This is a genomic window from Citrobacter sp. W9, assembly GCF_026719375.1.
Classification (GTDB): domain Bacteria; phylum Pseudomonadota; class Gammaproteobacteria; order Enterobacterales; family Enterobacteriaceae; genus Citrobacter; species Citrobacter werkmanii.
The window spans coordinates 115344-173014 of record NZ_JAPPTE010000005.1 but is presented as its reverse complement, the minus strand read 5'-3'; the positions used below and the strand labels follow the sequence as shown (position 1 = coordinate 173014).

Here is a 57671-nt window from a genome sequence, read left to right as displayed (position 1 = left end):
CCGATGAATTTAATACCCGTCTGATTAAAGGCGATGACGAACCGATCTATCTTCCTGCTGATGCGGAAGTACCGTATCACCGTATCGTTTTTGCGCATGGTTATTACGCCAGCGCGTTACATGAAATTTCGCACTGGTGTATTGCGGGTAAAGCGCGTCGTGAACTGGTTGACTTTGGTTACTGGTACTGCCCGGACGGACGCGACGCGAACACGCAATGCCAGTTTGAAGATGTGGAAGTGAAGCCGCAGGCGTTTGACTGGCTGTTCTGCATGGCGGCGGGCTATCCGTTTAACGTCAGTTGCGACAATCTGAACGGCGACTTTGAACCGGATCGCGTGGTATTCCAGCGTCGTGTTCATGCCCAGGTGATGGAATATCTGGAAAAGGGGATCCCGGAGCGTCCAGCGCGCTTTATTAACGCGTTACAGAATTATTATCACACGCCTGAACTTAAGGCGGAACAATTCCCGTGGCCCGAAGCGCTCAACTGAAGCCGCCGCCACGTTTACAATGAGGAAAGAAGATGATCGCGGAGTTTGAATCACGCATTCTGGCATTAATCGACGATATGGTAGAGCACGCCAGCGATGATGAGTTGTTTGCCAGTGGCTATTTGCGTGGGCACCTGACGCTGGCCGTAGCAGAGCTGGACGCTGGCGAGGACCATTCCGCTGAGGCATTGTACACCAATGTGACCAGCAGCCTGGAAAAAGCGATTAGCGCAGGCGAACTTTCGCCGCGTGACCAGGCGTTAGTGAAAGAGATGTGGGACGCTTTATTTCAAAAGGCAACGCAATAATAATTGCAGTGGATTGTGCCGGATGGCGACGCTAAGGCGTCTTATCCGGCCTACATGGACTGACGATTCGGGTTCAGTTTGTAGGCCTGATAAGCGCAGCGCATCAGGCAATGATGAGAGAGTATTTTATTTCACCGCTTTACCCTTCAATAACTTCCTGACCCACAACCGATTCGGGTTCAGTGCCGCCAGCGTACTGGCATCCATAGGAATGGGTTCATCGCTCATTTGCGCTGCCAGAATTTCTGCACACAGCGGGGCTGAGCACAACCCGCGTGACCCCAGCGCGCCCAGCATAAATAGATCGGCATACACCGGGGCGCTTACCGCGTGCGCTTTGTCTTCGGCAAGCGTGGCGTACTGGCTGAGCGTGGCGTCAAAATCCGCGACATTGCCTACCATCGGGATGTGATCGCGCGTAGCGCAGCGGACCCCGCAGCGGGCGGCATGCGCACTGACGTCCACCTCTTTTGCCCAGGCGGCGTGCGGGAAGCAGTCGATTAAACGCTGACGATTTTGCTGCTGGTCGTCCTCGCGATACTCAGTCTCCTCACACCCACGATGATAGCTGGCGCCAATGCAGTGTTGCTGGTTTTGCGGGTCATGCGGCGTGAGGTAACCGTCGTAGCACAACACCTGGCGCAGCGCTGACAGCGTAGGTGTGGTGGGGATATGACTCACCTGACCGCCAACGGAATAGACCGGTAACGACTGCGTCTGCTCAAAGCGGTTAATGCGATGGCCGTTAGCCAGAACCACCGCTTCGTGAGTAGCGGTTTCTCCACAGGCAAACTGCAATTGCCAGCTTGCTGTCTGGCGCGTCAGTGAGACCAACGTGTGTTGGTAGTGGGTACGTAATCCCAGCGTTGTGGCATAGTCCAGTACGGCGGCGGTTAACTGCGCCGGGCACAACCATCCACCTGCCGGATACTGAATCCCGCCGCATCCGGTTTCCACGCCTGTCGTTTGCAACACCTGCTGTGCGTCTACGCCGACGGCGAGTGCATCGGGCAGTTCAAGAGACAGCATTTGAGTGATTTTCTGCTGGCTTTTTTCATCCCAGGCGAGCTGCGTCACGCCGCACCAGTCATGTGCGAACTCAACCGGAAGGGCGTCATACAGTCGGCGGGCGAAGGTAAACGCGGTGGGGAAAAAGAGATTAATGGCCGCATCATGCTTGCTGAGTAACGGATAGAGCGCGCCCTGACGATTACCTGATGCGCCTGCGGCAGGTTTTGCGTCCGCGCAATAGAGCGTGACCTGCCAGCCGCGGCGTAGTAGCGCCAGCGACAGCAATGCGCTGGCGATGCCACCGCCAATGATAGCGGCGTCGCGCTTATCTGTGCCCGTGCGCGTGAACCACGGAGCCGATGAAGGGAGCGCCAGAGTTTGTTCCATGACGCCACAAAGCATTTCGCGTTTGCGGCCAAAGCCTTTGCGTTTTTGCATTGTAAACCCGGCTTCCTGCAACCCCCGTCGCACAAAGCCTGCCGATGTGAAGGTGGCCAGCGTGCCGCCGGGGCGAGCCAGTCGGGCCATCGCGTTAAACAGCGTTGGCGTCCACATGTCTGGATTTTTCGCCGGTGCGAAACCGTCCAGGAACCAGGCGTCCACTTTTTGATTCAAAGAGTCATCCAGTTTACTGGTCAGTTCATTAATATCGCCAAACCACAGATCCAGCGTGACGCGCCCATTATCAAGAAGCAGACGATGGCATCCCGCCAGCGGCAGCGGCCACTGCTCTTGCAGTGCCGTGGCCCATGGAGCAAGCTCCGGCCAGTGCTGATGGGCCAGGGTCAGATCTTCACGCGTCAGCGGATATTTTTCGAAACTGATGAAATGTAATCTTTCCAGGGTAGCGTCAGGGTGGGTATCGCGAAAATCGGCAAATGCCTGCCAGAGCGTCAGGAAGTTAAGCCCGGTGCCAAACCCGCTTTCAGCCACCACGAAAAGGGGACGTGAATGCGCAGGAAATCGCTGTGCGAGATGATTCCCGCCGAGGAAGACGTAACGTGTCTCTTCCAGCCCGTTATCATTGGAAAAATAGACATCATCAAAATCTCGGGAAACAGGTGTACCCTCAGCGTTGAATTCAAGGTTGGCAGGTTGTATAGCGTATTGTTTCACGTAAGTTACTCGTCTGGCAGGCTGTGCCCCGATCTTAGCGATGAGTGCCTGGCTGCGCAAATTTCCACATTAAATGGCTGATCGGACTTGTTCGGCGTACAAGTGTACGCTATTGTGCCACTCGAAACTTTAAAATAGTGCGACTTACAGAGGTATTGAATGAAACGTGCAGTGATTACTGGCTTGGGCATCGTTTCCAGCATCGGTAATAACCAGCAGGAAGTCCTGGCATCTCTGCGTGAAGGACGTTCAGGGATCACTTTCTCTCAGGAGCTGAAGGACTCCGGCATGCGTAGCCACGTATGGGGCAACGTAAAACTGGATACCACTGGCCTCATTGACCGCAAAGTAGTGCGCTTCATGAGCGACGCATCCATCTATGCATTCCTTTCCATGGAGCAGGCTGTGGCGGATGCCGGTCTTGCTGCAGAAGATTACCAGAATAACCCGCGCGTTGGCCTGATTGCAGGTTCCGGCGGCGGCTCCCCGCGTTTTCAGGTGTTCGGCGCTGACGCAATGCGTAGCCCGCGAGGTCTGAAAGCGGTTGGCCCGTATGTGGTCACCAAAGCGATGGCGTCCGGTGTTTCTGCCTGCCTCGCAACGCCGTTCAAAATTCACGGCGTAAACTACTCCATCAGCTCTGCCTGTGCGACATCTGCGCACTGCATCGGCAACGCAGTAGAACAAATTCAGCTGGGCAAACAAGACATCGTGTTTGCTGGTGGCGGCGAAGAGTTGTGCTGGGAAATGGCGTGTGAATTCGACGCAATGGGCGCGCTGTCTACCAAATATAACGACGACCCGTCGAAAGCTTCCCGTACCTATGATGCAAACCGCGACGGTTTTGTTATCGCGGGCGGCGGCGGTATGGTGGTGGTTGAAGAGCTGGAACATGCTCTGGCTCGTGGCGCGCACATCTACGCGGAAATCGTCGGTTACGGCGCAACCTCTGATGGCGCAGACATGGTTGCACCGTCAGGTGAAGGCGCAGTACGTTGCATGCAGATGGCGATGCACGGCGTAGACACGCCTATCGACTACCTGAACTCCCACGGTACTTCTACTCCGGTAGGCGACGTGAAAGAGCTGGGCGCAATCCGTGAAGTGTTTGGCGATAAGAGCCCGGCAATCTCGGCAACCAAAGCCATGACCGGTCACTCTCTGGGCGCGGCTGGCGTACAGGAAGCTATCTACTCTCTGCTGATGCTGGAACACGGCTTTATCGCGCCGAGCATCAACATTGAAGAGCTGGACGAGCAGGCGGAAGGTCTGAACATCGTGACCAAACCGACCGAGCAGGCGCTGACCACCGTGATGTCCAACAGCTTCGGCTTTGGCGGCACTAACGCGACGCTGGTCATGCGTAAGCTGAAAGCGTAAGTCTGCAAGATGATGTAAAGGGGAGCCTGATGGCTCCCTTTTTTATTTATTCATTTTTTCGTACTCCGGCGCGATTTCTGCCGACCAGGCTTTGGCTCGTGTGATATCACCAGTGCTGTAGATTGGCTGTTCAAATTGATTATCCAGATCCCGCACGCGATAAATTTTCCAGCGACCTTCTTCCCAACGCATATACACTTCCAGTTGCATGGGCGCTTCGCCTGCCGGCCCACCTAATTGTACTTCCACCTTTTCACCACCGAGAAAGGGCTGAGCCGCTTCAACCCGTAACAGCGGGATCCATTTGGGGTCGTAATCCTGCACGTACATAAAGTAGTCAGAATTTATTATTTCCTGCTCGTAAAGGCTGTCAATCAGCGCCAAACGGTCGATAACGTCTTTCGCCACATAACGTTGCATGAGCGCGGACGTATCTCGATCTTGTGTGTAGGCGGACATCCACGCGAGATAGAATTGTTTTACAGCCTGTGTGCTGTCTTGATGAGGCGCATAGCAGCCGCAAAGCATCAGGATGAGAGCAATAAGCGAAAATGCTTTCATTACCGTGTCCCTAAAAATATATTCCGGCAAAAAAGATCGTTGAGTGTCCCCCTGATTGAAAACTATTTCCTCATTGTTAGTGCTTTTCTTCAATAATATAACCCTCTGTTTTGTGGATGCCTTCGGTGATTTCGAGGTTGACAAGTTTAGCCCCTCACAGGCAGACTCCAGCTTCAACATTATCCTCTTGATAATGCGTAAGCGTTTAACGTTATCCAACGCACCTTAATCCTGAAAGTCAGGTAGAGGGGGCGTGGGCATTCCTCGCCTTACTCTGCATTTTGGAGTAACGCATGACAGCAGTAACCCAACAAGAAAAAACAGCGTCGGCGAACTTTTCGCTGTTTCGTATCGCTTTTGCGGTTTTCCTGACCTACATGACGGTCGGTCTGCCTTTACCCGTCATTCCTCTGTTTGTGCACCACGAGCTGGGCTATGGCAATACCATGGTCGGTATCGCCGTAGGCGTACAGTTTCTGGCAACGGTCTTAACGCGTGGTTATGCCGGGCGCTTAGCCGATCAATATGGCGCTAAACGTTCGGCGCTACAGGGGATGTTTGCCTGTGGGCTGGCGGGCGCGGCGTGGCTTTTAGCCGCGCTATTACCTGTCTCTGTCCCGGTGAAATTTGCGTTGTTGATTGTCGGACGTCTGATCCTTGGCTTTGGCGAAAGCCAACTGCTCACCGGAACGCTGACCTGGGGGCTGGGGCTGGTTGGCCCAACGCGTTCCGGTAAGGTGATGTCGTGGAACGGGATGGCGATTTACGGTGCGCTGGCTGCCGGGGCGCCGTTGGGCTTGCTGATCCATAGCCACTTCGGCTTCGCGGCGCTGGCGGGAACCACGATGGTATTACCGCTGCTGGCCTGGGCATTCAACGGCACCGTTCGTAAAGTGCCTGCGCATGCCGGGGAGCGACCTTCACTGTGGAGCGTGGTCGGGCTTATCTGGAAACCGGGCCTGGGTCTGGCATTGCAGGGCGTGGGTTTTGCCGTCATCGGTACGTTTATTTCGCTTTATTTTGTCAGCAATGGCTGGACGATGGCGGGATTCACCCTGACCGCGTTTGGCGGGGCATTTGTGCTGATGCGCATTCTGTTTGGCTGGATGCCGGACCGGTTCGGCGGCGTGCAGGTCGCCGTTGTTTCATTGCTGGTTGAAACTGCGGGTCTGATCCTGCTGTGGCAGGCTCCCTCTGCCTGGGTTGCTCTGCTCGGGGCGGCATTAACCGGGGCCGGATGTTCGCTTATCTTCCCGGCATTGGGCGTTGAGGTTGTGAAGCGAGTGCCCGCGCAGGTTCGCGGTACGGCGCTGGGCGGTTACGCCGCATTTCAGGATATCTCCTACGGCGTAAGCGGTCCTGTCGCCGGGGTGCTGGCCACCGCGTACGGCTATCCCTCGGTATTCCTTGCCGGGGCGATATCCGCCGTGGTGGGAATTGTTGTGACGTTGCTGACTTTGCGAAAAGGCTAAGCGACCAGCCAGAAAATGGCTAACGCAATCATCAAGGCAATAAATATCAGTCCCGGTCGTGTCGACAGTGATTTAACCGTTTCAATCATCGGCGCGAACGGGCTGTAAATGGGCTGAGGATGGCGCGGATCGTTTAATTCCTGCTCCCGGTCACGTTCCACGCGGCGCAAGAAGATTTGATTCAGCAAGTCCAGCACCTGAACCGTGGTCAGAATCGATTGTGGCTGGATCTGATACGTCTGCTGCGCGTACTCTTTGATTGCCGTCAGCTCATTCGGCTCTAACGGCAGCTTCAGCGCCGCCTGCAGTGTTTGTAAGGTCGGGGCAGTTTGCAGACTGAGCGTCTGGCGCGCCTGCAGCCAGGTGACCAGATGCGAAAATTGTTTGGCGGGGATTAACTCTCCGCTTTTTACCCCAGACAGCTCCAGCATAGACTGCCAGATCATCTTACCGGATTCGCCCGTGGCCGCCGCCAGTTTGGTCACCAACTGGTTCAGCGTATTGTGCTCTGCGGGGAGTAACGGACGATCGGTAGCCGGACGCTGCTGTGGCTGCGGTATCGAAAGCTGACCTTGTTGTAACAGGGTCAGCACGTTCTTCAATTGCTCAGGCGTGAGTTGGCTAAGCGCCGTCTGCCCGTACTGCTGGCGGATAAAATCACTCACCGCCTGACGGTTATTTCCCTGACTCAATAGCTCCGTGAGCTGCGACAGCACCTGACGATTAGCATGGTTCTGTTGTGCGACTTCCAGCCGCTGGTTCAAATTTTGTTCGGCGGCGGGAAAGTGACGTGACTGCAACGGTGTATCACTTTTGACGCCCAGATCGTGTTTCATTCCGGCCCACACCTCAGCGCTTTGCTGCTGAGTGAGCGAAATCAAACGGGTAATCAGTCGTTCCAGCACGGTACGTTGTATCGTGGATAACGGTTGCTCACCTGCAACGGAGGGGGCATTTTGGCCTTCGCCGGGAGGGCGAGCGGGCGTACCTGAAATGGGCTGCATCGTCTCTGTTCCTTAAATCTGTGCTGACCAGGTCTCGCAGTATGCCTGGCGGCGAGATTATGGCACACTTGCCCGGTTAACTCTCGTTCTCAAACAGGTGCGAAAGACGTGAAAATCCTCGTTGATGAAAATATGCCCTATGCCCGCGAACTGTTCAGTCGTTTGGGGGAGGTCAAAGCGGTTCCTGGTCGTCCGATTCCCGTTGCCGAACTGGATGATGCGGATGCCTTAATGGTGCGCTCGGTGACGAAAGTCAATGAATCACTGCTCAGCGGAAAACCGGTTAAATTTGTCGGTACGGCAACCGCAGGCACGGACCATGTGGATGAAGCCTGGCTTGCGCAGTCGGGAATCGGTTTTTCCGCAGCGCCCGGATGTAATGCGATTGCGGTCGTAGAATATGTTTTTTCAGCGTTGCTGATGCTGGCGGAGCGCGACGGTTTTGCGTTACGCGATCGTACCGTGGGCATCGTCGGTGTTGGCAACGTGGGCGGACGTTTGCAGGCGCGACTGGAAGCGCTGGGGATCCGTACCTTGCTGTGCGATCCGCCGCGGGCCGATCGCGGTGACGAGGGCGATTTCCGCTCGCTGGACGAACTGGTACAGCAGGCTGATGTGCTGACTTTCCATACGCCGTTATTTAAAGACGGCCCGTACAAAACGCTGCACCTGGCGGATGACGCGCTGATGAGTCGGCTGAAGCCGGGCACCATTCTGATCAACGCCTGCCGGGGGCCGGTTATCGACAATACGGCATTACTGAATCGGCTTAACGCCGGGCAGGCGCTGAGCGTGGTGTTGGATGTCTGGGAAGGCGAGCCGGATCTCAATGTGGCGTTGCTGGAGAAAGCCGATATCGGCACGGCGCACATTGCCGGGTATACCCTGGAAGGAAAAGCGCGTGGGACCACGCAGGTCTTTGAGGCCTATAGTAAGTTTATTGGTCGCGAACAGCACGTTGCGCTGAACACCCTGTTACCTGCGCCGGAATTTGGGCGTATCACGTTGCATGGCCCGTTAGATCAGCCAACGCTGAAAAGGCTGGCGCATTTAGTGTATGATGTGCGCCGCGATGATGCGCCGCTGCGTAAAGTCGCTGGAATTCCGGGTGAGTTTGATAAACTGCGTAAAAATTATCTTGAGCGCCGTGAATGGTCATCTTTATACGTGATGTGTGACGACGCAACGGCTGCCGCCTTGCTGTGTAAGCTGGGTTTTAACGCGGTTCATCACCCGGCACATTAATGTCTTCTTAATGCTCCCTGTCGAATAATGCGACAGGGACGCTTATGTATTTCTGGAGTAAATCACCATGTCTGAAGGCTGGAACATTGCCATTCTGGGCGCAACGGGCGCCGTAGGCGAAGCCCTGCTCGATACGCTGGCTGAACGCCAGTTCCCGGTCGGTGAAATTTATGCGCTGGCGCGTAACGAAAGCGCTGGCGAGCACCTGCGTTTTAACGGTAAATCGGTCATTGTTCAGGATGTTGCAGACTTTGACTGGACGCAGGCACAACTGGCATTTTTTGTCGCTGGCGCTGAGGCCACCGCTGCATGGGTGGAAGAAGCAACCAATGCCGGTTGCCTGGTTATCGACAGCAGTGGTCTGTTCGCACTTGAGCCTGACGTTCCGCTGGTGGTTCCGGACGTTAACCCGTTCGTGTTGGCAGATTATCGCAACCGCAATGTGATTGCAGTCCCTACTAGCCTGACCAGTCAACTGTTGTCTGCGTTGAAACCGCTGATTGATGACGGTGGTCTTTCACGTATTACGGTGACCAATATTCTGTCGGCCTCCGCGCACGGTAAAAAAGCGGTGGATGCGTTGGCAGGGCAAAGTGCGAAACTGCTCAATGGTATCCCGATTGACGAAGACGATTTCTTTGGTCGCCAGTTGGCATTCAATATGCTGCCGCTGCTGCCAGATCGCGAAGGTAGCGTGCGCGAAGAGCGTCGTATCGTCGATGAAGTGCGCAAAATTATGCAGGATGACGGTCTGCTTATCTCCGCTAGCATCGTACAGTCACCGGTATTCTACGGTCACGCGCAGATGGTGAATTTTGAAGCCCTGCGTCCGTTGGCGGCGGAAGAAGCGCGCGATGCGTTTTCTCGCGCTGAAGACGTGGTGTTGTCGGAAGAGACCGATTTCCCGACTCAGGTTGGCGATGCGTCTGGTACCCCACATCTTTCCATTGGCTGTGTACATAACGATTACGGTATGCCGGAGCAGGTTCAGTTCTGGTCCGTGGCAGACAACGTGCGCTTTGGCGGCGCGTTGATGGCGGTGAAAATTGCGGAAAAACTGGTGCAGGAGTATCTGTACTAATGTCGGACCTGCAACAGCCGCTACCCCATAAAATTGCGCTGGGCATTGAGTATGACGGCAGCAAATATTATGGCTGGCAGCGCCAGAACGAAGTGCGTAGCGTTCAGGAAAAGCTGGAAAAAGCGCTTTCTCAGGTCGCGAATGAGCGTATCAATGTCTTTTGTGCGGGGCGCACGGATGCGGGCGTTCATGGCACAGGCCAGGTCGTACATTTTGAAACGCACGCTGTGCGTAAAGATGCCGCCTGGACGTTGGGCGTAAATGCGAATTTACCTGGTGACATCGCCGTGCGCTGGGTGAAAGCTGTACCTGATGATTTTCATGCCCGATTCAGCGCCACGGCTCGCCGTTATCGCTACATCATCTACAATCATCGGTTGCGCCCTGCGGTTTTGGGCAAAGGGGTAACCCATTACTATGAGCCGCTGGATGCTGAACGTATGCATCGTGCAGCCCAATGTCTGATCGGCGAAAATGATTTTACCTCGTTTCGTGCGGTGCAGTGCCAGTCGCGCACGCCGTGGCGTAACGTGATGCACATAAACGTTGAACGTTTTGGCGCATATGTGGTGGTGGATATTAAAGCGAATGCCTTTGTACATCATATGGTCAGGAATATTGTCGGTAGCCTGATGGAAGTAGGCGCCAACAACCAGCCGGAGAGCTGGATAGCAGAACTGTTAGCGGCGAAGGACAGAACGCTGGCAGCGGCAACGGCGAAAGCGGAAGGACTGTATTTGGTCGCGGTAGATTACCCTGACCGGTTCGACCTGCCAAAACCGCCAATGGGCCCGCTATTTCTGGCGGACTAATTTGAGTCGTATAAAGGCAAAACTATGGATCTGATTTACTTTCTTATCGATTTTATTCTGCACATTGATGTGCACCTGGCGGAGCTGGTCGCGGAATACGGTATCTGGGTATACGCGATTCTGTTTCTGATCCTGTTCTGTGAAACCGGGCTGGTAGTGACGCCGTTCCTGCCGGGAGACTCGCTGCTGTTTGTTGCCGGCGCGCTTTCTGCGCTGCCAACTAACGATCTCAATGTTCATCTGATGGTGGCGTTGATGATTGTGGCTGCGATTGTCGGCGATGCGGTGAACTACACGATTGGCCGGTTGTTCGGTGAGAAACTCTTTAGTAACCCGAACTCCAAAATTTTTCGTCGCAGCTACCTGGATAAAACCCATGCGTTCTACGAGCGTCATGGCGGGAAAACGATTATCCTGGCGCGTTTCGTGCCTATCGTGCGTACATTTGCGCCATTTGTTGCCGGTATGGGACACATGTCCTACCGCCACTTTGCGATGTATAACGTTGTAGGCGCGCTGCTGTGGGTATTGCTGTTCACCTATGCAGGCTATCTGTTTGGCGATCTGCCAATAGTTCAGGAAAACCTGAAATTATTGATTGTGGCGATTATCGTCCTTTCCGTATTGCCGGGCGTGATAGAAGTGATTCGTCATAAACGGGCTGCGTCACGGGCTGCAAAATAGAAAGTAACTCAGCGGTTCGACCACTTTTTTATCCAAAGTTTCGGGCTGTTATGTTTTAATGTGCAACATTCATGGTCTGTTAGGGGCAAAAATGGCATTATGCGCCCCTTATAACAAAGCTGACTAGGGTTCAGGCAGAAAGGTCACCAATGAGCTGGATTGAACGAATTAAAAGCAACATTACTCCCACCCGCAAGGCAAGCATTCCTGAAGGGGTGTGGACCAAGTGTGATAGCTGCGGTCAGGTTTTATACCGTGCTGAGCTGGAACGTAATCTTGAGGTCTGTCCGAAGTGTGACCATCATATGCGCATGTCGGCGCGCAATCGCCTGCATAGCCTGTTAGATGAAGGTACTCTTGTGGAACTGGGTAGCGAACTTGAGCCGAAAGACGTGCTGAAGTTTCGTGACTCCAAAAAGTACAAAGACAGACTGGCCTCAGCACAGAAAGAAACCGGCGAGAAAGATGCGCTGGTGGTGATGAAAGGCACCCTTCACGGCATGCCGGTCGTTGCGGCTGCATTCGAGTTCGCGTTTATGGGCGGTTCCATGGGTTCTGTCGTCGGCGCGCGTTTCGTCCGCGCCGTTGAGCAGGCTCTGGAAGACAACTGTCCGCTAATCTGCTTCTCCGCTTCTGGCGGGGCGCGTATGCAGGAAGCGCTGATGTCTCTGATGCAGATGGCAAAAACCTCTGCCGCGCTGGCGAAAATGCAGGAACGCGGTTTACCGTACATTTCTGTACTGACCGACCCAACGATGGGCGGTGTGTCCGCAAGCTTCGCGATGCTGGGCGATCTCAACATTGCCGAACCGAAAGCGTTGATCGGCTTTGCGGGTCCGCGTGTTATCGAGCAAACCGTACGTGAGAAACTGCCGCCGGGATTCCAGCGCAGCGAGTTCCTGATTGAAAAAGGCGCTATCGATATGATCGTCCGCCGTCCGGAAATGCGCCTGAAACTGGCAAGCATTCTGGCGAAGCTGATGAATCTTCCGGCGCCGAATCCGGATGAGCCGCGTGAAGGCGAAGTGGTACCTCCGGTACCCGATCAGGAATCAGAGGCCTGATAACTGAAAAGGGCAGGGCCACAGGCGCTGCCCTTTTGCTTTTCTCAACGTAAAGAATCTACAGGCATCATGGACAATAAACGTATTCCTCAAGCCGCGTCGCCTCTGGCGTCGTGGCTTTCTTATCTGGAAAACCTGCACAGTAAAACCATCGATCTGGGCCTTGAGCGCGTCAGTCAGGTGGCGCGTAAATTGGGCGTGTTGAAACCCGCGCCATTTGTCTTTACGGTGGCGGGCACCAACGGAAAAGGCACGACCTGCCGTACGCTGGAATCGGTGCTGACCGCAGCAGGTTATAAAGTCGGAGTATACAGTTCGCCGCATCTGGTGCGTTACACGGAACGCGTGCGCGTGCAGGGGGGGGAACTGCCGGAATCCGCGCATACTGCCTCGTTTGCTGAGATTGAAGACGCACGTGGCGATATTTCATTGACCTATTTTGAATACGGTACGCTATCGGCGCTCTGGTTGTTTAAACAGGCTCAGTTGGACGTAGTCATTCTGGAAGTGGGGTTAGGCGGTCGCCTTGACGCGACGAATATCGTCGATGCCGATGTTGCGGTCGTCACCAGTATTGCGCTTGATCATACCGACTGGCTGGGCCCGGATCGCGAGAGCATTGGTCGTGAGAAAGCGGGGATTTTCCGCGCAGAGAAACCGGCCATCGTTGGTGAACCTGAAATGCCATACACTATTGCGGATGTGGCGCAAGAGTGCGGGGCGATTTTGCAACGCTGTGGTGTGGACTGGCGCTATACGGTAACGGATAACGACTGGTCCTTTACGGACACTCACGGCACGTTGGCGCATCTGCCATTGCCACAGGTTCCACAACCGAACGCCGCGACCGCACTGGCTGCGCTGCGTGCCAGTGGTCTTGACGTCAGCGAGCAGGCAATTCGTGACGGAATCAAACAGGCGATTTTACCGGGGCGCTTCCAGATTGTGAGCGAGTCGCCGCGGGTGATTTTTGATGTTGCCCATAACCCGCATGCGGCGGAATATCTGACCGGACGTCTGAAAAAGTTAGTGAAAAGCGGGCGTGTACTTGCAGTTATCGGTATGCTACATGATAAAGATATTGCCGGTACGTTGGCCTGGTTAAAAAGCGTGGTCGATGCCTGGTACTGCGCGCCACTGGAAGGGCCGCGTGGCGCAACGGCAGAACAGCTGTTAGAACATCTGGGCAAAGGTGAAGCCTATGACAGCGTGGCGCAGGCATGGTCTGCGGCACTGGCCGAGGCGAAGCCAGAAGATACCGTGTTGGTGTGTGGATCGTTTCACACTGTCGCACATGTCATGGAAGTGATAGACGTGGGGAGAAGCGGTGGCGAGTAAGTTTCAGAATCGATTAGTTGGCACAATTGTGCTGGTCGCGCTTGGGGTGATTGTGCTCCCCGGGCTGCTTGACGGGCAAAAAAAACATTATCAGGATGAGTTTGCTGCGATCCCTCTGGTGCCCAAACCAGGCGATCGCGACGAGCCGGACATGATGCCTGCGGCAACGCAGGCACTGCCAACGCAACCGCCTGAAGGGGCGGCAGAAGAGGTGCGCGCGGGCGATGCCGCCGCGCCATCGTTGGATCCGTCGCGTATGACAACGGCAAGTAGCGCGGAGTTAGATCCTGTCCCCGTACCTGTTGAACCGCCGAAACCTAAACCGAAGCCGCAACCCGTTGTCGCCACACCGGCGCCAGCGCCTGCGCCAGCTCCAGCGCCGAAACCGGTCGCTGAAGAAGCGCCAGCCCCGACCGGCAAAGCGTATGTTGTGCAGCTCGGCGCGCTGAAAAATGCGGATAAGGTCAATGAGATCGTGGGTAAACTTCGTGGCGCGGGCTTCCGGGTATATACTTCCCCGTCAACGCCGGTACAAGGTAAAATAACCCGCATTCTCGTCGGCCCTGACGCCTCCAGAGATAAGCTGAAGAATTCGCTGGGCGAGCTACAGAAGATCTCCGGTCTGAGTGGGGTTGTGATGGGATATACCCCTAATTAAGGGGCTGTTTCATGCAGGCCGGATACGGTGTTTTCACCGTCTCCGGCCAGTGCCCGAAGAGGCATAAAACCGTATGGCGTTGAAGATTTTTTCAGCGCCATTTTTATTTACGCGTGGAAAGGAAATCCCTACGCAAACGTTTTCTTTTTCTGTTAGAATGCGCCCCGAACAGGACGACAGGGCGTAAAATCGTGGGACACTTATGGTCTGGATTGATTACGCCATTATCGCGGTGATTGGTTTTTCCTGTCTGGTTAGCCTGATCCGTGGCTTTGTTCGTGAAGCATTATCGTTGGTGACTTGGGGTTGTGCTTTCTTTGTCGCCAGCCATTACTACACTTACCTGTCTGTCTGGTTTACGGGCTTTGAAGACGAACTGGTTCGAAATGGGATTGCTATCGCGATACTGTTTATCGCGACACTTATCGTCGGCGCTATCGTTAACTTTGTGATAGGCCAACTGGTAGAGAAAACAGGTCTGTCGGGTACCGACAGGGTGTTGGGGATTTGCTTCGGTGCTCTGCGAGGAGCGCTGATCGTCGCCGCCATACTGTTCTTTCTCGATACGTTTACCGGTCTGTCGAAAAGTGAAGACTGGAGTAAGTCGCAGCTGATCCCGCAGTTCAGTTTCATCATCAGATGGTTCTTTGACTATCTGCAAAGCTCGTCAAGTTTCTTGCCCAAAGTATAAACTTTGGGTCGTTGCTGAACGAGGAAAAGACGTATGTGCGGTATTGTCGGTATCGCCGGTGTTATGCCGGTAAACCAGTCGATTTATGACGCGTTAACGGTGCTCCAGCATCGTGGTCAGGATGCTGCGGGCATCATCACTATTGATGCCAACAACTGCTTCCGCTTGCGTAAAGCAAACGGAATGGTGAGCGATATTTTTGAAGCGCGCCATATGCAGCGTTTGCAGGGCAATATGGGCATCGGTCATGTGCGTTACCCAACGGCTGGCAGCTCCAGCGCCTCCGAAGCTCAACCTTTTTACGTCAACTCACCGTATGGCATCACGCTTGCCCACAATGGCAATCTGACTAACGCGCATGAGCTGCGGAAAAAGCTGTTTGAAGAAAAGCGCCGCCACATCAATACCACTTCAGATTCTGAAATCCTGCTGAATATTTTCGCCAGCGAGCTGGATAACTTCCGCCATTACCCGCTGGAAGCAGACAATATTTTTGCTGCTATTGCGGCAACTAACCGCCAGATCCGCGGGGCCTATGCCTGCGTGGCGATGATTATCGGTCACGGCATGGTCGCCTTCCGCGATCCTAACGGCATTCGTCCGCTGGTGCTGGGGAAACGTGATATCGGTGATGGTCGCACCGAGTATATGGTCGCCTCCGAGAGCGTGGCGCTGGATACGCTGGGCTTTGAATTCCTGCGCGACGTTGCGCCTGGCGAAGCGGTATACATCACCGAAAAAGGCCAGCTGTTTACCCGCCAGTGCGCCGATAACCCGGTCAGCAATCCGTGCCTGTTCGAATACGTTTACTTTGCGCGTCCTGACTCCTTTATCGACAAGATTTCCGTCTACAGCGCGCGTGTGAATATGGGAACTAAGCTCGGCGAAAAAATTGCCCGCGAGTGGGAAGATCTGGACATCGACGTGGTGATCCCGATTCCGGAAACCTCATGCGATATCGCGCTGGAAATCGCCCGTATTCTCGGCAAGCCGTATCGTCAGGGGTTTGTGAAAAACCGCTACGTAGGGCGTACCTTTATCATGCCGGGCCAGCAGCTGCGTCGTAAATCCGTGCGCCGTAAACTGAACGCCAACCGTGCGGAGTTCCGTGATAAGAACGTGCTACTGGTGGATGACTCTATTGTACGTGGCACCACTTCAGAACAGATTATCGAGATGGCGCGTGAAGCCGGAGCGAAGAAAGTGTATCTGGCCTCTGCCGCACCGGAAATCCGCTTCCCGAACGTTTATGGCATCGATATGCCTACCGCGACGGAGCTGATTGCCCACGGTCGCGAAGTGGACGAGATCCGCCAGATAATCGGCGCAGACGGGCTTATCTTCCAGGATCTCAACGATCTGATTGAAGCCGTTCGCGCTGAGAACCCGGATATTCAGCAGTTTGAATGTTCAGTGTTTAACGGCGTCTATGTCACCAAAGACGTTGACCAGCAGTATCTCGATTTCCTTGACTCCCTGCGTAATGACGATGCCAAAGCGATATTGCGTCAGAATGAAGCGGAAAACCTTGAGATGCACAACGAAGGTTAATGTTTGCTCGCAAGCAAGGGCGCAACCCGCACCCTTGCTTGCAACTCCCCGTAAATTCCTGCAAAGTCGGCCCTGAAGCAAGCAAGGGCGATTAAACATGAAACGACTCATCATTGGTATTTCTGGCGCAAGTGGAGCGATTTACGGCGTGCGCCTGCTGCAGGTTTTGCGTGACGTTACTGATGTGGAAACCCATCTGGTGATGAGCGCCGCTGCCCGGCAGACGCTGGCGCTGGAAACGGATCTCTCTGTGCGCGACGTGCAGGCTCTGGCGAATGTGACTCACGATACGCGCGATATCGCCGCCAGCATTTCTTCTGGCTCTTTTCAGACCGCCGGGATGGTTATCCTGCCCTGTTCAATTAAAACCCTTTCTGGCATCGTGCATAGCTATACCGATGGGCTGCTCACCCGTGCGGCTGACGTGGTATTGAAAGAACGTCGCCCGCTGGTGCTGTGCGTGCGTGAAACGCCATTGCATCTGGGGCATTTGCGGCTGATGACGCAGGCGGCAGAAATTGGGGCGGTGATTATGCCGCCTGTCCCGGCGTTTTATCATCGCCCGCAAACGTTAGATGATGTGATTAATCAAACGGTTAATCGTGTCCTTGACCAGTTTGATATTTCCCTTCCTCAGGACCTCTTCACCCGCTGGCAAGGGGCGTAAGCCGTTCCATCAGCGTGCAAAGAAACATCTGTTGCCCTGTTTCAGGGCAATTTTGTAACCGCGATCATATCCTCAACATTTAATTCGTCAAAACTCAACGAAACGCTGCGTTTCAACCGTCAGACCTGCTATCTTCAAAATCAGGACAATATTGCAACGTTTTATTAACATATTTAACGTCGAATATCCTCAACGACGCGAAAATGGCATAAGACCTGCATGAAAAAGTCTGCAAACACAACACAACGTAAAACATAATAAAATTACGCCACTTGAGGGTTATGTATGAAGAAGACGGTTCTTGCTTTGTCTTTGCTGGTAGGACTTTCCGCAACCGCGGCCAGTTACGCAGCACTTCCGCAGACAGTTCGTATTGGTACAGATACCACCTACGCGCCTTTTTCCTCTAAAGATGCCAAGGGCGACTTTGTCGGCTTTGATATCGATCTGGGAAATGAGATGTGTAAACGCATGCAGATCAAATGCACCTGGGTTGCCAGCGACTTTGATGCGCTGATCCCGTCGCTGAAAGCGAAAAAAATTGATGCCATCATCTCCTCGCTTTCTATCACCGAGAAGCGTCAGCAAGAGATTGCCTTCTCAGACAAACTTTACGCCGCAGATTCTCGTTTGATCGCTGCGAAAGGTTCTCCGATTCAACCGACTCTGGACTCCCTCAAAGGTAAACATGTAGGCGTACTACAAGGCTCAACTCAGGAAGCCTATGCCAATGATAACTGGCGCAGCAAAGGCGTGGATGTGGTGGCCTATGCGAACCAGGACCTGATCTATTCTGACCTGACGGCGGGCCGTCTGGATGCGGCATTGCAGGATGAAGTCGCAGCCAGTGAAGGTTTCCTTAAACAGCCGGCAGGCAAAGACTACGCTTTTGCCGGCCCTTCAGTTAAAGATAAAAAATACTTTGGCGACGGAACCGGGATTGGTTTGCGCAAAGATGATGCGGAGCTGAAAGCGGCTTTCGATAAAGCGCTGGGCGAACTGCGCAAAGACGGCACCTACGACAAGATGGCGAGTAAGTATTTTAACTTTAATGTCTACGGCGATTAATTCATCGACGTGGGGAGTTGGCTGCACCATGGCGGGTAACCATTATGGTGCATCATAAATTCAGTGCACTGTTTTGGTGCCTTTATCGCTGACTTAATAAGCATGAGTGCATACTTAAGCGCTTTTCATGCAAATAAATACCGCCGACAAGGTAGAATGCTTTGCCTTGTCGGCCTGATTAATGGCACGATAACTGCACCTGGTCCTGTAAAGATCCCCTATAAAAGACAGTCTGTTGAGGATAGTTATGAAAAAACTGGTGTTGTCTCTTTCTCTGGTCCTGGCTTTCTCCAGTGCTACCGCAGCATTTGCAGCCATTCCGCAAAAAATTCGTATCGGCACCGATCCTACTTATGCGCCGTTCGAATCGAAAAATGCGCAGGGTGAATTAGTCGGTTTTGATATCGATCTGGCTAAAGAGCTATGCAAACGTATTAATACACAATGTACCTTCGTGGAAAACCCGCTGGACGCGCTGATCCCTTCGCTAAAAGCGAAGAAAATCGATGCGATTATGTCTTCGCTTTCCATTACTGAAAAACGTCAGCAAGAAATCGCGTTTACCGACAAACTTTATGCAGCCGACTCGCGTCTGGTTGTCGCTAAGGATTCTGCTATTCAGCCGACCATTGAGTCGCTGAAAGGCAAACGTGTCGGCGTGCTGCAGGGCACCACTCAGGAAACGTTCGGCAACGAACACTGGGCGCCAAAAGGTATTGAAATTGTCTCCTATCAGGGACAAGACAACATCTATTCTGACCTGACTGCCGGGCGTATTGACGCCGCATTCCAGGACGAAGTCGCTGCCAGCGAAGGCTTCCTGAAACAGCCAGTTGGTAAGGATTACAAATTCGGCGGCCCGTCTGTGAAAGACGAGAAATTGTTTGGCGTGGGTACCGGTATGGGGCTGCGTAAAGATGATAACGAGCTGCGCGAAGCACTGAATAAAGCCTTTGCGGAGATGCGCGCTGACGGCACTTACGAGAAGCTGGCTAAAAAGTACTTCGATTTTGATGTTTATGGCGGTTAATCACCGCAGGTGCTGATAAAGCCCGTAGATTTTTGACGCGTTGAATTTATGTCTGATGGCGCTGTGCTCATCCGGCCTACGTTGATTTTGTAGGCCGGATAAGGCAACGCCGCCATCCGGCATTTAACGGTGAGTCTGAAATCAAAAGAGGCTTATTACTCCACCACACACGACAGGACAGGCAGCATGTTGTATGGCTTTTCAGGTGTTATTTTACAGGGCGCAATTGTTACGCTTGAGCTGGCTCTCAGCTCAGTGGTGCTGGCGGTTCTGATAGGCCTTGTCGGCGCGGCAGCAAAACTGTCGCAAAGCCGGGCGTTGGGGCTTATTTTCGAAGCGTACACCACGCTTATCCGCGGCGTGCCCGATCTGGTCTTAATGTTGCTCATCTTCTATGGATTACAAATCGCGCTGAATACCATTACCGATGCAATGGGGGTCAGCCAGATTGATATCGATCCGATGGTAGCAGGGATAATCACGCTCGGATTTATCTACGGGGCTTACTTTACCGAAACGTTCCGCGGCGCGTTTATGGCTGTGCCCAAAGGCCATATTGAAGCTGCGACGGCATTCGGCTTTACCAGTTCACAAATATTTCGCCGCATTATGTTCCCGGCGATGATGCGCTATGCCTTACCGGGAATTGGTAATAACTGGCAGGTTATTCTCAAAGCCACGGCGTTGGTATCGCTGCTCGGTCTGGAAGATGTGGTGAAAGCCACTCAGCTTGCCGGGAAGAGCACCTGGGAGCCGTTCTATTTTGCCGTGGTGTGCGGGGTCATCTATTTGGTGTTTACCACAGTTTCTAATGGTGTGCTGCTGTACCTTGAGCGCCGTTACTCCGTGGGTGTGAAGAGGGCTGACCTGTGATTGAGATAATTCAGGAGTACTGGAAATCCCTGCTGTGGACGGACGGTTACCGCTTTACCGGTGTGGCAATTACTTTGTGGTTGTTGATCTCGTCGGTGGTGATGGGCGGCATACTGGCGCTGTTTTTGGCGATTGGTCGCGTTTCCAGCAATAAATTTATCCAGTTCCCGATCTGGTTATTTACCTATGTTTTTCGTGGCACGCCGCTGTATGTACAGCTGCTGGTGTTTTATTCCGGGATGTATACGCTGGAGATAGTCAAAGGAACGGACTTCCTCAACGCGTTTTTCCGCAGCGGATTGAATTGCACCGTACTGGCGTTGACGCTGAATACCTGCGCCTATACGACGGAGATTTTCGCCGGGGCGATTCGTTCTGTGCCACACGGTGAGATTGAAGCCGCGCGCGCTTACGGTTTCTCGTCATTCAAACTGTATCGCTGCATAATTTTGCCTTCCGCGCTGCGTATTGCGCTGCCGGCATACAGCAATGAAGTGATTTTAATGCTGCACTCCACGGCGCTGGCGTTTACCGCCACGGTGCCTGATTTGTTGAAAATCGCCCGCGATATCAACTCGGCAACGTATCAACCGTTTACCGCTTTCGGTATTGCCGCGGTGCTGTATTTGATTATTTCGTATGTCCTGATCAGTCTGTTCCGTAAAGCGGAAAAACGCTGGTTGCAGCATGTATCCTCTAAATAATTCGAGTAACACGATGTCTGAGAATAAATTAAACGTTATCGATTTACATAAGCACTACGGCGAACATGAAGTGCTGAAAGGGGTATCGCTGCAAGCTAATGCGGGTGATGTTATCAGTATTATCGGTTCGTCAGGTTCCGGTAAAAGTACCTTTCTGCGCTGCATTAACTTTCTTGAAAAACCGAGCGCTGGTTCTATTGTCGTCAGTGGGCAGAACATTGGACTGGTGCGTGACAAAGACGGCCAGCTCAAGGTTGCGGACAAAAATCAACTGCGTCTGCTGCGCACAAGACTAACCATGGTCTTTCAGCACTTTAATCTGTGGAGCCACATGACGGTGCTGGAAAACGTCATGGAAGCGCCGATTCAGGTATTAGGATTGAGCAAGCAGGAAGCCCGCGCACGCGCGGTGAAGTATCTGGCTAAAGTGGGCATCGATGAGCGAGCGCAGGGTAAATATCCGGTGCATTTGTCTGGTGGTCAGCAGCAGCGCGTTTCTATTGCGCGAGCGCTGGCGATGGAACCGGAGGTGTTGCTGTTTGATGAACCCACCTCGGCGCTTGACCCAGAGCTGGTCGGCGAAGTGCTGCGCATTATGCAGCAACTGGCCGAAGAAGGGAAAACCATGGTGGTCGTGACCCATGAAATGGGGTTTGCCCGAAATGTCTCCACGCATGTGATCTTTCTGCATCAGGGGAAAATTGAAGAAGAGGGCGACCCGGAGCAGGTATTCGGCAACCCGCAAAGCCCACGCTTACAGCAGTTCCTCAAAGGATCGCTGAAGTAATTCAGTTGCCCGGAGGCGCTATGCTTTCCGGGCCTACCGCTTTAACGCATCGGACTCCAGGCGATAAACCCAGTCGTCGTGCGCTACCCCATTAATTTCATACGCTTTTTCCAGCACCTGCGTTCGTACAAAGCCCGTCTTTTCCAGAACACGTATCGACCCCTTATTCTCTGCCAGCACGTAAGCATTTATCGCCGTGACGCCAGCCTGCTCCAGGGCATACTGACACACCGCGCGCACGGCTTCGCTGGCAATACCTTTCCCCTGCGCATGCGGCATGAGGGCGTAACCGAGGTCGGCCTCATGCGGATAAAGATGACTGATTTGCAGACCAATATCGCCGAGCGGCGTCGGGTTGTTATGCTCGCGAATAACAAATGTGTGCTGTGCGGCAAGGCGTCTGGCGAATAACAGACGCGTATCCTTTGCTGGGGCGATGTCGCCCATATAGCGCATGACTTCAGGGCTTTCACGCAGTCTCTGGAAAAATGACCAGTCAGAAAATTGAAACAAAGAGAGGGTAAGACGGGGAGTCGATATTTTTGCCATAACGTCGCCATTGCGGAAGTCAGATCTATAACCTTACCATCGCAACGGCGAATGTGAATAGCGCTTAGCAACTATCGGATAACATCCGCTAGCGCCTCTTCTAAATCGTACCAACGAAACGCAAAACCGGACGCTTCCAGGCGTTTGGGTAACGCCCGCTGTCCGCCGAGAACCAGCACGGAAGACTCGCCCATCAGTAGACGTATTACGCCAGCGGGAACGCGCAGAATAGCTGGGCGGTTTAATGCATGACCCAGTGCGTGGGCAAACTGCTCATTGTGTACCGGGTACGGTGAAACCATATTGAAGGGGCCACGCAGATCGTTATCCAGCAGCCAGATAATGCCGTTGACCATATCATCAATATGGATCCAGGCCAGATACTGGCGTCCGTTACCAATCGGGCCGCCTAAACCAAGACGGAATGGCGGGACCATTTTCCCCAGAATCCCGCCAGCAGAGGCCAATACCACGCCGGTACGCAACATACACACGCGGGTTTTGTCACTTTGCGCGGTGCTGGCAATTTGCTCCCAGCGGGCGCACAGCTTATGGGTAAATTCGTTATGCGGCGGCTCTTCTTCCGTGACGACAACTTCGCCCAGATCGCCGTAGTAACCGGTAGCGGAACCGGATATTAACACCGCGGGCGGCGTCTCGCTGGCGTTGATTAAATCGACCAGTTTCTGCGTGATGCCCCAACGACTCTGGCACAGGCGCTCTTTTTGCTCAGCGCTCCAGCGCTTATCTGCAATAGGCTCTCCGGCAAGGTTAATCACGGCATCAATGCCATCGAGATTTTGCTGCTCTGCCAGCCCCTTCCATAACGTGACCCGAGAGTCGAGAATCTGACGCGCCTTATCAGGGGTACGTGTCACTACGGTTATCTGATGCCCCAATTCGAGCAGGCGGGGGATCAGATGACGTCCAATCAGGCCAGTACCGCCGGTAATCAGAATCTGCATGTCGCCTCCCGGGTTACGTTTAGCGCTGCCAGCTCAGCGTCATGGATACTGAGTCGGCGTAACGCAATGCGTGAAGTTTATCGATCTCCACTTCAGCATAAGTGACCCAGTGATGTTCGCGTGCGATATCGAGCACATCTTGAGTTAATTTTTCTAATAGTGAGAAGCGGTTACTCTCCACGTGCGCAATGATGCTTTTGGTGATAGTGCGATAATTCAGCGCGTCGTTGATATCTTCGCTGATACGGGCTTTGTCTGCCGGATAATGAATGGCAATGTTGATGACGATATCCTGGCGGTTAAGGATCTCCTCTTCTTTGATGCCGATAAAGGTGCGCAGACGAAGGTTTTTTATACGAATAATCGCGTCAGGTTGTGACATTGCAGGTTTCCTCCATGTATGAACCTATTCATGATACACGAGAATCGAACCGTGTTACCGCTTCTCACTCTGCGCTTGCTGCATGGCGCGTTCTGTAGCGGGCCGCGTACGGATGCGCTCATGCCAGTTATTAACCGCCGGGTAATTGTCGAGGTCGATACGCTGACGCTGGTGGGCATGAATCCATGGCCAGCAGGCTATGTCCGCAATGCTGTAGTGATCGCCCCCCAGCCAGGGGGAGGTTTCCAGACGTTTATTCATCACGTTGTACAGGCGCTGGGTTTCAACCTGGTATCTTTCAATGGCGTAGGGAATAGTCTGCGGGGCGTAATGACTGAAATGGTGATTCTGACCGAGCATGGGGCCCAGGCCGCTGACCTGCCAGAACAGCCATTGCAGCGTGGTGTGGCGCTCACGCAACTCACCGCTCAGCAGCTTGCCGCTCTTTTCCGCCAGATAGAGTAAAATTTCTCCGGACTCAAACAGGCTGATCGGGCTTCCACCATCCTGCGGCGCATTGTCGATAATGGCCGGGATTTTATTGTTCGGCGAGATCTGCAGAAAATCAGGACGAAACTGGCTACCTTTGCTGATATCGACATGAATCAGACGGTATTGCAGCTGCGCTTCTTCAAGAAACAGCGTGATTTTGTGACCGTTTGGCGATGGCGTGTAATAGAGATCGATCATTTTCAGCGTCCGTTTTGTCATGAACCGGGTCATTACAAGTATAGAGCCTGTTGGCGTGCGTGAGTTTTCATCAAGTGACAGCGAGAGAAAGACTCTATATTTTGAAGGCAAGCCAATACACTTCAGAGGACGTTATGAGCAAACCTGCAATTACGCTGTGGTCAGATGCCAATTTTTTCTCCCCTTACGTGCTGTCTGTTTATGTCGCTCTGCAAGAGAAAGGGCTACCTTTTACGCTGAAAACTGTTGATCTCAACAGCGGTGAACACTTGCAACCTTCATGGCAAGGTTATGCGTTGACGCGCCGCGTGCCGGTCCTGGAGATTGACGATTTCGAGCTGAGCGAATCATCAGCAATTACTGAGTTTCTGGAAGAGAGCTTTGCCCCGCCGCAGTGGGAGCGCATCTACCCACATGATGTGCAAAAGCGCGCGCGGGCTCGCCAGGTGCAGGCGTGGATCCGCAGCGATCTGATGCCTATTCGTGAAGAGCGCTCAACGGATGTGGTTTTTGCTGGCGTGAAAAAAGCGCCGCTGAGCGACGCCGGAAAAGCCAGTGCGGAAAAACTGTTCGCCACTGCGAGCAGTTTACTGAGCCATGGTAAACAGAATTTATTTGGCGAATGGTGTATCGCTGATTGCGATTTAGCGCTAATGCTTAATCGTCTGGTCCTTAACGGCGATGAGGTGCCAGAAGCGCTTGCGGAATACGCCACCTTCCAGTGGCAGCGCGCTTCAGTTCAGCGTTTTATCGCGCTTTCAGCGAAGCGTTCCTGCTGACCATCGGAGCGTAATCCAGTATCATTACAAGGTAATTTTCAACGAGGAGTGAGTGATGAAACTGATGTTCGCATCGGACATTCATGGTTCGTTGCCAGCCACGGAACGCGTACTCGAACTGTTTAGCGCAAGCGGTGCGCAATGGCTGGTGATATTGGGTGATGTTTTAAATCACGGACCGCGTAATGCGTTGCCGGAAGGCTATGCGCCCGCGCAGGTTGCAGAGCGGTTGAATGAACTGGCAGCGCGGATTATCGCGGTGCGTGGCAATTGCGACAGCGAAGTGGATCAGATGCTCCTGCATTTTCCGATAACCGCGCCGTGGCAGCAAATTCTGACAGAAAACCAGCGACTCTTTTTGACGCACGGGCATCTTTTTGGCCCGCAAAATATGCCAGCGCTCAGCGCGGGAGATGTACTGGTTTATGGCCATACTCATCTGCCGGTTGCCGAGTTGCAAGGGGATGTCTATCACTTTAACCCCGGCTCGGTAAGCATCCCGAAAGGAGGCTTTGCGGCAAGCTACGGGATTCTGGATGATAATGTTCTCAGCGTAATGGCACTCAATGATCAAAGTGTTATTGCGCAGATCGAGATTAATCCGTAATTTACCCCACAAACATAAACGCGCCGTAAGAGCGCCAGAAAAAAGAAGGTTTCCTGATGGTGGAACAGCGTCGTTTGGCAAGTACGGAATGGGTGGATATTGTGAATGAAGACAACGAAGTCATCGCACAGTCCAGCCGGGAACAAATGCGGGCGCAGCGCTTACGCCATCGTGCGACGTATATCGTGGTGCACGATGGTATGGGCAAAATTCTGGTTCAGCGTAGGACTGAGACAAAAGATTTTTTGCCCGGCATGCTGGATGCCACCGCTGGCGGTGTTGTTCAGGCTGACGAGCAGCTACTGGACTCAGCGCGCCGTGAAGCGGAAGAGGAGTTAGGGATTGCGGGTGTGCCGTTTGCCGAGCACGGTCAGTTTTATTTTGAAGACCAGAACTGTCGCGTCTGGGGCGGGCTGTTTAGCTGCGTTTCCCACGGGCCGTTTGCGCTTCAGGAAGAAGAGGTCAGTGAAGTTTGCTGGCTGACGCCGGAAGAAATCACCGCACGCTGCGACGAATTTACGCCGGACTCACTGAAAGCGCTGGCGCTGTGGATGACCCGCAACGCCAAGAATGAAGGGGCGAAAGCCGAAAAGCAGGAAGAAGCCGAGTAACGTCTGCTCATCCGGCCTACAGCGTCGAGAAATCATGTAGGCCGGGCAATCATTTTTTAATGGTAACCCATTATCTGCGCCCCAATCACCACCACGCTGGACATAATAAACAGCAGGCCCAACAGCGTGGCGCCTACTTTCAGCCAGTTACGAAAATCCACCCGACAAACGCCTAACGTTGCCATCAATGATGCCGACGTCGGATAGATAATGTGACTGAATCCGTCGCCAAACTGGAAGGCCAGTACGGTGACCTGACGGTTTACGCCAACCAGATCGCCCAGTGGCGCTAATAGCGGCATGGTCAATGCAGCCTGGCCAGAACCGGACGTGACGAAGAAATTAAATACCGCCTGGAACAGCAGCATAAACCATGCAGCGATAGCGTTATCCAGCCCGCTGATACCGTTGGCGATGCTGTGCAGCAGGGTATTTAATACGCTGGCTTCGCCCGCCTCTCCGTTACCGACCAGCAATAATATGCCCTTGGCGAAACCGACCAGCAGGGCGGGAGCAATCATCATTCGCGCGCCTTCAGTGAATGAAGATGCCATGACGTTGACCGTCATACCGTTGAGACGGAACACGACGCCGATGATGCCAATCACCAGTCCCATCGTGAAGAACTGGCTGGCGATCTCAGGAATAAACCACGCGTTAACGATAACGCCCCAGACGACCCAAATCATCACCGCCGTCAGTACCAGCAGCACCAACCAGTCGCCCAGCGTGAAGCGGCGTTCTACAACCTCGTCCTGCTGCTCGCGAAAAAAACGGTCTGACTCATGTACCCGGGAGAGAAGCGGATTTTTTTTGATGCGCGCTGCGTAGGCCAGGGTGAAGGTCAGTCCTATCAGGGTCGCAACGACCCACACGACGATACGCAGACCAGAACCAGAGAGCACCGGGACGCCTGCAATACCCTGTGCGACCACCACGCAGAACGGGTTCATCCATGAACTGGCAAAACCAATCTGGGTGGCGATATAAGTGACCAGAACGGTGGTGATACTGTCGTAACCTAAGCGTACCATCAAAGGCGCGATAATAATGGCAAAGGCGACCGCCTCTTCGCCCATGCCAAACACCGCGCCGCCTAATGAGAAGAGAACAAACAGCACCGGGATAAACAGGACCTCGTTACCTCGCGTATGGCGAATGAGCGCCAGGATACCGTTATCAATGGTTCCGGTACGCATAACGATGCCGAATGCGCCGCCAATCACCAGCATAAACATAATAATGCCGACGGCGGTGCCGAATTTAGAGCCGGAGGTTAATCCTTCAAACGGAAAATTCATCAGGCCAGGGCGTTCATCTCCGGTGGTGAAAAACTGCACCCGGTGATACTGCTCTTCACCCGCATCGTTGGTCAGAATACGAAAAGAGTGGGGGTCGACAACTTTACGGGTTTTGGTTTGCCCATCAACCTGATACTGCACTTCCTGGCTGTCGAACATCCCGACCGGAACAACCCATGTCGCCAGGCTGGTTAAAATGGCGACGAAAAAAATAATCACCAGCGTATCGGGCATCGCCCATTTTTTGGCTGGCTGTGATTCTGTGACTGCTGACATGAAAGACTATCCCTGTTGCAATGCAAAAGAGAGTAAGTATGCAAACAGAAGAATAGTTATTCATTGATGCAGCGCATCCTGGCAAATATTTCAGAATGTACCAAAGAAAAAACAGATATAAAAAAACCGGAAATATCAGCTATTTCCGGTTTGATAAGCAGAGGTGTTGCCGGATAAGAGATCCGGCACACCGCAGCAAATTACTTCTGCTGCTGGGAAGACTGGATCGCGGTCAGGGCGATGGTATAGACGATATCGTCTACCAGCGCACCACGGGACAGGTCGTTCACCGGCTTGCGCATACCCTGCAGCATTGGCCCGATGGAGATCAGGTCGGCAGAACGCTGTACCGCTTTGTAGGTGGTGTTACCGGTGTTCAGATCCGGGAAGATGAACACGGTAGCGCGACCGGCAACCGGCGAGTTCGGCGCTTTGGATTTCGCTACGTCAGCCATAACCGCGGCGTCGTACTGCAGCGGACCGTCGATCATCAGGTCAGGACGTTTTTCCTGCGCCAGACGAGTCGCTTCGCGAACTTTCTCTACATCGCTACCTGCACCAGAGGTACCGGTGGAGTAGGAAAGCATCGCAACGCGCGGTTCGATACCGAAGGCGATGGCGGATTCAGCGGACTGAATGGCGATTTCTGCCAGTTGTTCAGCAGTCGGATCCGGGTTGATCGCGCAGTCACCGTAAACGTAAACCTGTTCCGGCAGCAGCATGAAGAACACGGAAGACACCAGCGAGCTACCCGGCGCAGTTTTGATCAACTGCAGCGGTGGACGAATGGTGTTTGCGGTCGTGTGAACGGCACCAGAAACCAGACCGTCAACGTCGTCCTGCTCCAGCATCAGGGTACCGAGAACCACGTTGTCTTCCAGCTGTTCGCGGGCAACGGTTTCGGTCATGCCTTTGTTCTTACGCAGCTCAACCAGGCGAGCAACGTAGCTTTCGCGAACCACATCGGGATCAACGATTTCTACGCCAGCGCCCAGCTCAACGCCCTGAGAGGCCGCAACGCGGGTGATCTCATCCGGGTTACCCAACAGAACGCAGGTAGCAATACCGCGTTCAGCACAGATAGCAGCCGCTTTAACGGTACGCGGTTCGTCGCCTTCCGGCAGAACAACACGTTTGCCCGCTTTACGCGCCAGCTCGGTCAGCTGATAACGGAACGCCGGTGGAGACAGACGACGGCTGCGCTCAGAAGTCGCGGTCAGAGATTCAATCCAGTCAGCATTGATGTAGTTAGCAACGTATTCCTGAACTTTTTCGATGCGCTCGTGATCGTCAACCGGAACTTCCAGGTTGAAGCTCTGCAGGCTCAGAGAGGTCTGCCAGGTATTGGTGTTCACCATGAATACCGGCAGACCGGTAGCGAATGCACGTTCGCACAGTTTGTTGATGCGCGCGTCCATTTCGTAGCCGCCAGTCAGCAGCAGAGCACCGATTTCTACGCCGTTCATAGCAGCCAGACATGCTGCAACCAGCACGTCAGGACGGTCGGCAGACGTCACCAGCAGAGAACCTGCGCGGAAGTGCTCCAGCATGTGCGGAATGCTGCGTGCGCAGAAAGTCACAGACTTCACGCGACGGGTGTTGATATCGCCTTCGTTAACGATGGTAGCGTTCAGGTGACGCGCCATATCGATTGCACGGGTAGCGATCAGATCGAAGCTCCATGGCACCGCGCCCAGAACCGGCAGCGGGCTGGATTCTTGCAGTTTAGCCGGATCAACTTTGATCACCTGCGCTTTGGAAGAGTCGTCGAAAATCTCGGACAGATCCGGGCGAGTACGGCCCTGGTCATCAACCGGCGCGTTCAGTTTGTTAACGATAACGCCAGTGATGTTGGTGTTTTTCGCGCCGCCGAAGCTGCTGCGAGTCAGTTCAATACGCTCGTTCAGCTGTTCCGGGGTATCGGTACCCTGAGACATCACGAAGACGATTTCCGCATTCAGCGTTTTCGCGATTTCGTAGTTCAGAGACTGCGCGAACTGATGCTTACGTGTTGGGACCAGGCCTTCAACCAGTACAACTTCAGCATCTTTGGTGTTCGCGTGGTAATTCGCGATGATCTCTTCCATCAGCACATCTTTCTGATTGCTGGACAGCAGAGATTCAACGTGGCTCATCTTCAGCGGCTCAGCAGCTGGCAGGTTAGAGTTCGCACGAACGATAGTGGTAGTCTGGTCTGGCGCATCGCCACCGGCACGAGGCTGAGCGATGGGTTTAAAGACGCTCAGACGAACGCCTTTGCGTTCCATAGCACGGATCACGCCGAGGCTGACGCTGGTCAGGCCGACGCTGGTTCCGGTAGGGATCAGCATAATAATACGGGACACGGTTTATCCTCTTTCGTTACCGCCCATTTCAGGCGGGTTACAAAACAGCACCGCCAGCTAGGCTGGCGGTGTGAAATCAGGCAGTCAGACGGCTCGCGTCTTGCGCGATAACCAGTTCTTCGTTGGTTGGGATAACCACCGCAGGACGGGTACCTTCTTTGTTGATGAAACCAGATTTGCCGAAACGTGCGGCCAGGTTACGCTCGTGGTCAACTTCAAAGCCCAGAACGCCCAGTTTGCCCAGAGACAGTTCACGAACCATCGCTGCGTTTTCACCAATACCACCAGTGAAGACAACCGCATCCAGACGACCATCCATCAGCGCAGTGTAAGAACCGATGTACTTCGCCAGACGGTGGCAGTAAACGTCCATTGCACGTTTAGCGTCTTCTTTGGTTGTGTAGTTATCTTCAACATAACGGCAGTCGCTGGTGACTTCGGTCAGACCCAGCAGACCGGATTCTTTGGTCAGCATTTTGTTGATCTGGTCAACGCTCATGCCCAGGGTGTCGTGCAGATGGAAGATGATCGCCGGGTCGATGTCACCGGAACGTGTACCCATCACCAGACCTTCCAGCGGGGTCAGACCCATGGAGGTATCAACACATTTACCGTTACGGATAGCAGATACAGAACCGCCGTTGCCCAGGTGGCAAGTGATGATGTTCAGTTCATCAACCGGTTTGTTCAGCATTTTTGCCGCTTCCTGAGTAACAAAGAAGTGGCTGGTGCCGTGCGCGCCGTAACGACGAACGCCGTGTTCTTTGTACAGGCTGTACGGCAGAGCATAGAGGTAAGACTCTTCCGGCATAGTCTGATGGAACGCGGTGTCGAATACAGCCACGTTTTTGTCTTTCAGGCTTGGGAAGGATTTCAGCGCTTCTGCGATACCGATCAGGTGAGCCGGGTTATGCAGCGGTGCGAAAGAGGCAGAATCTTTGATGCCCTGGATAACGGAATCATCGATAACCACAGAGCTGGTATACTTCTCGCCGCCGTGTACGATACGGTGACCGATAGCGGTCAATTGCGCAGACAATTCTGGTTTTTGTGCCAGAATAGTGTTAACGATAAAGTTCAGCGCTTCACTGTGAGCGGCGCCTGCACCTAAAGCCGCTTCTTGTTTACCGCCGTCCATTTTCCACTTGATGCGTGCTTCTGGGAGATGGAAACATTCGGCTAAACCAGAGAGGTATTCTTCACCGTTTACTGCATCGATGATGGCAAATTTCAGTGAGGAGCTACCGCAGTTCAGAACCAGTACTAACTTACTCGACATGGAAGTACCTATTTATGATACGTGGCTAAAAAAACGTCAGGGAGTCATAGAGCGTAGCGCATGATGACACCGACGTTTATGATTAACATCATGCGCCAGAGTCTTTTTGGGCACGATGGAATAAATACCTTTGAGTCTATGTCATTTTGCGTATTTTTCAGCCAGTGGCATACTGTATGCCAATTTGACGACTCAATGATTTTGGACTAAAGGCCTTACAGGCCGGCACAGGATACCTGAATGTGGGTATCAAAGACAAAATGTTTTGAACGATGTCCTTTATAGTTGTTGTTTTGCACAAATTTTTTAATTTTTATATGTGAAGTTGAGGTAACCGCCATGTCGACACCGGATAATCGTTCCGTCAATTTTTTTAGTTTGTTTCGCCGGGGGCAGCACTATGCGAAGACGTGGCCAATGGAAAAGCGCCTCGCGCCCGTATTTGTTGAGAACCGCGTCATCCGTATGACGCGTTACGCAATCCGTTTTATGCCGCCCATCGCTGTTTTCACCTTATGCTGGCAAATTGCTTTAGGCGGGCAGTTGGGACCCGCCGTGGCGACGGCGCTGTTTGCGCTCAGTCTGCCGATGCAGGGCATGTGGTGGCTGGGTAAGCGTTCTGTCACGCCGCTGCCGCCTTCAATACTCAACTGGTTCTACGAAGTTCGGGGTAAATTGCAAGAGGCCGGGCAGGCGCTCGCTCCGGTAGAAGGAAAGCCTGATTATCAGGCGCTGGCTGACACGCTTAAGCGCGCCTTCAAACAACTGGATAAAACTTTCCTTGATGATTTGTAATTGACCCCTGATTACGCATATAAAAGAAGGCACAAGATGCCTTCTTTTTTTTCATCGTAGTAGTAGTGATACAGGAGTCCCAAATGGAAATGACCAACGCTCAACGTCTGATTTTGTCTAACCAGTACAAAATGATGACTATGCTCGATCCCACTAACGCCGAGCGTTATCGTCGTTTGCAGACGATTATTGAACGCGGTTACGGCTTGCAGATGCGCGAGCTGGATCGTGAGTTTGGTGAGCTGACGGAAGAAACCTGTCGTACGGTTATCGATATTATGGAGATGTATCACGCATTACATGTGTCCTGGACTAATCTAAAAGACGCGCAGTCTATTGATGAGCGCCGCGTGACCTTCCTCGGCTTTGATGCTGCAACGGAAGCCCGTTTCCTCGGGTATGTACGGTTTATGGTCAATGTGGAAGGGCGTTATACCCACTTTGATGCGGGTACGCATGGCTTCAACGCCCAGACCCCGATGTGGGAAAAATATCAACGTATGCTGAATGTCTGGCACTCTTGCCCGCGCCAGTATCACCTGAGCGCGAATGAAATTAACCAAATCATTAATGCCTGAGGGGGCGAGCGTGCAGTGCAAAGGTTTTCTGTTTGATCTGGATGGAACGCTGGTCGATTCCTTACCCGCAGTAGAGCGCGCGTGGTGCAACTGGGCCGATCGTTTTGGCCTCGATCACGCCGAGGTGCTCGGCTTTATTCATGGTAAGCAGGCCATTACCTCCCTGCGACACTTTATGGTGGGCAAGTCCGAGGCGGAGATCGCTGCGGAGTTCACCCGCCTGGAGCAGATCGAAGCGACGGAAACCGCGGGGATCACCGCGTTGCCAGGGGCGGTTGACTTGCTCAACCATCTCAACAAAGCGGGCATTCCATGGGCGATTGTGACTTCCGGTTCAATGCCGGTCGCACGGGCGCGTCATCGTGTCGCAGGACTTCCTGCTCCTGAAGTGTTTGTCACTGCCGAACGGGTAAAAAGAGGTAAGCCAGAGCCAGACGCCTATCTGTTAGGCGCTCAGCTACTGGGCCTGGCGCCACAGGAATGCGCGGTAGTCGAGGATGCGCCCGCAGGGGTGCTCTCGGGACTGGCTGCAGGGTGCCATGTAATAGCGGTAAATGCGCCAGCGGACACGCCGCGTCTGGATGAGGTCGATTTTTCGCTGACCAGTCTGGAACATATTTCTGTGACCAAGCAGCCCAACGGAAATGTGGTCGTTGTAAGAAATACCTGATCATGATTTAGCCCCAGATTGTTGGGGCTTTTTTATGGCAGAATCGCTCCATCCCTCTCATTTAACAAGGATATGTTGTGAACGGTGAATTGATATGGGTTCTCTCATTGCTGGCGATTGCCGTCGTCTTGTTTGCAACTGGCAGAGTGCGTATGGACGCGATCGCTTTGCTGGTCATTATTGCCTTTGTTCTGAGTGGAACATTGAGCATCACAGAAGCTTTTTCCGGGTTCAGCGATCCTAACGTTATTTTGATCGCGGCTTTATTTATTATCGGCGACGGTCTGGTGCGTACCGGGGTGGCGACGGTGATGGGGGCCTGGCTGGTGAAGGTCGCCGGCAGCAGTGAAGTCAAAATGCTGGTGTTGCTGATGATAACCGTGGCCGGGCTCGGTGCGTTTATGAGTTCGACCGGCGTGGTTGCTATCTTTATACCGGTTGTCTTAAGCGTTTCCATGCGCATGCAAATTTCTCCCTCGCGCCTGATGATGCCGCTGAGCTTTGCCGGATTGATAAGCGGTATGATGACGCTGGTGGCGACACCGCCAAACCTGGTCGTCAACAGTGAGTTGCTACGCGAAGGACTTAACGGTTTCAGCTTTTTTAGCGTCACTCCGCTGGGGCTGGTGGTTCTGGTGCTTGGCATAATTTATATGCTGCTGATGCGCTTTATGCTGAAGGGCGAAGACTCCGGGCAGCCAGGAGACGGTTGGAAACGCCGGACTTTTCGCGATTTAATCAAAGAGTATCGCCTCACGGGGCGTGCCCGCCGTCTGGCTATTCGCCCTGGTTCACCGATGATTGGCCAGCGTCTGGACGACCTGAAACTGTGTGAGCGTTACGGAGCAAACGTGATTGGCGTGGAGCGCTGGCGGCGCTTTCGTCGCGTGATTGTTGACGTTAACGGGGTTTCTGAGTTTCGCGCCCGTGACGTGCTGCTGATTGATATGTCTGCAGCGGATGTCGATCTGCGAGAATTTTGCAGTGAGCAACTGCTGGAGCCAATGGTGCTGCGCGGGGAATATTTCTCCGAGCAGGCGCTTGATGTGGGCATGGCCGAGATCTCACTGATCCCTGAATCGGAACTGATTGGCAAAACGGTACGGGAGATAGCCTTTCGTACGCGTTACGGTCTGAATGTGGTCGGCCTGAAACGCGATGGTACGGCGCTGGCAGGCGCGGTGGTGGATGAACCGTTGCTGATGGGGGATATCATTCTGGTGGTGGGTAACTGGAAGCTCATCACACTGCTGGGACAAAAAGGGCGCGACTTCGTGGTGTTGAACATGCCAGCTGAGGTCAGTGAAGCCTCCCCGGCGCACAGTCAGGCGCCGCATGCCATTTTCTGCCTGGTGCTGATGGTGGCCCTGATGCTTACCGATGAAATTCCTAATACGGTTGCCGCAATTATCGCCTGCCTGCTGATGGGGAAATTCCGCTGTATCGATGCCGAAAGCGCCTATAAAGCGATTCACTGGCCGAGCATTATTTTGATCGTCGGGATGATGCCCTTTGCACTGGCGCTACAAAAAACCGGCGGTGTCGATCTGGTAGTAAAAGGACTGATGGACGTCGGCGGCGGGTATGGCCCGTACATGATGTTGGGTTGCCTGTTCGTCCTGTGCGCGAGCATCGGGTTATTTATCTCAAATACTGCGACGGCGGTACTCATGGCGCCAATTGCTCTGGCGGCGGCAAAGTCGATGGGGGTTTCGCCGTATCCTTTTGCAATGGTGATTGCAATGGCAGCATCCGCAGCCTTTATGACACCGGTCTCTTCGCCGGTGAACACGCTGGTGCTGGGGCCGGGTAACTACAGCTTTAGCGATTTCGTGAAAATTGGCGTGCCGTTTACGGTGATCGTGATGGCGGTGTGCGTGGTGATGATCCCGATGCTGTTCCCATTTTGATTTTTATGTGCCGGATAAGACGTTGACGTCGCCATCCGGCAACATCGTTTAAAGCGGTGAATCCTGGCTGATCTCATCTAATGAGAGGTGAAAACTCGGGACAAACACCTCCATAAAATAGTCCATCTCTTCGCTGCGCCGCGACTCCAGCGTTTTTTCCAGCCGCGTTTTCGCCAACAAGAACTCATTATTGCCCGCCGAAAGCTCTTCCAGACACTTCAGATAAGCGCACAGCGCATCGGCCTGTTTGACGATAGATTTCTCTTCTTCGCTGTAAGCATGTTCATCAATCAGCGGAGCAAATATATCTCGTAGCTCGTCGGGCACCATATCGACCAGCTTTTGCTGGGCAATTTTCTCTATCGCTTTATATTCCTGGGCGATTTGTGAGTTGAAGTATTTTACCGGGGTAGGGAGGTCACCGGTCAGCACCTCTGAAGCGTCATGGTACATTGCCAACAGGGCAATGCGCTCTGCATTAAGCTGACCACCAAATTTACGGTTTTTGATCGCCGCCAGCGCATGAGCGACCATGGCGACTTGCAAACTATGCTCGGACACATTTTCGGTGCGCACGTTGCGCATCAGCGGCCAGCGGTTAATGAGCTTCAGGCGGGAGAGGTGGGCAAAAAAATGGCTCTGCTTCATAACGACCCTTATATGATGGCAACCTAAGAGTCATTGTGCGCAGAGAAGGCTGTCAGATGCAAATACTCGTCATACTGATCCAACAGCCCGTGTTTTATTACAACTGGTGATACCCTGACAGGAAGCGCTCAAATTTACTCAGCGACATTTCGATATCGTCAATGCGCGGGAGCGTGACGATGCGGAAATGATCCGGCCACGGCCAGTTGAACGCCGTCCCCTGAACCAGCAGCACTTTTTCCTGCAACAGGAAGTCGAGCACCATTTTCTGGTCGTCATGAATGTTGAAGCGTTTAGCGTCGATTTTCGGGAACATATACAGCGCGCCGCGCGGTTTCACGCAGGAGACGCCGGGAATATCATTGAGTAACTCCCAGGCGCGGTTGCGTTGTTCATACAGGCGCCCGCCAGGCATGATAAATTCACTGATGCTCTGGTATCCGCCCAGCGCGGTCTGAATCGCATGTTGCGCCGGAACGTTAGCACATAAGCGCATAGAGGCCAGCATCTCAAGACCTTCGATGTACCCCTTGGCATGTTTCTTCGGCCCGTTCAGCACCATCCAGCCCTGACGGAAACCGGCAACGCGATAGGTTTTTGACAGGCCGTTGAAGGTAATAGTCAGCAGGTCCGGCGCCATCGCGGCGATCGAGTGGTGTTCAGCATCATCGTAGAGAATTTTGTCGTAAATCTCATCCGCAAAAATGATGAGGTTGTTCTGGCGAGCAATTTCAACAATCTCCATCAGCAGCTCTTTGGAATACACAGCGCCGGTTGGGTTGTTGGGGTTAATGATGACGATCCCACGCGTACGCGGGGTAATTTTGGCGCGAATGTCGTCAAGGTCCGGGAACCAGTCAGATGATTCGTCACACAGGTAATGCACGGCGTTACCGCCGGAGAGCGATACCGCTGCCGTCCACAGTGGATAATCAGGTGCCGGAACGAGCATTTCGTCCCCACTGTTCAGCAATGCCTGCATGGCCTGCACAATCAATTCGGAAACGCCGTTACCGATATAGATATCTTCCACGGTCACATCGCGCATCCCGCGGGCCTGGTAATGCTGCATGATCGCTTTACGGGCTGAATAAAGACCTTTGGAGTCGCAATATCCTTGCGCTGTTGGCAAATTGCGGATCACATCAACCAGAATTTCGTCTGGCGCTTCAAACCCGAATGGCGCCGGGTTGCCGATGTTAAGTTTCAGAACTTTATTGCCTTCTTCTTCCAGGCGCTTTGCTTCCTTCAGAACCGGGCCGCGAATGTCATAACAGACGTTTTCTAATTTGCTGGATTTTTCAATGGGGGACATGAACGTTGACCTTTTTAGCTGTGAATGCCACTCCCTGCCGTGGAAGTCAGCCCAGCACAATGTACTCCCACGACGGTAAGTTTTGAAGGGTCTTTAGTAGAAGATTTTGAAAATCCATGAAGTTATAATTAACTGTTAATAACTAAATAACGCAATTATCATGAAATAATGATCTGGTGAATTGTATAATGTTGGTGATATGTTTTGTAGTGTTGGTTTAGGTGTGGTGGTTTGTCTGGTCAAAAAAACTTAACTCTGTAAAGCAAAAGATCGCCGACACATAAGCGGTATGACGTCATTCGAAAATACTGAGGTTTTATCTGCGAGGGCTGTTATCGGCCTGATCCGTGCGTGGTACGGTGTGAATTCATTGTTAAGTATAATTAATGAATTGAAGGATTCTTAATTAATTATTATTTAATATTTAAATCGCATTAAATTGAATGGCCTAATAATACGAAAACCGCAGGTCAGACATAACCTCAGGTAGACTCGAATTATTCGCGATAACACTTATAAATATAGTGGTTTTAGGTTAAGATAAGTCTCATGAAATGGTGCGTAGTACGAATTTTACGATAATTCAAATGTTTGTTGGTTGTTCCTAACGTACTGAAAAGTTAGTTTTTAATGTGTAAATTATTGTTCGTTAAGTTTTTTTTAAATTTACAAAATTTACATGTTTTCCATTAGTCAGAATCATCCAGCAGCTAAAAATATGGCCCTTTCTCGTTGCTATATTCCGATGAGTGTCACGGTTATTATATAGCGTAGAAAGAGAATTGTTTCGTTTGTTAAACCAAATACATCCTTATTTTCACTTGGTTACACTAAGCGAAACTGCAAGGAAGGCAGATAACAAATGGAGTGGTTTGATTCTGAATGCACAGCATTAACCCGGTATGACCCGCGAGTAAGTGAAAAACTATGATAAATGCAAATCGTCCGATAATTAACCTCGACCTCGATCTGCTGAGAACCTTCGTTGCTGTTGCCGACCTGAATACCTTCGCGGCTGCGGCAGCTGCGGTATGTCGCACTCAGTCTGCGGTGAGTCAGCAAATGCAGCGTCTTGAGCAACTCGTGGGGAAAGAGTTGTTCGCGCGTCATGGACGCAACAAACTGCTGACCGAACATGGTATACAGCTGTTGGGTTACGCCAGAAAAATATTGCGTTTTAATGATGAGGCATGCTCATCATTAATGTTTAACAATCTTCAGGGAGTGTTAACTATTGGCGCTTCTGATGAATCCGCCGATACGATACTGCCTTTCCTGCTCAACCGTATAAGTTCGGTTTATCCGAAGCTTGCATTGGATGTAAGGGTCAAGCGCAACGCCTATATGGTGGATATGCTGAAGTCGCAAGAAGTGGATTTGGTGGTAACGACTAACCGTCCGGGCGATTTTGAATGCCTGAATCTGCGCACTTCGCCGACGCACTGGTATTGTGCGGCCGAATATATCCTGCAAAAAGGTGAGCCGGTCCCGTTGGTGCTGTTGGACGATCCGAGCCCGTTCCGCGATATGGTGTTGGCAACGCTGAATGCTGCGCAGATCCCGTGGCGCTTAGCGTATGTTGCTTCAACATTGCCTGCGGTTCGTGCTGCGGTCAAAGCCGGTCTGGGCGTTACTGCGCGTCCCGTTGAAATGATGAGCCCTGATTTACGCGTACTGGGGGCGGCGGACGGATTACCGCCATTGCCTGATACCGAGTATCTGTTGTGCTGCGATCCGGCTACGCAAAATGATTTAGCTCAGGTGATCTTTAACTCGATGCAGACATATCAAAACCCTTGGCAATACAATCAGTTTACCCCCGAAGGGGGAGATGATTCGCTCCTTATTGAAGGCGACTTCGAGTAACGCGTCACAAAAAACGTTTTAAAATGTAAGTGTAAAAAAAGAGCCGCTAATGATGAAAAAACATCCAGCGGCTCTTTTTTTGTGCAAATAACATTGGTTTATGTCATTTGCTATACTAAAACTTAACAAAATCAGCGGGTAAAAAAACAGCCTGCAAATAGGGTGAAAAATAATCAGCAGAAGTGTTAATTGTTTCCATGTTAAAAAACTAGAGAAATTGTTGCTGTTTTTTATGGTGAATTAACAAAAGCGTGTCACAGATCAAGAAAATACTCCCATTTAGGGGGAGGCATTAGTGTGAATTCCTGTCAAAATAGACAAGTATTATCTTTTTTACTTCACTACGGACACGATTCAACAACATTAAAAAAGACCGATGATGCAACCGAAATGGGTGTAAACAGCACTTTATGTTAATGAGGTTGGAGTAGTGTAAAATAATGTGAGGAAACTTTTGTTAAAGTTGACAAAAGGTTATAGAAAGGAGTAAAAAACCCCATCAATTGGCTGTATAAAATGGTTTTCTACAGTGATTGTAAGGTTTTTTTTATTCCTCCCCATGAATCGATGTGGCGTTCATCTGCCGAAAAGAGCAGAGAATTTGGCGCTACTTTTGATGAGTAAGCAATGAGTATGTCAACATCCACTGAAATCATCGCTCATCACTGGGCATTCGCTATCTTTCTTATTGTCGCCATTGGCCTGTGCTGCCTGATGCTCGTCGGCGGCTGGTTTTTAGGTGGTCGCGCGCGCGCGAGATCTAAAAACGTGCCGTTTGAATCAGGTATTGACTCGGTCGGCACCGCCCGCTTGCGCCTGTCTGCCAAGTTTTATCTGGTAGCCATGTTCTTCGTTATCTTCGACGTTGAAGCGCTGTATCTGTTCGCATGGTCAACATCTATCCGTGAAAGCGGTTGGATTGGCTTTGTGGAAGCTGCAATTTTTATTTTTGTGTTACTGGCTGGTCTGGTTTATCTGGTGCGTATTGGCGCGCTGGACTGGACGCCCGCGCGTTCACGCCGCGAGCGTATGAACCCGGAAACGAACAGTATCGCTAATCGTCAACGCTAACCGCGAGGCATTAAGATGGATTATACGCTCACCCGCATAGATCCTAACGGTGAGAACGACCGTTACCCCCTGCAAAAACAGGAGATCGTAACCGACCCCCTGGAGCAAGAAGTTAATAAAAACGTGTTCATGGGCAAGCTCCATGACATGGTTAACTGGGGCCGTAAAAACTCAATTTGGCCATATAACTTTGGCCTTTCCTGCTGCTACGTTGAGATGGTGACCTCGTTTACCGCTGTGCACGATGTGGCCCGTTTTGGTGCGGAAGTACTGCGTGCATCGCCGCGTCAGGCTGACCTGATGGTCGTGGCTGGAACCTGCTTTACCAAAATGGCACCGGTTATTCAGCGCCTCTACGATCAGATGCTGGAACCAAAATGGGTTATTTCCATGGGCGCATGCGCCAACTCCGGCGGTATGTACGACATCTATTCTGTGGTGCAGGGCGTTGATAAATTTATTCCGGTCGATGTGTACATCCCGGGATGCCCGCCGCGTCCAGAAGCGTATATGCAGGCTCTGATGCTGCTGCAGGATTCCATTGGCAAAGAACGCCGTCCGCTCTCCTGGGTGGTTGGGGATCAGGGCGTTTATCGCGCCAATATGCAGTCAGAACGCGAGCGTAAACGCGGTGAACGTATTGCTGTAACGAATCTTCGTACACCAGACGAGATTTAATTTGCGCCTGTCGGCAGCCGCACTTCCTTCGCTTATCACTACATAAATAGCGCGAAGCACTGCCGACTACCACGGACCATTTACAATGGTGAACAATATGACCGACTTAACCGCGCAAGATGCTGTATGGCAAACACGGGATCACCTTGATGACCCGGTCATTGGCGAACTGCGCAACCGTTTTGGGCCGGATGCCTTTACCGTTCAGGCGACTCGCACCGGGGTACCCGTTGTTTGGGTCAAGCGTGAACAATTACTGGAAGTTGGCGATTTCTTAAAGAGACTGCCGAAACCTTACGTCATGCTGTTTGACTTACATGGCATGGACGAACGTCTGCGTACGCACCGCGAAGGGTTACCTGCCGCGGATTTTTCCGTTTTCTATCACCTGATTTCTATTGAACGCAATCGCGATATCATGCTCAAGGTGGCGTTGTCTGAAAACGATCTGCGTGTACCGACTTTTACCAAACTGTTCCCCAACGCCAACTGGTATGAGCGTGAAACCTGGGAAATGTTTGGTATCGATATCGAAGGCCACCCGCATCTGACGCGTCTGCTGATGCCGCATACCTGGCAAGGCCACCCGCTGCGTAAAGATTACCCGGCGCGTGCGACCGAATTCGATCCGTTTGAGCTGACCAAAGCCAAACAGGATCTGGAAATGGAAGCGCTGACCTTCAAACCCGAAGACTGGGGCATGAAGCGTGGTACCGAAAACGAGGACTTCATGTTCCTCAACCTCGGCCCTAACCACCCGTCTTCTCACGGCGCGTTCCGTATTGTGCTGCAGCTTGATGGCGAAGAAATCGTCGACTGCGTGCCTGACATCGGCTACCACCACCGTGGCGCTGAAAAGATGGGTGAACGTCAGTCCTGGCACAGCTACATTCCGTACACCGACCGTATCGAATACCTCGGCGGCTGCGTCAACGAAATGCCTTACGTACTGGCGGTTGAGAAACTGGCGGGCATCACCACGCCGGATCGCGTCAACGTGATTCGCGTTATGCTGTCTGAACTGTTCCGTATCAACAGCCACCTGCTGTACATCTCCACGTTCATTCAGGACGTCGGCGCGATGACGCCGGTTTTCTTCGCCTTTACCGATCGTCAGAAAATTTATGACGTGGTGGAAGCGATCACCGGTTACCGTATGCACCCGGCCTGGTTCCGTATCGGCGGTGTCGCACACGATCTGCCGCGCGGTTGGGACAAGCTGCTGCGTGACTTCCTCGACTGGATGCCAAAACGTCTGGATTCCTACGAGAAAGCTGCACTGCGTAACACCATCCTGAAAGGTCGTTCCCAGGGCGTTGCCGCCTATGGCAAGAAAGAAGCGCTGGACTGGGGTTGTACCGGTGCTGCGCTGCGTGCGACCGGTATTGATTTCGACGTGCGTAAAGCCCGTCCATACTCTGGCTACGAAAACTTTGACTTTGAAGTTCCGGTTGGCGGCGGCGTGTCTGACTGCTATACCCGCGTAATGCTGAAAGTTGAAGAGCTGCGCCAGAGTCTGCGCATCCTTGAGCAGTGCCTCAACAACATGCCGGAAGGCCCGTTCAAAGCGGATCACCCGCTGACTACGCCGCCGCCGAAAGAGCGCACGCTGCAACATATCGAAACCCTGATCACCCACTTCCTGCAGGTTTCGTGGGGACCGGTTATGCCGGCAAACGAGTCCTTCCAGATGGTGGAAGCGACCAAGGGTATCAACAGTTACTACCTGACCAGCGATGGCAGCACCATGAGTTACCGTACTCGTATCCGTACCCCGAGCTATGCGCACCTGCAGCAGATCCCGGTAGCGGTACGCGGCAGCCTGGTGTCCGACCTTATCGTCCATCTGGGTAGTATTGATTTTGTTATGTCAGATGTGGACCGCTAATTATGCACGAGAATCAACAACCACAAACCGAGGCTTTTGAGCTGAGTGCGGCTGAGCGTGAAGCGATTGAGCACGAGAAGCACCACTACGAAGACCCGCGTGCGGCGTCCATTGAAGCGCTGAAAATCGTTCAGAAGCAGCGTGGCTGGGTGCCGGACGGGGCGATCTATGCGATCGCGGATGTGCTGGGTATCCCGGCAAGCGACGTAGAAGGTGTTGCCACGTTCTATAGCCAGATCTTCCGCCAGCCGGTAGGTCGCCACGTGATCCGCTATTGCGATAGCGTGGTGTGCCATATCAATGGTTATCAAGGGATCCAGGCTGCGCTTGAGAAAAAACTCAACATCAAGCCGGGGCAGACGACCTTTGATGGTCGCTTTACGCTGCTGCCGACCTGCTGCCTGGGGAACTGTGATAAAGGGCCGAACATGATGATCGATGACGACACTCATGCTCACCTGACCCCGGAAGGCATTCCTGAACTGCTGGAGCGGTATAAATGAAAGATATTATCCGTACTCCCGAAACACATCCGCTGACCTGGCGTCTGCGTGATGACAAACAGCCAGTCTGGCTGGACGAATATCGTAGCAAAAACGGTTACGAAGGTGCGCGTAAGGCCCTGACCGGCCTGTCACCGGACGAAATCGTCAATCAGGTAAAAGACGCTGGCCTGAAAGGGCGCGGCGGCGCGGGCTTTTCCACCGGTCTGAAGTGGAGCCTGATGCCGAAAGACGAATCCATGAACATCCGTTACCTGCTGTGTAACGCCGATGAAATGGAACCGGGCACCTATAAAGACCGCCTGCTGATGGAGCAACTGCCGCACCTGCTGGTGGAAGGCATGCTGATTTCCGCGTTTGCGCTGAAAGCGTACCGTGGTTACATCTTCCTGCGCGGTGAATATATCGAGGCGGCTGTGCATCTGCGCCGCGCGATTGCCGAAGCAACCGAAGCCGGTCTGCTTGGCAAAAACATCATGGGCACCGGTTTCGACTTCGAACTGTTTGTCCATACCGGGGCAGGGCGTTACATCTGCGGTGAAGAAACCGCGCTGATCAACTCCCTCGAAGGTCGTCGCGCTAACCCGCGTTCCAAGCCGCCGTTCCCGGCAAGCTCTGGCGCATGGGGTAAGCCGACCTGCGTTAACAACGTCGAAACCCTGTGTAACGTACCGGCCATCCTCGCCAACGGCGTGGAGTGGTATCAGAACATCTCGAAGAGCAAAGATGCGGGCACCAAGCTGATGGGCTTCTCCGGTCGTGTGAAGAACCCTGGCCTGTGGGAACTGCCGTTTGGCACCACCGCGCGTGAGATCCTCGAAGACTACGCGGGCGGTATGCGTGATGGCCTGAAATTCAAGGCCTGGCAGCCGGGCGGCGCGGGAACCGACTTCCTGACCGAGGCGCATCTTGACCTGCCGATGGAGTTCGAAAGCATCGGTAAAGCAGGCAGCCGTCTGGGTACTGCGCTGGCAATGGCCGTTGACCACGAGATTGGCATGGTATCGCTGGTGCGTAACCTCGAAGAGTTCTTCGCCCGCGAGTCCTGCGGCTGGTGTACGCCGTGCCGTGACGGTCTGCCGTGGAGCGTAAAAATTCTGCGTGCGCTGGAGCGTGGCGAAGGCCAGCCTGGGGATATCGAGACACTTGAGCAACTGTGTCGTTTCCTCGGCCCGGGTAAAACCTTCTGTGCACACGCACCGGGCGCGGTGGAGCCGCTGCAGAGCGCCATTAAATATTTCCGCGAAGAATTCGAAGCTGGCATCAAGCAGACCTTCAGCAATACCCACGCTATTGGTGGTATTCAGCCGAACCTGCTGAAAGAGCGCTGGTAATTGCAGGTTACCCCCTGCATCGCGATAAGTAATTCGATTAACGCTTAGTCCCTGACTAAGCCAACTGGAAGCATGCTGACTATGGCTACGATTCATGTAGACGGCAAAGAATATGAGGTCAACGGAGCGGACAACCTGCTGGAAGCTTGTCTGTCTCTCGGCCTTGATATTCCGTACTTTTGCTGGCACCCGGCGCTGGGCAGCGTCGGTGCTTGCCGCCAGTGTGCGGTGAAGCAATATCAAAACGCGGAAGATACGCGTGGTCGCCTGGTGATGTCTTGTATGACACCAGCCACCGAAGGCACCTTTATTTCTATTGATGACGAAGAAGCGAAACAGTTCCGCGAAAGCGTTGTGGAGTGGTTGATGACCAACCACCCGCACGACTGTCCGGTCTGCGAAGAGGGCGGTAACTGCCACCTGCAGGATATGACCGTCATGACCGGTCATAGCTTCCGTCGCTATCGCTTCACGAAGCGTACGCACCGCAACCAGGACCTGGGGCCGTTCATCTCTCACGAAATGAACCGCTGTATCGCCTGCTATCGCTGCGTACGTTACTACAAAGATTACGCCGATGGCGCGGATCTGGGCGTGTATGGCGCGCATGACAACGTCTACTTCGGTCGCCCGGAAGACGGTACGCTGGAAAGCGAATTCTCCGGTAACCTGGTCGAGATTTGCCCGACCGGCGTGTTCACCGATAAAACGCACTCCGAGCGCTACAACCGTAAGTGGGACATGCAGTTTGCGCCGAGCATCTGCCAGCAGTGTTCCATTGGCTGTAACACCAGCCCGGGCGAGCGCTACGGTGAATTGCGTCGTATCGAAAACCGCTACAACGGTACCGTTAACCACTACTTCCTCTGCGACCGTGGTCGTTTTGGCTATGGTTACGTGAACCTGAAAGACCGTCCGCGTCAGCCGGTACAGCGTCGTGGCGATGATCTGATCACGCTCAACGCCGAACAGGCGATGCAGGGCGCGGCAGATATTCTGCGCCAGTCGAAGAAAGTGATTGGTATCGGCTCCCCGCGTGCCAGCGTTGAAAGCAACTTCGCGCTGCGCGAACTGGTCGGCGCGGATAACTTCTATACCGGTATCGCCCAGGGTGAGCAGGAACGTCTGCAACTGGCGCTGAGCGTGCTGCGTGACGGCGGTATTCATACCCCGGCGCTGCGTGAAATCGAGTCTTACGATGCGGTTCTGGTGCTGGGCGAAGACGTCACCCAGACCGGCGCGCGCGTTGCGCTGGCGGTGCGTCAGGCGGTGAAAGGTAAAGCACGCGAAATGGCGGCGGCGCAAAAAGTGGCCGACTGGCAGATTGCGGCAATCCTTAACATCGGTCAGCGCGCTAAGCACCCGCTGTTTGTGACTAACGTCGATAATACCCGTCTGGATGATATCGCTGCATGGACCTACCGTGCGCCGGTTGAAGATCAGGCGCGTTTAGGTTTCGCTATCGCCCACGCGCTGGATAACAACGCCCCGGCGGTTGACGGTATCGATCGTGACCTGCAGAACAAAATTGACGTGATCGTTCAGGCATTAGCCGGAGCGAAGAAACCACTGATTATTTCCGGCACCAACGCCGGTAGCGCCGAAGTAATTCAGGCTGCTGCCAACGTGGCGAAGGCGCTGAAAGGTCGTGGCGCTGACGTCGGCATTACCATGATTGCGCGCTCTGTTAACAGCATGGGCCTGGGTATGATTGGCGGTGGTTCTCTTGACGATGCGCTGACCGAGCTGGAAACAGGTCGTGCTGACGCCGTTGTGGTGCTGGAAAATGACCTGCATCGCCATGCTTCAGCAACGCGTGTTAATGCCGCGCTGGCGAAAGCGCCGCTGGTACTGGTTGTTGACCATCAGCGTACAGCAATTATGGAAAACGCCCATCTGGTGCTTTCCGCCGCGAGCTTTGCCGAAAGCGATGGGACGGTGATTAACAACGAAGGCCGCGCGCAGCGCTTCTTCCAGGTCTATGACCCTTCCTACTACGACAGCAACACCGTGATGCTGGAAAGCTGGCGCTGGCTGCACTCGCTGCACAGCACCGTGCAGAGCCGTGAAGTGGACTGGACGCAGCTCGACCATGTTATCGACGCGGTTGTTGAGAAGCTGCCGCAATTGGCTGGGATCAAAGATGCCGCGCCGGATGCAAGCTTCCGTATCCGTGGACAGAAACTGGCGCGTGAGCCGCACCGCTACAGCGGTCGTACCGCGATGCGGGCTAACATCAGCGTCCATGAACCTCGTCAGCCGCAGGATAAAGACACCATGTTCGCCTTCTCGATGGAAGGGAACAACCAGCCGTCTGCGCCGCGTTCACAAATTCCGTTTGCCTGGGCTCCGGGCTGGAACTCCCCACAGGCGTGGAACAAGTTCCAGGATGAAGTGGGCGGTAAACTGCGTCATGGCGATCCGGGCGTGCGTCTGATTGAAGCCTCTGCGGGCGGTATGGATTACTTCACTACCGTTCCGGCGAGCTTCGAAGCTCAGGATGGTCAGTGGCGTATCGCGCCGTACTACCATCTGTTTGGTAGCGACGAATTGTCCCAGCGTGCGCCGGTCTTCCAGACTCGTATGCCGCAGCCGTACATCAAACTTAACCCGGCAGACGCCGCGAAGTTGGGTGTTAATGCCGGTACCCGTGTTTCTTTCAGCTACGATGGCAATACGGTCACGCTGCCGGTTGAAATCGCTGAAGGATTAACGGCAGGGCAGGTTGGTTTACCGATGGGTATGCCTGGCATCGCGCCGGTTCTGGCAGGCGCGCGTCTTGAGGATCTGCAGGAGGCACAGCAATGAGTTGGATTACACCCGATCTGATTGAGATCCTGCTGAGCATTCTCAAAGCGGTGGTGATTCTGCTGGTGGTGGTCACCTGCGGGGCATTCATGAGCTTTGGCGAACGTCGTCTGCTGGGTCTGTTCCAGAACCGTTACGGGCCGAACCGTGTTGGCTGGGGCGGTTCGCTCCAGCTGGTTGCGGACATGATCAAGATGTTCTTTAAAGAAGACTGGATCCCGAAATTCTCGGATCGCGTCATCTTTACCCTGGCGCCGATGATCGCCTTTACCTCGCTGCTGCTGGCTTTCGCCATCGTGCCGGTGAGCCCAAACTGGGTCGTTGCTGACCTGAACATCGGCATCCTGTTCTTCCTGATGATGGCAGGTCTCGCGGTATACGCGGTACTGTTCGCTGGTTGGTCGAGCAACAACAAATACTCGCTGCTGGGGGCGATGCGTGCTTCTGCGCAGACGCTGAGCTACGAAGTGTTCCTCGGTCTCTCCCTGATGGGCGTGGTGGCGCAAGCCGGTTCATTCAACATGACCGACATCGTCAATAACCAGGCTGATATCTGGAACGTTATTCCGCAGTTCTTTGGTTTTGTCACCTTTGCCATCGCGGGCGTGGCGGTATGTCACCGTCACCCGTTTGACCAGCCAGAAGCCGAACAGGAACTGGCCGACGGTTACCACATTGAATATTCCGGTATGAAATTCGGTCTGTTCTTCGTGGGCGAGTACATCGGTATCGTCACCATTTCTGCACTGATGGTTACCTTGTTCTTCGGTGGCTGGCATGGCCCGTTCTTACCGCCATTCGTCTGGTTCGCGCTGAAAACCGCGTTCTTCATGATGATGTTCATTTTGATTCGTGCGTCGTTACCGCGTCCTCGTTATGACCAGGTAATGTCCTTCGGCTGGAAAGTCTGTCTGCCGCTGACGCTCGTCAACTTGTTGGTAACGGCGGCTGTCATTCTGTGGCAGGCGCAATAAGGGACACAAAGACCATGACCTTAAAAGAATTGTTCGTAGGTTTCGGCACCCAGGTACGCAGTATCTGGATGATCGGCCTGCATGCGTTCGCGAAACGCGAAACGCAGATGTACCCGGAAGAGCCGGTCTATCTCCCGCCCCGTTTTCGTGGTCGTATCGTTTTGACCCGCGACCCGGACGGTGAAGAGCGCTGCGTTGCCTGTAACCTGTGCGCGGTAGCATGTCCGGTAGGCTGTATCTCTCTGCAAAAAGCAGAGACCAAAGACGGCCGCTGGTATCCGGAGTTTTTCCGCATTAACTTCTCACGCTGCATTTTCTGCGGCCTGTGTGAAGAAGCCTGTCCGACAACGGCTATTCAGCTGACTCCAGATTTCGAGCTGGGTGAGTACAAGCGCCAGGACCTGGTTTACGAGAAAGAGGATCTGCTGATCTCCGGTCCGGGCAAATACCCGGAATATAACTTCTACCGGATGGCAGGTATGGCAATCGACGGCAAAGATAAGGGCGAAGCAGAGAACGAAGCCAAGCCTATCGACGTCAAGAGCCTGTTACCGTAAGGAGAGGGGCAATGGAGTTCGCTTTTTATATCTGTGGCCTGATAGCCATTCTCGCAACCTTGCGGGTGATCACCCACACCAATCCGGTACACGCACTGCTGTATCTGATTATTTCGCTGCTGGCGATTTCCGGGGTGTTCTTCTCGTTAGGCGCTTACTTTGCCGGTGCGCTGGAAATTATCGTCTACGCGGGCGCCATCATGGTGCTGTTCGTGTTCGTGGTAATGATGCTCAACCTCGGTGGTTCTGAAATTGAACAGGAACGCCAATGGCTGAAACCGCAGGTGTGGATTGGTCCGGCGATTCTGTCGGCCATCATGCTGGTGGTGATTGTGTACGCCATTCTGGGCGTTAACGATCAGGGCATCGACGGTACGCCAATTAGTGCGAAAGCGGTCGGTATTTCCCTGTTCGGACCGTATGTACTGGCGGTCGAACTGGCTTCGATGCTGCTGCTGGCGGGCCTGGTTGTGGCCTTCCACGTGGGTCGCGAAGAGCGTTCAGGTGAAGTACTGAGCAATCGCACCGATGACCGTGCGAAAAGAAAAACGGAGGAGCACGCATGATCCCCTTACAACATGGACTGATCCTCGCGGCTGTCTTATTCGTGCTGGGCTTAACCGGTCTGGTTATCCGCCGCAATCTGCTGTTTATGCTGATTGGGTTGGAAATCATGATTAACGCCTCCGCGCTGGCCTTTGTGGTCGCCGGAAGCTACTGGGGCCAGACCGATGGTCAGGTGATGTACATTCTCGCCATCAGCCTCGCGGCTGCGGAAGCGAGCATTGGACTTGCGCTGTTGCTGCAACTTCATCGCCGTCGCCAGAACCTGAACATCGATTCAGTAAGTGAGATGCGTGGATGAACATGCTTGCCTTAACCATTATTCTGCCATTTATTGGCTTCGTATTACTGGCATTCTCTCGCGGTCGTTGGTCAGAAAATCTGTCCGCTACCGTGGGCGTTGGCTCTATTGGCCTGGCTGCGCTGGTGACGGCGTTTGTTGGCGTTGACTTCTTTGCTAATGGTCAACAAGCCTACAGTCAGCCGCTGTGGACGTGGATGTCTGTCGGTGACTTCAACATCGGCTTTAACCTGGTGCTGGATGGTCTGTCGCTGACTATGCTCAGCGTGGTGACCGGCGTCGGTTTCCTGATCCACATGTTCGCCTCCTGGTATATGCGTGGAGAAGAGGGCTACTCTCGTTTCTTCGCTTACACTAACCTGTTTATCGCCAGCATGGTGGTTCTGGTACTGGCGGATAACCTGCTGCTGATGTATCTCGGTTGGGAAGGCGTGGGCCTGTGCTCTTATCTGCTGATCGGCTTCTACTACAGCGATCCGAAGAATGGCGCTGCGGCAATGAAAGCCTTCGTGGTGACCCGTGTCGGTGACGTGTTCCTCGCCTTCGCGCTGTTCATCCTCTACAACGAGCTGGGCACGCTGAACTTCCGCGAAATGGTTGAACTGGCGCCTGCGCACTTTGCCGACGGCAACAACATGCTGATGTGGGCGACCCTGATGCTGCTGGGTGGTGCGGTAGGTAAATCCGCACAGCTGCCGTTGCAGACCTGGCTTGCTGACGCGATGGCCGGCCCGACGCCTGTCTCCGCGCTGATCCACGCCGCGACGATGGTTACCGCTGGTGTCTACCTGATTGCACGTACCCATGGTCTGTTCCTGATGACCCCGGAAATCCTGCATCTGGTGGGGATTATCGGTGCGATCACGCTGGTGCTGGCAGGTTTTGCCGCGCTGGTACAGACCGACATCAAACGCGTTCTCGCTTACTCCACCATGAGCCAGATTGGCTACATGTTCCTAGCGCTCGGCGTTCAGGCATGGGATGCGGCGATTTTCCACTTGATGACTCACGCCTTCTTTAAAGCGCTGCTGTTCCTGGCGTCCGGCTCGGTTATCCTGGCCTGTCATCACGAACAGAACATCTTCAAGATGGGCGGCCTGCGTAAATCTATTCCGCTGGTGTATCTCTGCTTCCTGGTGGGCGGCGCGGCGCTGTCGGCTCTGCCGCTGATTACCGCGGGCTTCTTCAGTAAGGATGAGATTCTGGCCGGTGCGATGGCGAACGGTCATATCAATCTGATGGTTGCAGGACTGGTCGGTGCGTTTATGACCTCGCTGTACACCTTCCGAATGATTTTCATCGTATTCCACGGTAAAGAACAAATTCACGCTCACGCCGGGAAGGGGATTACCCATCATCTGCCGCTGATTGTGCTGATGATCCTGTCCACCTTTGTTGGCGCGCTGATCGTACCGCCGCTGCAGGGAGTACTGCCTGCAACGACCGAACTTGAGCATGGTCGCGTCATGACGCTGGAAATTACCTCTGGTATCGTCGCGATTGCGGGCATCCTGATCGCAGCATGGCTGTGGCTGGGTAAACGTACGCTTGTGACGTCGATTGCCAACAGTGCGCCAGGCCGTCTGCTGGGTACCTGGTGGTATAACGCCTGGGGCTTTGACTGGCTGTACGACAAAGTATTCGTTAAGCCGTTCCTGGGCATTGCCTGGCTGCTGAAACGCGACCCGCTGAACTCAATGATGAACATTCCGGCTGTCCTTTCCCGCTTTGCAGGTAAAGGCCTGCTGTTAAGCGAGAACGGTTATCTGCGCTGGTATGTGGCATCGATGAGCATCGGCGCCGTCGTTGTGCTGGCACTGTTGATGGTACTGCGTTGAGTTTGAGGGTTGGTATTGTGCCCGACACAACAAACCCAAAGAGAATTTTTAAAATTCGTTGAAAATCAGGTCCAAAAGGACAGGCGTTATCGGCGAAGTCAGAGTGGACACCGCCTGCGCACAGCAACCGGAGCGTACTGAAGTACGTGAGGGTTGCGAGCACAGCCGGGGTTCGCTATGACGAGTGAGATAGCCTGAACGGGACTTAAACAAGGAACAAAGATCACCATGTTATTACCTTGGTTGATATTAATCCCTTTCATCGGTGGCTTCCTGTGCTGGCAGACCGAACGCTTTGGCGTGAAGGTGCCGCGCTGGATCGCGCTGATTACCATGGGACTGACGCTGGCGCTTGGCCTGCAACTGTGGTTGCAGGGCGGCTATTCACTGACGCAATCTGCGGGTATTCCGCAGTGGCAGTCTGAGTTTGTCCTGCCGTGGATCCCACGTTTTGGCATCTCTATCCATTTAGCAATCGACGGCTTGTCGCTGCTGATGGTAGTGCTGACCGGTCTGCTCGGCGTTCTGGCGGTCCTTTGCTCCTGGAATGAAATCGAAAAATACCAGGGCTTCTTCCACCTGAACCTGATGTGGATCTTAGGCGGCGTGATCGGCGTGTTCCTGGCCATCGACATGTTCCTGTTCTTCTTCTTCTGGGAAATGATGCTGGTGCCGATGTACTTCCTGATCGCGCTGTGGGGGCATAAAGCCTCTGACGGGAAAACGCGTATCACGGCGGCGACCAAGTTCTTCATTTATACCCAGGCGAGTGGTCTGGTGATGTTGATTGCCATCCTGGCGCTGGTGTTTGTGCACTACAAAGCGACCGGCGTGTGGACCTTCAACTATGAAGAGCTGCTGAATACCCCGATGTCTCATGGCGTGGAATACCTGCTGATGCTGGGCTTCTTCATCGCCTTTGCGGTGAAAATGCCAGTGGTTCCGCTGCATGGCTGGTTGCCGGACGCGCACTCCCAGGCTCCGACCGCAGGTTCCGTTGACCTGGCGGGGATCTTGCTGAAAACCGCAGCCTACGGTCTGCTGCGTTTCTCTCTGCCGCTGTTCCCGAACGCGTCGGCGGAGTTTGCGCCTATCGCCATGTGGCTTGGCGTAATTGGTATCTTCTACGGCGCGTGGATGGCCTTTAATCAGTACGACATCAAACGTCTGATTGCCTATACCTCCGTATCCCACATGGGCTTCGTGCTGATTGCTATCTACACCGGCAGCCAACTGGCCTACCAGGGCGCGGTAATTCAGATGATTGCGCACGGTCTGTCCGCAGCCGGTCTGTTCATCCTGTGTGGTCAGTTGTACGAACGTCTGCACACGCGTGACATGCGTATGATGGGTGGTCTGTGGGGCAAAATTAAATGGTTGCCTGCGCTGTCCATGTTCTTCGCAGTCTGTACGCTGGGTATGCCGGGTACAGGTAACTTCGTTGGCGAATTTATGATTCTGTTCGGCAGCTACCAGGTGGTTCCGGTTATTACCGTGATCTCGACCTTTGGTCTGGTGTTTGCCTCTGTATACTCGCTGGCGATGCTGCATCGCGCTTACTTTGGTAAGGCGAAGAGCCAGATTGCCAGTGTAGAACTGCCAGGGATGTCGCTGCGTGAGCTGTTTATCATCCTGTTGCTGGTCGTGCTTCTGGTACTGCTTGGCTTCTATCCGCAGCCGATTCTGGATACCTCGCATTCTGCGATGAGCAACATCCAGCAGTGGTTTGTTAATTCCGTTACTACTACAAGGCCGTAAATCGCCATGACAATAACTCCACAACACCTGATTGCGCTGCTACCGCTGCTGATCGTCGGCTTGACGGCGGTGGTTGTGATGCTCTCCATTGCGTGGCGACGCAATCACTTCCTCAATGCCACGCTGTCGGTCATTGGGCTTAACGCCGCGTTGGTTTCGCTCTGGTTTGTTGGCCAGGCGGGCGCCATGGACGTCACCCCGCTGATGCGGGTTGACGGTTTCGCCATGCTCTATACCGGGCTGGTGCTGCTGGCGAGTCTTGCCACCTGTACCTTTGCTTACCCGTGGCTGGAAGGTTACGACGACAACCGGGAAGAGTTCTACCTGCTGGTGCTGATTGCTGCACTCGGCGGTATTCTGCTGGCAAATGCTAACCATCTGGCGGCGCTGTTCCTCGGTATCGAACTGATTTCTCTGCCGCTGTTTGGTCTGGTTGGCTATGCGTTCCGTCAGAAACGTTCTCTGGAAGCCAGTATCAAATACACCATTCTGTCTGCCGCAGCGTCTTCCTTCCTGCTGTTCGGTATGGCGCTGGTGTACGCGCAGTCTGGCAACCTGTCGTTTGTTGCGCTCGGTAAGAGCCTTGGCGACGGCATGCTGCACGAACCGCTGCTGCTGGCGGGCTTCGGTCTGATGATTGTTGGCCTCGGCTTTAAACTCTCGCTGGTTCCGTTCCACCTGTGGACGCCAGACGTATACCAGGGCGCTCCGGCTCCGGTTTCCACCTTCCTGGCGACGGCGAGCAAAATCGCTATCTTCGGCGTAGTGATGCGTCTGTTCCTGTATGCGCCGGTTGGCGACAGCGAAGCGGTACGTACCGTGCTGGGCGTGATCGCCTTTGCTTCCATCATCTTCGGTAACCTGATGGCGCTGAGCCAGACCAACATCAAGCGTCTGCTCGGTTACTCCTCCATCTCTCACCTCGGCTATCTGCTGGTGGCGTTGATTGCCCTGCAGAGCGGCGAGATGTCGATGGAAGCGGTTGGCGTTTACCTGGCCGGTTACCTGTTCAGCAGCCTCGGCGCGTTCGGTGTGGTCAGCCTGATGTCCAGCCCGTACCGTGGCCCGGATGCAGATTCTCTGTTCTCCTACCGTGGTCTGTTCTGGCATCGCCCGATCCTCGCGGCAGTGATGACGGTAATGATGCTGTCTCTGGCGGGTATCCCGATGACGCTGGGCTTTATCGGTAAGTTCTACGTGTTGGCGGTCGGTGTGCAGGCTAACCTGTGGTGGCTGGTTGCTGCCGTGGTGGTCGGTTCCGCGATTGGTTTGTACTACTACCTGCGTGTTGCCGTGAGCTTGTACCTGAGCGCGCCGCAACAACTGAACCGCGATGCGCCGTCTAACTGGCAGTACAGCGCGGGTGGGATCGTGGTGCTGATTTCTGCTCTGTTGGTGCTGGTGCTGGGTATCTGGCCGCAACCGCTGATCAGCATTGTGCAGTTAGCGGCACCGCTGATGTAATACATCATGCTGTAAACAAAAAAGAGTCTGGGCAATGTCCAGACTTTTTTTTTATCTATATTGTGATGCCATAGGCCTGAAGTTTCTGTATAAATTTAATCGCACCATTAAAGTTTAAGTGGTCGCCATCCTGAAAGTCGTGACGAGTAAAGTCCGGGTCACCACTCATATCGATAAGTACAATATTTTCCTTATTTAATGTGATTTGTTGGTAAAATGAAAAAGCCTCATTGACCATTTCTTTATTAATGTTTTCTATATATTTCTGTGGCTGAGGGGGAAATACTATATACATAGCGTATTTATTCTTCTCAGCATTGTGGACCATTTTCTCAATATTACGAGAATTCGAACTCAATGATTCCTTATGACGAAAAAGTTTAGAGTGATTGCTGCCGCGCTGTATGCTGAGTTTGTCCATTTCTTCTTCGCACATTGAACTTTCATTTCTTTGCTCATCAATTAACAAATGAAAGTCAAAGTTGAGATATTTATGGTTAACAATGTCTGTTATTGCGGCTATCAACTTTGCTTCGGATATAAATAAACTTAACAGGTTTTTTTCAATGCTACTGCTAATTGACGCCGGTTGGTATATCTCATCATGATTGCTGGTGAAAATTTCTTCATCATATTGAATGTATGGGATATTATTTTTTTTGGCGAAAAATTTAAGCTCCTTAAATACGCCACTGTTAAAGCTGCCTTTACTTCTGGCCAATTCATGGTGTAAATCAAAAAAACTCGTGATATGAATATGGTTTTTTAACTTGCCACTCTGAGACAGATGTTCAGTGATAGCCAGGGCAAAGGCAGTATCACCACTTTTAACGGACATATTGGCTGTACAGGTAGTCAATTGCGTTGGTACACCCCACCAGGCATATGACGACCCGGTAACGACATTATCAATAATCTGTGTATTATATTTTTTGTATTCATGTTCCAGATACATGGCATATTTTTTGTTAGTCCCACAAGTCACACGTAGAGGACTATAGTAGATGTAAGAGAAGACATTCGCGCAGTCGAATTTTCTTCTTAAAATATGGCTTCCTTCATCATCATAGATGAGAATTTTAGTTGCATTATCGGGTGACGGATGATTGATGGCCTGGATACAGTGTTCAACGTCTGCGGTGATGTCCAGATGTACAAGTTGTGACTGAAAACAATCCGCGATAATGGTACTAAAACTGAGATAATGACTATGGGTGCCATAAAAGAAAATCTTATATTGCGCGGAGCGCAGGAGCGTCATCCAGTATTCTGAAATTATAGGAAGAATAATGTCTACGTCTTTTTCAGTGATATTTCTTGTCGTGAGCGGTATGAGGTTATTGATTAAGGTGACAGATTGTTCATTCTCCTCTATATGTTGCTGGCCTGCGATTAAAGTATTCTTGATATTGTCGATGTCTAAATTAAGTTTGTATTTGGCCAGGGATTTTGCATGTTTTTGGAGAACTTTTATGAAACGGTGTTTATCCACGTCACTGCCTGCTTAGAAATGTGAAAATCATGTAGGATAATTGTTGAGGCTATTTTTTGACTCAACGGCTGATATCTAAAAGCGGCAATTTTTAATGATAATTAAAGGGAGGGTATGGTAAAGAGATTTTTTTGTGGGGGAACGACTCCCTTACTCGTTGGAGAACCGCAGAGTAAGGGGGGCTGGTTGGGCGTCAGGCTGAAAGCTGACGGCTCACCAGTGGACCGCTAATGTCTTTCGCTGCGCGCTCCATGACTTCCTGAATCACAGAAGAGAGCTCATTGACCTCAAATTTTGCCACATAACCATCAGCTTTAACCCGGCGAACGTGATCTTCATTGGCGCTACCGGAAAGCGAGGAGTGGATAACGACCGGGATTTTCTTCAGGCGTTCATCGGTCTTGATTTTACGGGTAAGCGTAAAACCGTCCATCTCCGGCATTTCCAGGTCGGTGAGCACCAGGGCTATCTTCTCAGTGATTGGCTTGCCTTCCGCCTGCGCTTCTGCGGAAAGCTGCTGGATTTTTTCCCACGCATCCTTACCTGTCACATGCATCTGATGCGGGATTTCCATGGCGTTAAGCCCTTTCTCCAGCATCGCGCGCGCGACTTTCGAATCTTCTGCCACAATCGCCACCGCACCCGGCGTGATGTTGAATTTACTGGTTTTCAGGTCTGTCGCGCGTAAATCGTGATTGGACGGTACGATGTCGTAAAGAATTTGTTCAACATCGAGTACCAGCGCCAGGTTGTTGGTCTCTTTGTCGTCATCCAGGCAGGCGATACTGGTGATGTAGCGACCGTTGACGGCTTTCTCGGCGGTATGTACCTGTTGCCAGTCCAGACGCATAATGTTTTCCACTGACTCCACCGCAAACGCCTGTACGCTGCGGGCGTATTCCGTAATGAGCAGGATGTTGAGCCCGGTCTCTGGTTTACAGCCCGCCACCGCCGGCAGGTCAATCACCGGGATCACTTGATCGCGAATGTTCACCATACCTAACAGTGGAGCTTTCATTCCCGCCGGACGCGTAAACGTCGGCATCGGCACGATTTCACGCAGTTTGAATACGTTGATGCCAAACAGCTCTGATTTCTGCTCCTCGATGGATTTGCCGAGGCGAAACAGCAGCAGTTCAAAACGGTTAGACAGGGTTAGATTGGTCCTGTCATCAATATCTTTCTGGAAATTGTTCATCCTGTCCTCAGTGTGAAAGCCAGCCTTTTCTCTGTTATCGGCACTGAGGCGAAAAAATAGAGCGTTAAACGGTGAAAA

General features: G+C 53.0%; 55 protein-coding genes (2 of these 55 cut by a window edge). 40 read left to right on the top strand and 15 right to left on the bottom strand.

The features are described 5' to 3' along the window. Positions 1-494: the 3' portion of an elongation factor P hydroxylase gene (locus OOJ59_RS10415; protein ID WP_038642365.1), read on the top strand. 55 nt of this gene lie to the left of the window's left edge; the window shows 494 of its 549 coding nt (coding positions 56-549); the start codon falls outside the window, past its left edge; it ends in the stop codon at positions 492-494. 32 nt (positions 495-526) lie between these two features. Next, complete coding sequence (locus OOJ59_RS10410) at positions 527-802, top strand: YfcL family protein (RefSeq protein WP_038642363.1); 276 nt, start codon at positions 527-529, stop codon at positions 800-802. Positions 803-928: 126 nt separating this feature from the next. Here the strand turns inward: OOJ59_RS10410 and mnmC are convergent, their stop codons facing one another. Next, positions 929-2929, bottom strand: coding sequence for a bifunctional tRNA (5-methylaminomethyl-2-thiouridine)(34)-methyltransferase MnmD/FAD-dependent 5-carboxymethylaminomethyl-2-thiouridine(34) oxidoreductase MnmC (mnmC, locus tag OOJ59_RS10405; protein WP_193157089.1), 2001 nt, complete (start codon positions 2927-2929; stop codon positions 929-931). 159 nt (positions 2930-3088) lie between these two features. Here mnmC and fabB point away from each other — a divergent pair, with 159 nt between their 5' ends. Next, positions 3089-4309 carry a beta-ketoacyl-ACP synthase I gene (gene fabB / locus OOJ59_RS10400; RefSeq protein WP_121529326.1) on the top strand — a complete coding sequence of 407 codons (1221 nt, stop codon included), beginning with the start codon at positions 3089-3091 and terminating at the stop codon, positions 4307-4309. Positions 4310-4351: 42 nt separating this feature from the next. On the opposite strand, the gene OOJ59_RS10395 is transcribed toward fabB, so the two are convergent. After that, positions 4352-4870 (bottom strand): YbjP/YqhG family protein, encoded by a 519-nt coding sequence (locus OOJ59_RS10395; RefSeq protein WP_160955515.1) that lies wholly within the window; start codon positions 4868-4870, stop codon positions 4352-4354. 293 nt (positions 4871-5163) lie between these two features. On the opposite strand from OOJ59_RS10395, the gene OOJ59_RS10390 reads away from it, so the two are divergent. Then, entirely contained in the window at positions 5164-6342 is a 1179-nt protein-coding gene (locus OOJ59_RS10390) for an MFS transporter (RefSeq protein WP_121529324.1), read from the top strand. Here the strand turns inward: OOJ59_RS10390 and flk are convergent. Continuing rightward, positions 6339-7346: a flagella biosynthesis regulator Flk gene (gene flk / locus OOJ59_RS10385; RefSeq protein ID WP_069323375.1), complete on the bottom strand. Its 1008-nt coding sequence runs from the start codon at positions 7344-7346 to the stop codon at positions 6339-6341. The genes OOJ59_RS10390 and flk overlap by 4 nt on opposite strands. Positions 7347-7454: 108 nt before the next feature. On the opposite strand from flk, the gene pdxB reads away from it, so the two are divergent. The 15 genes from pdxB (at position 7455) to hisP (ending at position 21599) form a co-directional block, all read left to right on the top strand. Beyond that, positions 7455-8591 (top strand): 4-phosphoerythronate dehydrogenase PdxB, encoded by a 1137-nt coding sequence (pdxB, locus tag OOJ59_RS10380; protein ID WP_085047804.1) that lies wholly within the window; start codon positions 7455-7457, stop codon positions 8589-8591. 67 nt (positions 8592-8658) lie between these two features. Beyond that, positions 8659-9672 (top strand): aspartate-semialdehyde dehydrogenase, encoded by a 1014-nt coding sequence (locus OOJ59_RS10375; protein WP_121529323.1) that lies wholly within the window; start codon positions 8659-8661, stop codon positions 9670-9672. Continuing rightward, positions 9672-10484 carry a tRNA pseudouridine(38-40) synthase TruA gene (truA, locus tag OOJ59_RS10370; RefSeq protein ID WP_038642347.1) on the top strand — a complete coding sequence of 271 codons (813 nt, stop codon included), beginning with the start codon at positions 9672-9674 and terminating at the stop codon, positions 10482-10484. The genes OOJ59_RS10375 and truA overlap by 1 nt, the downstream gene beginning before the upstream one ends. A 24-nt stretch (positions 10485-10508) precedes the next feature. Beyond that, positions 10509-11168, top strand: coding sequence for a DedA family protein (locus tag OOJ59_RS10365; RefSeq protein WP_003028140.1), 660 nt, complete (start codon positions 10509-10511; stop codon positions 11166-11168). Between the two features lie 149 nt (positions 11169-11317). Beyond that, positions 11318-12232 (top strand): acetyl-CoA carboxylase, carboxyltransferase subunit beta, encoded by a 915-nt coding sequence (gene accD / locus OOJ59_RS10360; protein WP_006683629.1) that lies wholly within the window; start codon positions 11318-11320, stop codon positions 12230-12232. Between the two features lie 69 nt (positions 12233-12301). Beyond that, the gene (gene folC, locus OOJ59_RS10355; protein ID WP_085047807.1) at positions 12302-13570 is read left to right on the top strand and encodes a bifunctional tetrahydrofolate synthase/dihydrofolate synthase; all 1269 of its coding nucleotides are present in this window, start codon (positions 12302-12304) and stop codon (positions 13568-13570) included. Continuing rightward, positions 13560-14228 (top strand): cell division protein DedD, encoded by a 669-nt coding sequence (gene dedD, locus OOJ59_RS10350; protein ID WP_159121017.1) that lies wholly within the window; start codon positions 13560-13562, stop codon positions 14226-14228. The genes folC and dedD overlap by 11 nt, the downstream gene beginning before the upstream one ends. A gap of 202 nt (positions 14229-14430) precedes the next feature. Then, positions 14431-14919, top strand: coding sequence for a colicin V production protein (cvpA, locus tag OOJ59_RS10345; protein ID WP_005129678.1), 489 nt, complete (start codon positions 14431-14433; stop codon positions 14917-14919). A gap of 33 nt (positions 14920-14952) precedes the next feature. Beyond that, the gene (gene purF / locus OOJ59_RS10340; protein WP_005129677.1) at positions 14953-16470 is read left to right on the top strand and encodes an amidophosphoribosyltransferase; all 1518 of its coding nucleotides are present in this window, start codon (positions 14953-14955) and stop codon (positions 16468-16470) included. A gap of 97 nt (positions 16471-16567) precedes the next feature. Further along, positions 16568-17137 carry a UbiX family flavin prenyltransferase gene (locus OOJ59_RS10335; RefSeq protein WP_038642336.1) on the top strand — a complete coding sequence of 190 codons (570 nt, stop codon included), beginning with the start codon at positions 16568-16570 and terminating at the stop codon, positions 17135-17137. A gap of 285 nt (positions 17138-17422) precedes the next feature. Further along, positions 17423-18205 (top strand): lysine/arginine/ornithine ABC transporter substrate-binding protein ArgT, encoded by a 783-nt coding sequence (gene argT / locus OOJ59_RS10330; RefSeq protein WP_006683634.1) that lies wholly within the window; start codon positions 17423-17425, stop codon positions 18203-18205. A gap of 247 nt (positions 18206-18452) precedes the next feature. Then, positions 18453-19235 (top strand): histidine ABC transporter substrate-binding protein HisJ, encoded by a 783-nt coding sequence (hisJ, locus tag OOJ59_RS10325; RefSeq protein WP_003028120.1) that lies wholly within the window; start codon positions 18453-18455, stop codon positions 19233-19235. A gap of 186 nt (positions 19236-19421) precedes the next feature. Next, on the top strand, positions 19422-20108 hold the full coding sequence (locus OOJ59_RS10320) for a histidine ABC transporter permease HisQ (RefSeq protein ID WP_038642334.1): 687 nt from the start codon (positions 19422-19424) through the stop codon (positions 20106-20108). Further along, a complete protein-coding gene (gene hisM / locus OOJ59_RS10315) occupies positions 20105-20812 on the top strand; it encodes a histidine ABC transporter permease HisM (protein ID WP_038642332.1) in 708 nt (235 codons plus the stop codon). Before OOJ59_RS10320 ends, hisM begins: the two co-directional genes overlap by 4 nt. A gap of 13 nt (positions 20813-20825) precedes the next feature. Further along, on the top strand, positions 20826-21599 hold the full coding sequence (hisP, locus tag OOJ59_RS10310) for a histidine ABC transporter ATP-binding protein HisP (protein ID WP_038642330.1): 774 nt from the start codon (positions 20826-20828) through the stop codon (positions 21597-21599). Positions 21600-21632: 33 nt separating this feature from the next. Here hisP and OOJ59_RS10305 read toward each other — a convergent pair whose 3' ends face one another. The 4 genes from OOJ59_RS10305 to yfcG form a co-directional block, all read right to left on the bottom strand. Continuing rightward, the gene (locus OOJ59_RS10305) at positions 21633-22148 is read right to left on the bottom strand and encodes a GNAT family N-acetyltransferase (RefSeq protein ID WP_160955513.1); all 516 of its coding nucleotides are present in this window, start codon (positions 22146-22148) and stop codon (positions 21633-21635) included. A 71-nt stretch (positions 22149-22219) separates the two neighbouring features. Continuing rightward, positions 22220-23113, bottom strand: a complete 894-nt coding sequence (locus OOJ59_RS10300) for a TIGR01777 family oxidoreductase (protein ID WP_069323378.1) — start codon at positions 23111-23113, stop codon at positions 22220-22222. 19 nt (positions 23114-23132) lie between these two features. Then, positions 23133-23495, bottom strand: a complete 363-nt coding sequence (gene folX, locus OOJ59_RS10295) for a dihydroneopterin triphosphate 2'-epimerase (RefSeq protein ID WP_038642324.1) — start codon at positions 23493-23495, stop codon at positions 23133-23135. Positions 23496-23549: 54 nt separating this feature from the next. Beyond that, positions 23550-24185 carry a GSH-dependent disulfide bond oxidoreductase gene (yfcG, locus tag OOJ59_RS10290; RefSeq protein ID WP_069323632.1) on the bottom strand — a complete coding sequence of 212 codons (636 nt, stop codon included), beginning with the start codon at positions 24183-24185 and terminating at the stop codon, positions 23550-23552. Between the two features lie 134 nt (positions 24186-24319). Here yfcG and yfcF point away from each other — a divergent pair, with 134 nt between their 5' ends. The 3 genes from yfcF to yfcD are packed head-to-tail and all read left to right on the top strand — an operon-like array spanning position 24320 to position 26182. Next, positions 24320-24964, top strand: coding sequence for a glutathione transferase (gene yfcF / locus OOJ59_RS10285; protein ID WP_085047811.1), 645 nt, complete (start codon positions 24320-24322; stop codon positions 24962-24964). A 55-nt stretch (positions 24965-25019) separates the two neighbouring features. Then, positions 25020-25571, top strand: a complete 552-nt coding sequence (gene yfcE / locus OOJ59_RS10280) for a phosphodiesterase (RefSeq protein ID WP_069323380.1) — start codon at positions 25020-25022, stop codon at positions 25569-25571. A gap of 56 nt (positions 25572-25627) precedes the next feature. Further along, complete coding sequence (yfcD, locus tag OOJ59_RS10275) at positions 25628-26182, top strand: NUDIX hydrolase YfcD (RefSeq protein ID WP_006683645.1); 555 nt, start codon at positions 25628-25630, stop codon at positions 26180-26182. Between the two features lie 56 nt (positions 26183-26238). Here yfcD and yfcC read toward each other — a convergent pair whose 3' ends face one another. From yfcC to ackA, 3 genes are all read right to left on the bottom strand, one after another. Then, positions 26239-27759 (bottom strand): putative basic amino acid antiporter YfcC, encoded by a 1521-nt coding sequence (gene yfcC, locus OOJ59_RS10270; RefSeq protein ID WP_087857358.1) that lies wholly within the window; start codon positions 27757-27759, stop codon positions 26239-26241. Between the two features lie 200 nt (positions 27760-27959). Beyond that, on the bottom strand, positions 27960-30104 hold the full coding sequence (pta, locus tag OOJ59_RS10265; RefSeq protein ID WP_038642314.1) for a phosphate acetyltransferase: 2145 nt from the start codon (positions 30102-30104) through the stop codon (positions 27960-27962). 76 nt (positions 30105-30180) lie between these two features. Further along, complete coding sequence (ackA, locus tag OOJ59_RS10260; protein ID WP_006683648.1) at positions 30181-31383, bottom strand: acetate kinase; 1203 nt, start codon at positions 31381-31383, stop codon at positions 30181-30183. A gap of 339 nt (positions 31384-31722) precedes the next feature. Between ackA and yfbV the strand changes: the two genes are divergently transcribed. The 4 genes from yfbV (at position 31723) to OOJ59_RS10240 (ending at position 35336) form a co-directional block, all read left to right on the top strand. Continuing rightward, positions 31723-32178 carry a terminus macrodomain insulation protein YfbV gene (gene yfbV / locus OOJ59_RS10255; RefSeq protein WP_038642312.1) on the top strand — a complete coding sequence of 152 codons (456 nt, stop codon included), beginning with the start codon at positions 31723-31725 and terminating at the stop codon, positions 32176-32178. An 83-nt stretch (positions 32179-32261) separates the two neighbouring features. After that, positions 32262-32756: a YfbU family protein gene (locus tag OOJ59_RS10250; protein ID WP_038642310.1), complete on the top strand. Its 495-nt coding sequence runs from the start codon at positions 32262-32264 to the stop codon at positions 32754-32756. Then, positions 32749-33426: a sugar phosphatase gene (locus tag OOJ59_RS10245; protein WP_087051296.1), complete on the top strand. Its 678-nt coding sequence runs from the start codon at positions 32749-32751 to the stop codon at positions 33424-33426. Before OOJ59_RS10250 ends, OOJ59_RS10245 begins: the two co-directional genes overlap by 8 nt. Before the next feature lie 77 nt (positions 33427-33503). Continuing rightward, positions 33504-35336, top strand: a complete 1833-nt coding sequence (locus tag OOJ59_RS10240; protein WP_268063384.1) for an SLC13 family permease — start codon at positions 33504-33506, stop codon at positions 35334-35336. Positions 35337-35384: 48 nt separating this feature from the next. On the opposite strand, the gene yfbR is transcribed toward OOJ59_RS10240, so the two are convergent. Then, positions 35385-35984, bottom strand: a complete 600-nt coding sequence (yfbR, locus tag OOJ59_RS10235) for a 5'-deoxynucleotidase (RefSeq protein WP_042307093.1) — start codon at positions 35982-35984, stop codon at positions 35385-35387. 97 nt (positions 35985-36081) lie between these two features. After that, positions 36082-37299, bottom strand: coding sequence for an alanine transaminase AlaA (gene alaA, locus OOJ59_RS10230; RefSeq protein WP_005129483.1), 1218 nt, complete (start codon positions 37297-37299; stop codon positions 36082-36084). A 927-nt stretch (positions 37300-38226) separates the two neighbouring features. On the opposite strand from alaA, the gene lrhA reads away from it, so the two are divergent. The 14 genes from lrhA to nuoN all read left to right on the top strand — a co-directional run bounded on the left by lrhA (position 38227) and on the right by nuoN (position 54903). Then, entirely contained in the window at positions 38227-39165 is a 939-nt protein-coding gene (gene lrhA, locus OOJ59_RS10225) for a transcriptional regulator LrhA (RefSeq protein WP_038642304.1), read from the top strand. Positions 39166-39792: 627 nt separating this feature from the next. Beyond that, a complete protein-coding gene (nuoA, locus tag OOJ59_RS10220) occupies positions 39793-40236 on the top strand; it encodes an NADH-quinone oxidoreductase subunit NuoA (protein ID WP_003028077.1) in 444 nt (147 codons plus the stop codon). 15 nt (positions 40237-40251) lie between these two features. Further along, a complete protein-coding gene (nuoB, locus tag OOJ59_RS10215; RefSeq protein ID WP_003028075.1) occupies positions 40252-40914 on the top strand; it encodes an NADH-quinone oxidoreductase subunit NuoB in 663 nt (220 codons plus the stop codon). 85 nt (positions 40915-40999) lie between these two features. Then, positions 41000-42802, top strand: coding sequence for an NADH-quinone oxidoreductase subunit C/D (gene nuoC / locus OOJ59_RS10210; RefSeq protein ID WP_006683659.1), 1803 nt, complete (start codon positions 41000-41002; stop codon positions 42800-42802). A gap of 2 nt (positions 42803-42804) precedes the next feature. Further along, the gene (nuoE, locus tag OOJ59_RS10205) at positions 42805-43305 is read left to right on the top strand and encodes an NADH-quinone oxidoreductase subunit NuoE (protein ID WP_006683660.1); all 501 of its coding nucleotides are present in this window, start codon (positions 42805-42807) and stop codon (positions 43303-43305) included. Next, a complete protein-coding gene (gene nuoF, locus OOJ59_RS10200) occupies positions 43302-44639 on the top strand; it encodes an NADH-quinone oxidoreductase subunit NuoF (protein WP_160955512.1) in 1338 nt (445 codons plus the stop codon). The genes nuoE and nuoF overlap by 4 nt, the downstream gene beginning before the upstream one ends. 81 nt (positions 44640-44720) lie before the next feature. After that, positions 44721-47447, top strand: coding sequence for an NADH-quinone oxidoreductase subunit NuoG (gene nuoG / locus OOJ59_RS10195; RefSeq protein WP_110498804.1), 2727 nt, complete (start codon positions 44721-44723; stop codon positions 47445-47447). Beyond that, positions 47444-48421 (top strand): NADH-quinone oxidoreductase subunit NuoH, encoded by a 978-nt coding sequence (nuoH, locus tag OOJ59_RS10190; RefSeq protein WP_003028063.1) that lies wholly within the window; start codon positions 47444-47446, stop codon positions 48419-48421. Before nuoG ends, nuoH begins: the two co-directional genes overlap by 4 nt. A gap of 14 nt (positions 48422-48435) precedes the next feature. Continuing rightward, positions 48436-48978, top strand: a complete 543-nt coding sequence (nuoI, locus tag OOJ59_RS10185) for an NADH-quinone oxidoreductase subunit NuoI (protein WP_003028062.1) — start codon at positions 48436-48438, stop codon at positions 48976-48978. Positions 48979-48989: 11 nt separating this feature from the next. Further along, entirely contained in the window at positions 48990-49544 is a 555-nt protein-coding gene (nuoJ, locus tag OOJ59_RS10180; RefSeq protein ID WP_003028059.1) for an NADH-quinone oxidoreductase subunit J, read from the top strand. Continuing rightward, entirely contained in the window at positions 49541-49843 is a 303-nt protein-coding gene (gene nuoK / locus OOJ59_RS10175; protein ID WP_006683663.1) for an NADH-quinone oxidoreductase subunit NuoK, read from the top strand. The genes nuoJ and nuoK overlap by 4 nt, the downstream gene beginning before the upstream one ends. Beyond that, positions 49840-51681 (top strand): NADH-quinone oxidoreductase subunit L, encoded by a 1842-nt coding sequence (gene nuoL, locus OOJ59_RS10170; RefSeq protein ID WP_069323385.1) that lies wholly within the window; start codon positions 49840-49842, stop codon positions 51679-51681. Before nuoK ends, nuoL begins: the two co-directional genes overlap by 4 nt. A gap of 228 nt (positions 51682-51909) precedes the next feature. Further along, on the top strand, positions 51910-53439 hold the full coding sequence (gene nuoM / locus OOJ59_RS10165; protein WP_160955511.1) for an NADH-quinone oxidoreductase subunit M: 1530 nt from the start codon (positions 51910-51912) through the stop codon (positions 53437-53439). Positions 53440-53445: 6 nt separating this feature from the next. Beyond that, positions 53446-54903 (top strand): NADH-quinone oxidoreductase subunit NuoN, encoded by a 1458-nt coding sequence (gene nuoN, locus OOJ59_RS10160; RefSeq protein WP_268063383.1) that lies wholly within the window; start codon positions 53446-53448, stop codon positions 54901-54903. A 55-nt stretch (positions 54904-54958) separates the two neighbouring features. Here nuoN and OOJ59_RS10155 read toward each other — a convergent pair whose 3' ends face one another. From OOJ59_RS10155 to rbn, 3 genes are all read right to left on the bottom strand, one after another. Continuing rightward, positions 54959-56395 carry a hypothetical protein gene (locus OOJ59_RS10155; protein WP_160955510.1) on the bottom strand — a complete coding sequence of 479 codons (1437 nt, stop codon included), beginning with the start codon at positions 56393-56395 and terminating at the stop codon, positions 54959-54961. A 193-nt stretch (positions 56396-56588) separates the two neighbouring features. Continuing rightward, positions 56589-57593, bottom strand: coding sequence for a chemotaxis protein (locus OOJ59_RS10150; protein ID WP_038642291.1), 1005 nt, complete (start codon positions 57591-57593; stop codon positions 56589-56591). A 64-nt stretch (positions 57594-57657) separates the two neighbouring features. Beyond that, positions 57658-57671: the end of a ribonuclease BN gene (gene rbn, locus OOJ59_RS10145; protein WP_085047815.1), read on the bottom strand. Its footprint extends 904 nt past the window's final position; the window shows 14 of its 918 coding nt (coding positions 905-918); its start codon lies beyond the right edge, outside the window — the gene reads right to left on this strand; the stop codon is at positions 57658-57660.

Excerpts from the sequence above, each read along its gene's own strand:
- accD (WP_006683629.1), top strand. The coding sequence starts at position 11,318 with ATGAGCTGGATTGAACGAATTAAAAGCAACATTACTCCCACCCGCAAG.
- OOJ59_RS10335 (WP_038642336.1), top strand. The coding sequence starts at position 16,568 with ATGAAACGACTCATCATTGGTATTTCTGGCGCAAGTGGAGCGATTTAC.
- argT (WP_006683634.1), top strand. The coding sequence starts at position 17,423 with ATGAAGAAGACGGTTCTTGCTTTGTCTTTGCTGGTAGGACTTTCCGCA.
- OOJ59_RS10395 (WP_160955515.1), bottom strand. The coding sequence starts at position 4,870 with ATGAAAGCATTTTCGCTTATTGCTCTCATCCTGATGCTTTGCGGCTGC.
- OOJ59_RS10390 (WP_121529324.1), top strand. The coding sequence starts at position 5,164 with ATGACAGCAGTAACCCAACAAGAAAAAACAGCGTCGGCGAACTTTTCG.
- nuoA (WP_003028077.1), top strand. The coding sequence starts at position 39,793 with ATGAGTATGTCAACATCCACTGAAATCATCGCTCATCACTGGGCATTC.
- yfbR (WP_042307093.1), bottom strand. The coding sequence starts at position 35,984 with ATGAAGCAGAGCCATTTTTTTGCCCACCTCTCCCGCCTGAAGCTCATT.
- nuoN (WP_268063383.1), top strand. The coding sequence starts at position 53,446 with ATGACAATAACTCCACAACACCTGATTGCGCTGCTACCGCTGCTGATC.
- yfcF (WP_085047811.1), top strand. The coding sequence starts at position 24,320 with ATGAGCAAACCTGCAATTACGCTGTGGTCAGATGCCAATTTTTTCTCC.
- nuoM (WP_160955511.1), top strand. The coding sequence starts at position 51,910 with ATGTTATTACCTTGGTTGATATTAATCCCTTTCATCGGTGGCTTCCTG.
- nuoI (WP_003028062.1), top strand. The coding sequence starts at position 48,436 with ATGACCTTAAAAGAATTGTTCGTAGGTTTCGGCACCCAGGTACGCAGT.
- truA (WP_038642347.1), top strand. The coding sequence starts at position 9,672 with ATGTCGGACCTGCAACAGCCGCTACCCCATAAAATTGCGCTGGGCATT.
- ackA (WP_006683648.1), bottom strand. The coding sequence starts at position 31,383 with ATGTCGAGTAAGTTAGTACTGGTTCTGAACTGCGGTAGCTCCTCACTG.
- nuoG (WP_110498804.1), top strand. The coding sequence starts at position 44,721 with ATGGCTACGATTCATGTAGACGGCAAAGAATATGAGGTCAACGGAGCG.
- nuoL (WP_069323385.1), top strand. The coding sequence starts at position 49,840 with ATGAACATGCTTGCCTTAACCATTATTCTGCCATTTATTGGCTTCGTA.
- yfbV (WP_038642312.1), top strand. The coding sequence starts at position 31,723 with ATGTCGACACCGGATAATCGTTCCGTCAATTTTTTTAGTTTGTTTCGC.
- yfcE (WP_069323380.1), top strand. The coding sequence starts at position 25,020 with ATGAAACTGATGTTCGCATCGGACATTCATGGTTCGTTGCCAGCCACG.
- fabB (WP_121529326.1), top strand. The coding sequence starts at position 3,089 with ATGAAACGTGCAGTGATTACTGGCTTGGGCATCGTTTCCAGCATCGGT.
- hisP (WP_038642330.1), top strand. The coding sequence starts at position 20,826 with ATGTCTGAGAATAAATTAAACGTTATCGATTTACATAAGCACTACGGC.
- flk (WP_069323375.1), bottom strand. The coding sequence starts at position 7,346 with ATGCAGCCCATTTCAGGTACGCCCGCTCGCCCTCCCGGCGAAGGCCAA.
- OOJ59_RS10250 (WP_038642310.1), top strand. The coding sequence starts at position 32,262 with ATGGAAATGACCAACGCTCAACGTCTGATTTTGTCTAACCAGTACAAA.
- purF (WP_005129677.1), top strand. The coding sequence starts at position 14,953 with ATGTGCGGTATTGTCGGTATCGCCGGTGTTATGCCGGTAAACCAGTCG.
- nuoC (WP_006683659.1), top strand. The coding sequence starts at position 41,000 with ATGGTGAACAATATGACCGACTTAACCGCGCAAGATGCTGTATGGCAA.
- nuoF (WP_160955512.1), top strand. The coding sequence starts at position 43,302 with ATGAAAGATATTATCCGTACTCCCGAAACACATCCGCTGACCTGGCGT.
- nuoH (WP_003028063.1), top strand. The coding sequence starts at position 47,444 with ATGAGTTGGATTACACCCGATCTGATTGAGATCCTGCTGAGCATTCTC.
- OOJ59_RS10305 (WP_160955513.1), bottom strand. The coding sequence starts at position 22,148 with ATGGCAAAAATATCGACTCCCCGTCTTACCCTCTCTTTGTTTCAATTT.
- alaA (WP_005129483.1), bottom strand. The coding sequence starts at position 37,299 with ATGTCCCCCATTGAAAAATCCAGCAAATTAGAAAACGTCTGTTATGAC.
- cvpA (WP_005129678.1), top strand. The coding sequence starts at position 14,431 with ATGGTCTGGATTGATTACGCCATTATCGCGGTGATTGGTTTTTCCTGT.
- nuoB (WP_003028075.1), top strand. The coding sequence starts at position 40,252 with ATGGATTATACGCTCACCCGCATAGATCCTAACGGTGAGAACGACCGT.
- yfcD (WP_006683645.1), top strand. The coding sequence starts at position 25,628 with ATGGTGGAACAGCGTCGTTTGGCAAGTACGGAATGGGTGGATATTGTG.
- OOJ59_RS10300 (WP_069323378.1), bottom strand. The coding sequence starts at position 23,113 with ATGCAGATTCTGATTACCGGCGGTACTGGCCTGATTGGACGTCATCTG.
- yfcC (WP_087857358.1), bottom strand. The coding sequence starts at position 27,759 with ATGTCAGCAGTCACAGAATCACAGCCAGCCAAAAAATGGGCGATGCCC.
- hisJ (WP_003028120.1), top strand. The coding sequence starts at position 18,453 with ATGAAAAAACTGGTGTTGTCTCTTTCTCTGGTCCTGGCTTTCTCCAGT.
- OOJ59_RS10410 (WP_038642363.1), top strand. The coding sequence starts at position 527 with ATGATCGCGGAGTTTGAATCACGCATTCTGGCATTAATCGACGATATG.
- lrhA (WP_038642304.1), top strand. The coding sequence starts at position 38,227 with ATGATAAATGCAAATCGTCCGATAATTAACCTCGACCTCGATCTGCTG.
- nuoJ (WP_003028059.1), top strand. The coding sequence starts at position 48,990 with ATGGAGTTCGCTTTTTATATCTGTGGCCTGATAGCCATTCTCGCAACC.
- OOJ59_RS10150 (WP_038642291.1), bottom strand. The coding sequence starts at position 57,593 with ATGAACAATTTCCAGAAAGATATTGATGACAGGACCAATCTAACCCTG.
- OOJ59_RS10365 (WP_003028140.1), top strand. The coding sequence starts at position 10,509 with ATGGATCTGATTTACTTTCTTATCGATTTTATTCTGCACATTGATGTG.
- folC (WP_085047807.1), top strand. The coding sequence starts at position 12,302 with ATGGACAATAAACGTATTCCTCAAGCCGCGTCGCCTCTGGCGTCGTGG.
- nuoK (WP_006683663.1), top strand. The coding sequence starts at position 49,541 with ATGATCCCCTTACAACATGGACTGATCCTCGCGGCTGTCTTATTCGTG.
- yfcG (WP_069323632.1), bottom strand. The coding sequence starts at position 24,185 with ATGATCGATCTCTATTACACGCCATCGCCAAACGGTCACAAAATCACG.
- OOJ59_RS10320 (WP_038642334.1), top strand. The coding sequence starts at position 19,422 with ATGTTGTATGGCTTTTCAGGTGTTATTTTACAGGGCGCAATTGTTACG.
- OOJ59_RS10245 (WP_087051296.1), top strand. The coding sequence starts at position 32,749 with ATGCCTGAGGGGGCGAGCGTGCAGTGCAAAGGTTTTCTGTTTGATCTG.
- folX (WP_038642324.1), bottom strand. The coding sequence starts at position 23,495 with ATGTCACAACCTGACGCGATTATTCGTATAAAAAACCTTCGTCTGCGC.
- nuoE (WP_006683660.1), top strand. The coding sequence starts at position 42,805 with ATGCACGAGAATCAACAACCACAAACCGAGGCTTTTGAGCTGAGTGCG.
- OOJ59_RS10375 (WP_121529323.1), top strand. The coding sequence starts at position 8,659 with ATGTCTGAAGGCTGGAACATTGCCATTCTGGGCGCAACGGGCGCCGTA.